We start from the raw sequence: 57,671 nt of genomic DNA on the forward strand, positions 1-57,671 counted from the left end.
CGCCTACCGCCTCGTGGACCTCCAGCTGGTCAGGGCCGGCCGCCTCAGCGACCTCGCCGAGGAGCAGCGACAGCGCCTCGCCGACCTCGAGCCCACCCGGGGATGCATCCTGGACCGCGACGGAGAGGTGCTGGCCATCAGCAAGGAGGCCTATTCCGTCTATGCCACCCCTTACCTGGTGGAGGACCCCGAGTTGGCGGCGGCGGAGCTCTCCCTGGTGCTCCAGAAGCCGCGCCAGGAGCTGGAGGAGAAGCTGCGCTCGCAGGGAGGGTTCGTGTATCTGGAGCGCAAGGTGAGCCCGGAGACGGCGGAGGAGATCGATTCCCTCGGCCTGGCCGGCATCGGCCTGGAGAAGGAGAGCAAGAGGGTCTACCCCCAGGGTTCGCTGGCGTGCCACGTCCTGGGATACGTGGGCACGGACAACGTGGGACTGGCGGGTATCGAGCTGCAGTACGACGCGGTCCTGGCGGGCGAAAGAGGGGAGGTGGCGGTGGAGCTCGATCCCATGGGCGACCCCATTCCCGGCGTCACCAGGGTGATCAGGCGGCCCGTGGACGGCAGCGACGTCCAGCTTACCATTGATTCCCAGATACAGTTCAAGCTGCAGGAGGAGCTGGCGCGCTCCGTGCGGGAGAGTGGGGCCCTCAACGGAACCGGGGTGGTCATGGACTGCCGCACGGGCGAGATCCTGGCCATGGCCGTGTACCCCGACTTCGACGCCAATCTCTTCCCCTCCGTGCCCGCGGAGACGGCGCGGACCAGGCCGGTGACCGACGCCTTCGAGCCCGGGTCGGTGCTCAAGATGGTCACCGCCATGGCCGCCCTCCAGGAGCGCACGGTGGCCACCGCCTCGGTGATCAACGTGCCCCCGTCCATAAAGATCGGCGAATACGAGTTCAAGGACGATCACCCCATGCCCAGGGACGACCTCACCTTCGCTGAGGTCATCGCCTACTCCTCCAACCTGGGGACCATCAAGACCGCCCAGGCATTGGGCAAGGATAAGCTGGCCTCGTATCTGGAGGCCTGCGGGCTGGGGAAGCCCACGGGGATCGATTTTCCCGGGGAATCCGCGGGTTTGGTTCCCGCTCCGGAGAAGTGGTCCCTCACCTCGCTGCCCACCGTCTCCATCGGACAGGGGATCTCCGTGACCCCCCTGCAGCTCGCCTGCATCACCGCGCTCATCGCCAACGGGGGGACCAGGGTCACCCCTCACCTCCTGCGCCGCGAGATAGGCCCGGAGGGCGAGGAGGAGGAGTACGAGGCGCCGGAGGGCGAGCGGGTGCTCTCCGCCAACACCGCGGCATCCCTGCGTCACGTGCTGGGGGAGGTGGTGAGGATCGGCACGGGGACCCGCGCCGCCATGACCCTGTACAACTGCGCCGGGAAGACCGGAACGGCCATGAAGCCGGACCCCGCGGGCGGTTACCGCGAGGCGTACATCGCCACCTTCGCGGGCATGGCGCCCATGGAGGATCCCAGGTTGGTGGCGGTGATCGCCCTGGACGAGCCGGACGTCATCTACGGCGGGCTGGCGGCCGCGCCCTGCTTCTCGAGGGTCATGGAATCGGCCCTCCAGCATCTGGAAATAACTCCCAGCCTGGAGAAGGTCAACACCGGCGACAAGGTGGTGAGCGGAGAGTGAGGATGGGGGAGCTGGTGGGAGGGATCGCGGGCGTATCGCTCTTGAGGGGGGCGGAAAAGGAGGTTTCGGGAGTCGCCTACGACTCGCGCCGGGTGGGAAAAGGCGACCTCTTCGTGGCGGTCAGGGGGCTGCGCACCGACGGGCACCTCTATGTGGAAGAGGCCTTGGAGCGAGGAGCCGTCGCCCTGGTGGTTTGCGGCGACTGGGAGCGGGGCGCGGAAGTGCCGCCGGACGTCGCCCTGGCGAGGGCCGCGGACACGCGCCTCGCGCTGGCCCTGATCAGCGACCGCTATTACCGCCACCCCAGCGGCAGGCTGGCCCTGGTGGGGGTGACGGGCACCAACGGAAAGACCACCACCGCCCACCTGGTGGAGGCGGCGGCGGTACACTGCGGCCTGGTCTGCGGCCTGGTGGGCACGGTGTCCTACCGGGTGGCGGGAAGGGAGGTACCCGCGGTGCGCACCACCCCGGAGTCCACCGACCTGCAGGCCATGCTGGCGGAGATGGTGGAGGCAGGGTGCGCGGTGGCGAGCATGGAGGTCTCCTCCCACGCCCTGTCCCTGCGGCGCGTGGACGGCTGCGAGTTCGCGGTGGGCGTGTTCACCAACCTCACCCAGGACCACCTGGATTTCCACTCCGATATGGAGGATTACTACCGCAGCAAGGAGAGGCTCTTCTCCTCCCCTTCGCGGGGGGGACTGGGGGCGCACGCGGCGGCGGTGAACGTCGACGATCCCTACGGGAGGCGGGTGGCGGAACGGGCCGCGGGCAAGGTGCTCACCTACGGGACCTCGCGGGAAGCGGAGCTCAGGTGCGAGCTCCTGGAGGCGGGGCTCAAGCGCAGCCGGCTGGCGGTGGAGTACGAGGGAAGGCGCTGGGAGGGGGAGACCGCGATAACCGGCCGCTTCAACCTCCACAACATCCTCGCGGCGCTGGCGGCGAGCATCCTGCTGGACCTGGATCCGGAGCGCGCCCTGGAGGGCATCCTCTCCCACCCCGGGGTGCCGGGCCGCTTTCAGGCGGTGGAGGAAGGGCAGGATTTCGCGGTGGTGATCGATTACGCCCATACGCCGGATTCCCTGCGGCGCGTGCTGGAGGCGGCGCGGGAGATCGCCCGGGGGCGCGTGTTGGTGGTCTTCGGCTGCGGCGGCGACCGCGACCGCGGCAAGCGGCCGCTCATGGGGGAGGTGGCGGCGAAGCTGGCCGACCTGGCGTTCATCACCTCCGACAATCCCCGCAGCGAGGACCCCCTGGCCATCATCGCGCAGATCGAAAGGGGCGCGAGGGGAGCCTCCGGCGGGGGGAGCTACGAGGTGATCGAGGACCGCCGTGCGGCCATAAGGGCGGCGGTGGAGGCGGCCTCCGCCGGCGACGTGGTGGTGGTGGCGGGGAAGGGGCACGAGAGGGGGCAGGTGTTCTCCGACCGGGTGATCCCCTTCGACGACCTGGAGGAGGCCAGGATGGCCTTGCGGGAGAGAAAGGCAAGAGGTTGATAGCGGCAAGCGTCGAGGAAGTGGCGCGCGCGGCGGCGGGGACGGTGGTGTGGCCGGGAAACAAGCCACGGCGCCGGCTGAGGAAGGTGAGCACCGATACGCGCACCCTGGCCGGGGGCGAGCTCTTCATCGCCCTGCGGGGAAGACGCCATGACGCCCACGACTTCCTGGAAGAGGCGCTGCGGCGGGGGGCCGCGGCCTTGCTGGTGTCGAGGATAGAGCCTTCCATGCTGGACCTGGCGCGCGAGAGGGGCGCGGCGGTGGTACGGGTGCGCGGCACCATGGAGGCCTTGCGGCGCCTGGCTGCGTGGCAGAGAGAGCTGAGCGCGGCCAGGGTGATAGGGATAACCGGCTCCACCGGCAAGACCCTCACCAAGGACTTCACCGCCTCCGCGCTCTCGAGAGCGGGAGAGGTGGTGTCGGCGCGCGGCAGCTTCAACAACGAGATCGGCGTGCCCCTCACCATCCTGGAAGCGGGACCCGCTACCGATTTCCTGGTCCTGGAAATGGGAGCGCGGGGCAGGGGGCATATACGCCACCTGTGCGAGACGGCCCGTCCCGAGGTGGGGGTGATCACCAACGTGGGAGTGGCACACTTGCGCTATTTTCGCACCCGCGACAACCTGGCGCGCGCCAAGGGGGAGCTGCTGCAGTCGCTGCCCCGCGGCGGGAGGGCGGTGATCAACGGGGACGACGACTACGCCGGGCTGCTGCGGGAGATGAGCCCCTGCCCGGTGGTAGAATATGGTTTCTCTCCGCGCTGCAGGTTCAGGGCGCGGGAGGTGGAGGTGGACGACCAGGGGAGGGCGACTTTCGTGCTCAGCGAGAAAGGAGGTGGTAATGCCAGGGTCAGGCTGCCTCTGCCCGGCCGCCACAACGTGGAGAACGCCCTGGCGGCCGCGGCGGTGGGAAGGATCATGGGGGTTGACATGACAACTATCGTGGAGGGGCTGGAGAAGGCAAAGACGACGGGATGGAGGATGGAGATGATTACCAGACCGGACGAGATCACCATCATCAACGACGCCTACAACGCCAACCCCGTCTCCATGCGTTCCGCGCTCATGGCCCTGGGGGACATCTCGCGTGACCGCAGGGCCATCGCGGTGCTCGGGGATATGGGCGAACTGGGGCCGGTCTCCGAGAAAGCCCACGAGGAACTGGGGCGCATGGCCGTGGAATACGGCACGGACATCCTCATCACGGTGGGGAAGAAGGCCCGCCGCGCGGCCCAGGCGGCGTGCGAGCGAGGCCTTCCCAGGGGGAGCGTGTTTGCCACCGACGGGGTGGACAGGGCGGCGGAGATCCTGCGCGCCATCATGGAGCCCGGGGACGTGGTGCTCATCAAAGGCTCCCGCTTCCTGGGGCTGGAGAGGCTGGCGGAGCTGGTGGCGCGCCACCGGGTGGCATAGAATATCCGTCTGAAGGTCGCGCCGGCGAGCAGGCTGTCCCGCGCGGGGCGGGAAGGCCGGCGACCGGCACGGGGAGAGCGCGAGGAGGAGTCCCTTGTACAGGGTGATGGGCGCCTTGCTCCTGAGCCTGGTGATATGCATAACCTGCATGCCGTGGCTCATGGGCTGGCTGAGACGGCGGGGCATCGGGCAGTTCATACGCGAGGACGGCCCCCAAGCCCACCTGGCCAAGCAGGGGACGCCCACCATGGGAGGGATACTCATCGTCGCTTCGGCGCTGGTGGGTTTCCTGGCCATGGCGCAGAAGCTGCAGGCGGGCACCGGTTTCGCCCTCGGCCTGGCGCTGCTGGGCGGGGGACTACTGGGATTCGCCGACGACTACACCAAGCTGCGCTACGCCCGTTCCCTGGGACTGAAGGCGCGCAGCAAGCTCTTCTGGCAACTGGCGCTCTCGCTGGCCATCGCCTACCTGGCCACGCAGCGCTTCGGGGTGGACACCAGGCTCTATCTCTTCCGCAGGGACGCGGTCCTCTGCGACCTGGGCCCCTTCTATTATCTCCTGGTGTTCGTGATGGTCATCGGCGCCTCCAACGCCGTCAACCTCACCGACGGCCTGGACGGCCTGGCCGCGGGGTCCACCATCCTGGTGACCACCGCGTACATCCTCATCGCCTTCACCCAGTTCCGCAACCACCAGTATCTCTACACCCACGTGCAGGGCTCCCTGGACATCGCCATCTTCTGCGGCGCCCTCATGGGCGCCTGCATCGGTTTCCTGTGGTGGAACTCGCCTCCCGCCTACATCTTCATGGGAGACACCGGTTCCCTGGCGCTGGGCAGCAGCCTCGCGGCCATCGCCGTGCTCTCCAAGACCGAGCTGCTCCTGGCGGTGCTGGGGGGCATCTTCGTCCTCGAGGCGCTGTCGGTGATCGTCCAGGTGGCGGTGTTCAAGGCCACCCGCAGGCGCGTCTTCCGCATGGCGCCGCTCCACCACCACTTCGAGCTCAAGGGGTGGTCGGAGGTCACCACCTTGATCCGGCTGTGGATCGTGGCGGGCTTCTTCGTGGGGCTTGGCTTCATCATCTTCTACATCAACTACGTGGGGGGGAAGTGACGCCATGACGAGGGAAGGCGCACGAGGATTGCCCCCGGGTTTCGCTTCGGCCCTGGTGGTGGGCCTAGGCATATCCGGGCGGGCGGCGGCCGAGAAGCTGCTGCGGGAGGGCGTGCGGGTCACCGTTAACGACATCTCGCGCGGGGAAGGGGTGCGGGAGGCCGCCCTGGCCCTGCGGGCCATGGGGGCGTCCTGCGAGCTGGGACACCACGACCCCGCGCTGCTCTCGGATGTGGACCTGGTGGTGGTGAGTCCGGGGGTACCGGGAGGGACGGCGCTGCTGCGCGAGGCGAGAGAGCGCGGCATCCCCCTGTGGAGCGAGGTGGAACTGGCCTGGAGGTTCGCGCGCGGCCCGGTGATCGCGGTCACCGGCACCAACGGCAAGACCACCACCACCCGCATGATCGAGTGGATATGCCGGCAGGCGGGGATGAAGGCGCGCGCCGCCGGCAATATCGGTCATCCCTTCGTGAAGGCGGCGGAGGAGGCGGAGGAGGGGGAGCTGTTGGTGGTAGAGGTTTCCAGCTTCCAGCTCGCCCACACCGAGACCTTCCGGCCCCGCGTCTCCGTGCTGCTGAACGTGGCCGAGGACCACTTCGACTGGCACGCGGACATGGAGGAATACGTGGCCGCGAAGAGCCGCATCTGGGCTAACCAGCGGGATGAGGACTTGGTGGTCTGCAACCTGGACGACCCCCGGTGCGTGGACGCCGCGCGCTCCGCGAGGCCGCCGGTGGCCTATTTCTCTCGCCTCCGCGAGTCGGGGGCGGACGTCTTCCTGCGGGAGGGTAAGGTCCTGGCGCGCACGCGGCTGCTGGCGGCGGGGGACGGGGGAACCCTGGAGGTGATGGCCGCCGCCGACCTTCCCCTTCCGGGAGGGCACAACCTCGAGGACGCCATGGCCGCCGCGGCGGCGGCCATGGGGGTGGGAGTGCCTGCGGGGAAGGCGGGCCAGGCCCTGGGTTCCTTCCGGGGGCTGTCCCACCGCCTGGAGCTGGCCGCGGAGGCGGGAGGCGTGCGTTTCTACGACGATTCCAAGGCCACCAACCCCCATGCCGCCCTGCGTGCTCTGGAGGCCTTCAGGGGTCCCCTGGTGGTGGTCATGGGCGGCAGGAACAAAGGCCTTGGTTTCGGGGAGCTGGCGGAGGCGCTGCGCGGGCGGGCGCGGCGAGGCGAGGTGAAGGCGGTCTTCCTCATAGGGGAGGCGGCTCGGGAGATCGCCGCCGCCCTGGAAGCGGCGGACATGCCGGCGCGCGTGGAGGTTATGCGCGACCTGGTGGAGGTTTTCGACCGCCTGCCCTCCTTGCTCCAAGAGGGGGACACGGTACTCTTCTCCCCCGCGTGCGCCTCCTTCGACCAGTATGCGGATTACAGGGAGAGAGGGAGACATTTCCAGGAAATGGCAAGAAAGTACGCGGCGGAGGTGAGCGGACGTGGGTAGTCCCGCCGCCGCCGGGAGGGAGGAAGCGGGGAGGGGAGCTCCCCCGCGCTCCCTGGTGGAGGCGCGGAAGCGCCGAGACGCCGCCAGGTCCGCGAGCTCGCACGGCTCGCCGCCGCGCAGCGGGACGGCGGGCCGTGCCGCGGTAGGCTCCCGGGTCCGTTCGGCGGGCGGCCTCACCGCCACCGGTTACTCCATCCTCGGCGTGGTCCTGGTGATGTTCCTCTTCGGCATGGTGATGATCTTCTCGGCCAGCTCGGGCACGGCCCTGCGCGCGCACGGCTCGAGCTATTATTACCTGTTGCGTCAGGCGGTGTGGTTCGGGGTGGGACTGGCGGCCATGTGCGCCCTGGCCTATATGGATTACCGCCGCCTGGCGGCACTCTCCCCCCTGCTCACCGCGGTCACCCTGGTGGGGCTGGCAGCGGTGCTCCTGATCGGCACCCAGGCCTACGGCTCCAAGCGCTCCATCGTGATCGGGCCCGTGGTGGTGCAGCCCTCGGAGGTGGCCAAACTGGCGCTCCTACTCCTGGCCGCGCACTTCTACTGCCGGCGGGCAGAAAGGCTCGACGACTGGCGCGAGATCGTAAACCCGGTGCTGTTGGCCACCGCCCTGACCTGCGGCCTGATCATCGCCGAGCCGGACCTGGGGAGCATGCTGGTGGTGGCCCTGACGGTGTTCATCGTCCTCTTCCTGGCGGGTGCGCCCTGGCGCCGGCTGGCGGTGCTGGCGGCGATGGGAGGGGGGGCCACCGTGATCTTCATCTTCTCCTCCGCCTACCGCAAGGCGCGTTTCCTCTCCTTCCTCGACCCGTGGAGCGTGGCGCGCGAAGGCGGTTTTCACATCATCCAGTCCATGATCGCCCTGGGTTCGGGCAGGTTGAGCGGGCTGGGGCTGGGGATGAGCAGGCAGAAGTTCTTCTACCTCCCCAACGCCCACACCGACTTCATCTTCTCCATCATCGGCGAGGAGACGGGGTTGATCGGCACCCTGGCGGTGCTGGCCCTCTTCGTTCTCCTCACCTGCCTGGGCCTGAGGGTGGCCAGGAGGGCTCCCGACCGCCTGGGGAGGGTCCTGGCCATGGGGATAACCTGCATGCTGGGCGTGCAGGCGGTGATAAACATGGGCGCCGCCACGGGGATCATGCCCATCACCGGCATCACGCTGCCCTTTTTCAGCTACGGCGGCTCCTCGCTGGTGATTTGCATGTGCCTGGCAGGTATACTCATAAACGTCTCTCGCCAGGAGGTGGCGGAGAGGAGAGGACGGGAGAGAAGGAGCGGAAGTGCGGGTGGCGATCTGCGGAGGAGGAACGGGAGGCCATCTCCATCCCCTGCTCGCCCTGGCCGAAGAGCTCGCATCGCGTGAAGGGGTGGAGTTGGCCCTTTTCCTGAGCAGCAAGTCACCCGTCGGCGACCTGCTGGCGGAAAGGAAGGTGGTGGCCCTGGAGCTGCAAGGGTTCTCGCGATCCCTGGAGACCGGGAACCTGCGTTCCCTGGCCTTGCTGCTTGCCGCTTTCCGCCGCTGCCGCGCGGAGATGAAGAGAGAGCGTCCGGACGTGGCGGTGTCCTTCGGCGGATACGCGGGCGTGCCGGGGTCGCTGGCCGCCCTTAGCCTGGGCGTGCCCCTGGTGATACACGAGCAGAACGCCGTACCCGGCCTGGCCAACCGCATGCTGGCTCCCCTGGCGCGCAAGGTGGCGGTGTCCTTCCGGCGCACCCTGGAGGAAGCCCCGGGCTGGAAGAAAAAGACAGTACTCACCGGAAATCCCCTGCTGTCCCGCGCGCGGCAGGGAGGGGATGTGGACCCCTGGTCCTTCTTCGGTCTCGAGAGGGGGAGGAGGACGGTGGCCGTGGTGGGAGGCAGCCAGGGCGCCGCTTCCCTGAACCGTGCCGTGCTGGAGGCCCTTCCCGCATGGAGGGAAAGGGGCGACCTCCAGGTGGTGCACGCGGTGGGCGTGGAGAAATACCCTGAGTTCGCTTCCCTGGTGGGCGGCGCGGTGGCGGGCCCGCTCATCTACCGGCCCTACCCCTACATCCAACGCATGGACTTGCTGTACGCCGCGGCCGACCTGGTGGTCTGCCGGGCGGGGGCCTCCACCATCGCGGAGCTGGCGGAGGCGGGATGCCCCGCCGTCCTGGTGCCCTACCCTTATGCCACCGCCGGTCACCAGGAGGCCAACGCCGGGGAGCTGGTCTCCCTGGGGGCGGCGGTGATGGTGCCCGACGGCGAGCTGGACGGTTCCAGGCTCCGCGCGGAAGTGGAGGCGCTGCTGGCCGACGCCTCCGGGCTGGCGCGCATGCGGGAGGCGGCGAGGCGGGCGGCGGTGCCCGGGGCGGCGGCGCGCCTCGCGGACCTGGTGGCGGTGGCGGCGGGGAGGAGAGGATGAGCGGCGCCGGGAGAGTCCATTTCATCGGCGTGGGAGGAGCGGGCATGAGCGCCATCGCCGTGGTGCTCCTGGCACGGGGCGTGCAGGTGAGCGGGTCCGACCTCAAGGAGTCGCGCAACACGCGCAGGCTGCGCCAGATGGGGGCCCGCATCCATATCGGGCACCGCCCGGAGAACGTCGAGGACGCCGGGATGGTGGTGGTGTCGTCGGCCATCCCGGAGAGAAACGTGGAGCTGTCCAGGGCGCGCGAGAAGGGGCTCGAGATCATCCCCCGCGCCGCCATGTTGGGAAGGATCATGGAGGAGGGGAAGGGGATCGCGGTGGCCGGGACCCACGGCAAGACCACCACCACCTCCATGCTGGCCATGATCCTGCGCGAGGCGGGACTGGACCCCACCTACGTGGTGGGAGGGGAGCTCAACGACGTGGGCAGCAACGCCCATGCGGGCCAGGGAGAGTACGTGGTGGCGGAGGCGGACGAGAGCGACGGCTCCTTCCTCCTCCTCCGGCCGTGGGCCGCGGTGGTGACCAACCTGGAGGAGGACCATCTCGATTACTTCGCGAGCCGCGAGGCCATCGTGGAACATTTTCGCCGCTTCGTATCCATGCTGCCCGAGGGTGGCCTGCTGGTGCTGAACGGCGACGACCCGGGAGCCGCGGCCGTGCTCGGCCATACCCGGGCGCGGGAGGTGACCTTCGGGACGGGAGCGGACTGCACCTATCGCTGCACGGACATATGCCTCCTCAAGGGCAGGTCGCAGTTCGTGCTCCGTGCGCCGGGAGGCATGCGGCGGGAGATACAACTGCGGGTCCCCGGGCGTCACAACGTCCTCAACGCCACGGCGGCCTTGGCCCTCGCCTTGTCCATGGGGGTGGATGCGGATAAGGCGGCGAGGGCGCTGCGGAGGTTCGGCGGCGTACAGAGGCGCTTCCAGGAGGTGGAGAGCGTGGCGGGGGTCAGGCTGGTGGACGACTATGCCCACCACCCCTCCGAGGTACTGGCGACATTGGAGGCGGCCAGGAACGAGGGAGCGGAGCGCGTGGTGTGCATATTCCAGCCCCACCGTTATACGCGCACGGCGTCGCTGTGGGAGGAGTTCGGGAGGGCTTTGGCGCTCGCGGATGTGGTGATGGTGACGGACGTCTACTCCGCGGGCGAGGAGCCGCTGCCGGGCGTGAACGGAAAGCTCATCGTCAACGCCATACTGGATGCGGATCCCGCGCGCCAGGTGGTGTATCTCCCCCAGCGTTCGACCCTGGGGGAGGGAGCGGCGTCCTTCCTGCGCCCCGGCGACTTGGTGCTCACCATGGGGGCGGGAGACGTATCGCAGTGCGCGGCGGAGATCGCGACCATACTCCGGGAAAAGGGGGAGAAGGCACGTGGCGAGGACCGGTAAGGGAAGCGACGAGGCCTGCGCGGAGGTGGCGGAAAGGCTCAAGGGGAGATTCCAGGGGAGCATGGTCGAGGGAGTGCCGCTCTCGGAGTACACCACCTTTCGTATCGGCGGCCCCGCCGACCTCCTTGCTTTCCCCAAGGGGATGGGCGACCTGGGGAGACTGCTGCAGGCGATAGCGGATGCGCGGTGCCCCTGGATGGCCATGGGGAACGGATCGAACCTTCTATTCTCCGACGCGGGTTTCCGGGGGGTTGTGGTGGTGCTCGGCAGGGGTCTCAACAGGATAAAAAAGAATCATAAACATGAAGTTTATGTTGAGGGTGGTTGCACCATAAACCGCTTCCTTTCCTGGGTGGAGGAGGCTGAACTGGCAGGGCTCGAGGACCTGGCGGGTATACCGGGAACCGTGGGAGGCGCGGCGCGGATGAACGCGGGCGCCATGGGGACCAGCATCGGGGACCGGGTGGCGGAGCTGCACGTGGCGGGGGAAAGGGGCGGAGAGGTTCACTACCGCACCTACCAGCGTCACGAGGCGGGGTTCGGGTACCGTTCAACGGGTATCGAGGAAGGCGAGATCATATATTTAGTTAAACTTGAGCTTTATAAAGATGATAGAAAATATATCCGGGAGCGCAGGGAGAGAGTGCTTGAATGGAGGAGGAGGCACCAGCCGCTGGAATACCCCTCGGCGGGAAGCGTGTTCAAGAACCCGCCCGGTATATCGGCCGGGGAGCTCATCGACCGCTGCGGGCTCAAGGGGGCGCGAGCGGGCATGGCGCAGGTGTCCGAGAAACACGCCAACTTCATCGTGAACCTGGGCGGAGCCAGGGCGAGCGAGGTGGTGTCCCTGATCCGGAGGGTGAAAAAAGAGGTGTACGAACGGGAGGGAATAGAGCTCGAGGAGGAAATAAGGATAGTGGGAGAGGACCTGGAGGCCTGATGGCGATGCGCGTCGCGGTGCTCATGGGAGGGACCTCCGCGGAGCGGGAGGTGTCGTTGCGCTCCGGAGGAGCGGTGGCCTCCGCCCTGCGCGAACTCGGCCACGAGGTCGTGGAGGTGGACGTTGGCCCCGACGTCGCCTTGCGCATGGCGGACCTGCAGGGGCGCATCGATGCCGCTTTCCTGGCGCTGCACGGGCGCATGGGGGAGGACGGGACCATCCAGGGCCTGCTGGAGATACTGGGGATCCCCTACACCGGTTCCGGGGTCATGGCCAGCGCGCTGGCCATGAACAAACACCTGAGCAAGCTGGTCTTCCGCGCCTGCGGCATCCCCGTGGTCGAGGACGTGGTGGTAAGCGCCGCGCGGGTGGGCGCGGAGGGGCTCGAGGAGGTGGCCGGAGAGGTCTCCTCCCTCCTGGGCTTCCCCTGCATGGTCAAGCCCAACTGCGAGGGCTCCACGGTGGGGGCGGGCAGGGTTCGGGGGCGCGAGGAACTGGAGGATGCGATACGGGAGGCGCTGCGCCATGACGACCTGGTGCTGGTGGAGCGCTTCATCACCGGCCGCGAGGTCACCGTGGGCCTGGTGGGGGGCGGCCCCACCGTGTTGCCGGTGCTCGAGGTGGTTGCCAGCAAAGGGTTTTACGATTACGAGTGCAAATATACCCCGGGGATGACGGAATACATCGTCCCCGCGCCCATCTCCGCTTCTCTCGCCGAGAGGCTGCAGGAGCTTGCCCTGGAGGCGCACGCCGCCCTGTGCTGCGAAGGTCTCTCCCGCGTAGATTTCATGCTCGACGCGGAGGAGCGTCCCTACTGTCTGGAAGTAAACACCATCCCCGGAATGACCTCGCTGAGCCTCATACCCAAAGCGGCGGCGGCGGCGGGGATCTCCTTCAACCGCGTGGTGGAGATGGTCCTGGAGACGGCGCGCCTGAAGATCAACCGGGAGGGTGGCTGCCGTGAGAGCGCGTAGCGCCGGACACGGCGGGGCCAGCGTAAGGGCCTCCAGAGCCCGGTCGCGGGTGGCGGCAAAGCGCAAGGCGGAGGCGTCCCGCACGCGGGAGAAAAGGACCGCCGCTAAGGCCCCCCTGGCTTTCCTGGGGATCGTAAAGGGCGAGGAGGGCGAAGAACTAAGGTCTGCCGCGGAGAGGGCCGCCCGGGAAGAAAAAGGGAGGCGGCCACGCCGCGCGGGCCGGGAGCGCCCGGCGGAGATGGCAAGGGTGGACGATGCCCCCCTCCCGGGTCGCCTGACCGGAGCCGGGAGGGGAGGTCCTGCCGCGGAGAGGGCCGCCCGGGAAGAAAAAGGGAGGCGGCCACGCCGCGCGGGCCGGGAGCGCCCGGCGGAGATGGCAAGGGTGGACGATGCCCCCCTCCCGGGTCGCCTGACCGGAGCCGGGAGGGGAGGTCCTGCCGCGGAGAGGGCCGCCCGGGAAGAAAAAGGGAGGCGGCCACGCCGCGCGGGCCGGGAGCGCCCGGCGGAGATGGCGGATGGGACCCCCGGGGTGGGGATGTCCGAAGCCTCCGGGAAAAGGCGCGCCGCGCGGGCCGCCGCGGACGGAGCATCGGCCTCCCGCAGGGTCGGGAAAAAAAGAGCGGAAACGCCCGGTCTCCGCGGTGTGCGTCGCGGGAGCGGGGCGGCGCGCGGCGTGGCGTCGGCGGGCGGAAGCGCGGCGGGCGCCCGTGCGCGCGGTGAGATGGCGGTCGCGGGAGAGGGCGCGGCCGAGATCGGGCCGCGTCCGTGCGGCGGGCGAAAAGGCGGCGGGGCGAGGACGGTCATCCTCTCCGTCCTCCTGGTGGCGGCGTTCGGCTGCCTGCTCTGGGTGTATACCGCCACGGGGGTCCTGAACGTGCGGGAGGTGGAGGTAAGTGGCAACCGGAGACTGGATGGCTCCTACCTACGCGTCCTGAGCGGCATCACCCCCGAGACGCATCTCCTGAAGATGGACGTGAAGGCGGTGGAGAGGGCGCTGCTCACGGAGCCCTACGTCGAGGAAGTCCGGGTGTCAAGGCGCTTCCCCGCCACGGTCCTGCTCACCGTGCGGGAGAGGGAGCCCGCTGGTTTCGTGCGGCAGAACGGCAGGTGCGTGCTGGTTGCCGGGGACGGCACGGTGCTGGAGAGTCTGGAGCAGGCCCCCACCGGGCTGGCGGAGATCAGGGCCTCCGGGCTGCCCCTCCTGGTGCCGGGAGAGAAGGTGGACGCGGAGGATCTCCTGCGCGTGGCCTCCCTGCTGCTGAGCCTCGACCCGGAGCTGGGGGGCATGGTGAGCGCGGCGGGATGCAGCAACGGCGCTCTGTACCTGGAGGCGTGCGGCACCAGGGTGTTCTACGGAGACCTCTCGGAGCTGGAACGGAAGAACTCCATAGCCTGCCTGGCGCTGGGGGAACTGGCGGGACGGTACGGCTCGCTGGAATACATAGACGTGTCTTTTCCCGACCGCCCGGTCGTCAAGCCGGTTTCCATGGATGGGACTCAGCCCGTCGCCACCCCGTGATCGCAGCGCCATTCCGTCTCGGCGATCTTCCGGTGCCGCTTTACCCGTAGGAACAGGCGCGGCGGCGACGCCCTCTGGTGGCAGGATGGAGGCGGCTATGGAGCGGTGGGGGTTGAAGTCGGCGCCTGTATCCTGTATAGATAAAGACTTAACGGTTAGACAATAATGCAAACATCATGTTACCGTTAAGGTATAATATTGCCGCGGGCGGCGCGTGTCGCGCGGTTGATGTGCTCGGAGGGGCCGCCGGCTGAGGAAGTCGGGGAAAAGGGAAGGTGCCCGGAAAGAAGCGGATGCGGGCCCAGTGAGGATGCGGGAATCGGACGGCCACGCGGTAAGGGGAGCGTCGCGGGGGCGAGAGAAGGAAAGGGACGCGGGTGGGCAGCGGCTCCGGGATCGGTATGGACCCGGGGTGCGTGGGGAGCCGGTGCGGCGGGGGAAGGCGGAAAGACACGGGAGGACCGGTTTCCGGCGGGCGAGAAGGGATATAGCGGATAAAGTTGGAGGGATTGGCGCTGCGGCCCGGCCCCGACGGTGACGAGGCGCCTCCGGGGCCGAGATGGAAAAAGTATGTAAAAGAGGAAGGATGGGGAAGGAGATAAACGGGGCCCCGTCGTAGTCTAGAGTTGACGGCGGGAGGGAGAATGGAGAGGAGAGGCGGTACGGCGGGTGAAGAGTATCGACCAAAGGTTTAGACTTTGAGAGCGCGCCTCGAGGGTTTTTCGAGAGGCCGGGGATAAAGGAGGGACCGGAGATGCCGGAGACAGCGACCAACTATCTGGCGGTGATCAAGGTGGTCGGAGTGGGAGGTGGCGGCACCAATGCCATCAACCGCATGATCGACGCCGGGCTCAAGGGCGTGGAGTTCGTGGCCATCAACACCGATGCACAGGCCCTCCTGATGTCCGACGCCGACGTCAAGGTGTACATCGGCGGCAACATCACCCGCGGGCTGGGAGCGGGATCCAACCCGGAGGTGGGGGAGCAGGCCGCGCTGGAGAACAGGGACGCCATCGCGGAGTCCATCAAGGGCGCGGACATGGTCTTCATCACCGCCGGGAAGGGAGGCGGAACCGGCACCGGCGCGTCGCCCATCGTGGCGGAGATCGCCAAGGAGCAGGGAGCGCTGACCATCGGTGTGGTCACGCGGCCGTTCTCCTTCGAGGGGCGCAAGCGCGCGCAGCAGGCCGAGGCGGGGATAGACAAGCTGCGGGAGAAAGTGGACACCCTCATCATCATCCCCAACGACCGTCTGCTGGAAGTCGCCGAGCAGAAGACCTCCATCCTCAACGCCTTCCGCATGGCCGACGACATCCTGCGCCAGGGCGTCCAGGGCATCACCGACCTCATCACCGTGCCGGGGCTCATCAACCTGGACTTCGCGGACGTGCGCACCATCATGTCCAACGCGGGATCGGCGCTCATGGGGATTGGGGTCGGGAGCGGCGAGAACCGCGCCTCGGAAGCGGCGAGGGCCGCCATCTCCAGCCCCCTGCTCGAGGCCTCCATAGAGGGGGCCAAAGGCATCCTGCTCAACATCTCCGGGGGCACGGACCTGGGGCTCTTCGAGGTGAACGAGGCGGCGGAGATCATCGCCAGCGTGGCCGACCCCGACGCCAACATCATCTTCGGAGCGGTGATCGACGACTCCCTGGGAGACGAGCTCAAGGTCACGGTCATCGCCACGGGGTTCGAGTTCGGCACTGCCCCCAGCAAGCCGGGACGCCGTGGCGTGAAGACGGAGGCGCCCCCGGAGAAGACCATGGTCTTCGAGTCGGAGGAGCTGGACATCCCGGTCTTTCTACGCAATAAGTAAAGAAGGGCCGAACCCCGGAACCGGCCGCGGGAGGCCGGGGCGAAGTTCATGAGGCGGCTCTGAGGGCCGCCTTTGTGTTTGAAAGACGGAAAGGCAGAAACGCGGGACATGGAGAGAGCGGAGCTGGAGAGATTCCTGAGCGAGGAGCTCCCGGGGGTTTCCCGCCCGGGCCGTTACCTGGGCATCGAGGTCAATGCCCGGCGCAAGCCCCTGAGGAGCGAGGGGGTCAACTGCGTGCTCGTCTATCCCGACGCCTATGAGATCGGCATGTCCCACCTGGGGCTTTTCATCCTCTACGAGGAGATAAACGAGCGCGAGGACGCCATGGCCGACCGCGCCTACCTTCCGTGGGTGGACATGCAGGAGCGCATGCGGGCGCGCGGCGTGCCCCTCTTCGGACTCGAGAGCCGCGCTCCCCTCCTGGCCTTCGACCTTGTGGGCATAACTCTGCAGCACGAGCTGACCTACGCCGGCGTGGCGCGCGTGCTCGACTTGGCGCACATCCCCCTCCTGGCCGCGGAGCGAGACGATGCCTGTCCCCTGGTGGTCGGGGGAGGGCCCTGCGCCTTCAACCCCGAACCCGTGGCGGGCCTCTTCGACCTCCTGGTGGTGGGGGAGGGGGAGGAGGTCGTCCACGAGTTGCTGGACGCCCTGAAGGAATGGAAGAGGGGTGGGAAAAAAGGGCGCGCCGCTTTCCTCCGCGCCTGCGCGGACCTGGCGGGAGTGTACGTGCCCTCCCTCTACCGGGTGGCCTACCATGCTGACGGCAGGCTGGAGGGTATCGAGGCGGAAGGGGGAGCGCCCCTGCCGGTGCGCAAGCGTACGGTGCGGGACCTGGACGCCTGGCGCTATCCGCGGCGTCCGCCGGTACCCCTGGTGGAGTCGGTACACGACCGCTGCAGCCTGGAAATCTTCCGGGGATGCACCCGTGGCTGCCGTTTCTGCCAGGCGGGGATGGTCTACCGCCCGGTGCGCGAGCGCGGAGAGGAGCTGCTGAAGGACTGGGGGCGGGAGCTGGTGGACAACACCGGCTGCGACGAGCTCACCCTGGCCTCCTTGAACAGCGCCGATTACAGCTGCATCTCCTCCCTCGTAGACGACCTGGCGCGGGAGATGGAGGCCAGACACGTGGCGGTCTCCTTGCCCTCGCTGCGCACCGATACCTTCAGCGTGGAACTCGCGTCCAGGCTGCGCAAGGTCAGGCGGACCGGCATCACCCTCGCCCCGGAGGCGGCCTCCGAGCGCCTGCGCAGGGCGGTGAACAAGGGGGTGTCCGACGAGGACCTCCTGGAAGCAGTTTCCAGCGCGTACCGGGAGGGATGGAGAAGACTGAAGCTCTATTTCATGATCGGGTTTCCCGGCGAGGAGGAGGAGGACGTGGAGGCCATCTGCGCCCTGGTGCGGCGCATCATGCGCGAGGGAAACGCGGGCGCACCCGCCCGGGGACTGCAGGTGTCCGTGAGCGTCTCCACCTTCGTCCCTAAGCCGCATACTCCTCTGCAGTGGGTGGGTCAGATGCCGGCTCCCGCCGTCGCGCGGCGGCACTTCATCCTCAAGGAGGGCATGCGCATGCGCGGCGTGACCCTGCGCTGGCACGCGCGCGAGATGAGCCGGCTGGAGGGGGTGCTGGCGCGTGGTGACCGCAGGCTGCTCCCGGTGGTGCTACATGCCGCGCGCGCCGGGTGCCTGGACGGGTGGAGCGAGTGCTTCTCCTGGGAGCGCTGGGAGCGCGCCCTGCAGGCGGCGGGGCTGGACGCGGCGTGGTACGCGGAGAGGGAGAGGGAGCGGGACGAGGTCCTGCCTTGGGATCACCTCCACGCCGGGGTGACCAAGGAGTTCCTGTGGGCGGAGTACCGGCGTGCGGCGCGGGAAGAGGAGACCCCCGACTGCCGCTTCGCCGCCTGCAGCGGCTGCGGGGCATGCCCGGAGAAGGAAGGCGGTCCCCCTGAGGTGGAGGGAACATGGCGCGCCTGATGGTAAAATACGGCAAGCACGGTGACGCGGCCCTGCTCTCTCACCGCGAGAGCATGCGCGCGTTGGAGAGGGCGCTGAGGCGCTCACGCCTGCCCCTGGAGTTCACCTCCGGGTACAACCCCCGGCCGCGCATGAGCTTTTCGCCCGCCCTGCCCCTGGGGGTGGAGGCGGAGGCGGAATACCTCGAGGTGTCCGTGACTGGTGAGGTTGAGGAGGACGCGGCGGTGGAGGCGCTGAACCGCGCCCTGCCCGCGGGGTTGTCGGTACGGGAGGTGCGCCTCCTCCCTCCGGGCATGCCCAAGCTCTCCCGCTGGGCGCGCTACGGCCTCTACCGCCTGGAGGGAGAGGGCGGCATCCTCTACCTCCTCCTCAAGGTGGCCGGCGAAAGCCAGGCGAGGCTGAAGGACGCTTTGGCGGCGGTGTCGTCGCGCCCGGGGTGGTCCCGGGGGCCGCGGAGGGTGGTAAGGGTGGGGCTGTACGCCTCCCCCGAGGAGGTATGCGAGGATGTGCAAGACGAGGTCTATCATTACCACGCGGAGAGCGGCGAGCTGCGCCCGGTGGAGAGATGAGCGGAAGGGGCGGTGCTTGACGCCGCCGCCGTGGCGGCGGCCTGTGGGGAGCAGGTGAGAGCATGGCGAGAAGAAGAGGAAGCGCGGCTGAAAAGGGAAAGGACGCCCCTCCCGGCAAAGAGATAGTGGTCGCGTCCTACCACGATGAGACCAGGGTGGCGGTGCTGGAGCGCGGCGAGCTGCAGGAGATCTTCGTCGGCCATCACGAGCGGCGCTCCATCGTCGGGGACATCTACAAGGGGAGGGTGCAGAACGTCCTCCCCGGCATGGAGGCGGCGTTCGTGAACATCGGCCACAACCGCAACGCCCTCCTCTACGCGGGGGATATCTTCGTGGAGGAGGAGCGACAAAAGGGGAAGCGCGACATCACCAGGCTGCTGAAGCCGGGACAGGAGGTGGTGGTCCAGGTCACCAAGGACCCCATGGGAAGCAAGGGAGCGCGGCTCACCACCTACCTCTCCATACCCGGGCGCTACCTGGTGCTCCTACCCCAGATGAACAGCGTGGGCATCTCCCATCGCCTGGACGAGGGAGAAAAGGCGCGCCTGCGCAAGCTGGTGGAGGAGGTGAGGCCCAAGGACGTGGGGATAATCGTGCGCACGGCGGCGCGGGAGGCGGAGGCGGCGGAGTTGAGGAAGAGCCTCGCTTACCTGAACAAGGTCTGGCGCCAGGTGCACCGGACGGCGGAGAAGAAGAGGGCCCCTGCCATCCTCTACCAGGAGCCCGAACTGGAGATCAAGGTGATCAGGGACATCATGGACGAGAGCTTCGAGCGCGTGCTGGTGGACTCCCACCGTTCCTTCCGCCGCATCAAGCAGTACCTCAAGATGGTGGCCCCAGCTCTGGCCGAGCGCGTGGTGCGCTACGCCGATGAGACACCGGTCTTCGAGGCCCTGGACATCAACCGCCAGATACGCGACGCCCTGCGCAGGGAGGTGCCCCTTCCCTCGGGGGGTTCCATCGTCATCGACAGAACCGAGGCCCTCACCGCCATAGACGTCAACACCGGCAGATACGTGGGAGACCGCTCGCTGGAGGACACGGTGCTGCGTACCAACATCGAGGCGGCGGCGGAGGTGGTGCGACAGCTCAGGCTGCGCGACATCGGGGGGATCATCATCATCGACTTCATCGACATGAACGAGGCCAAGAACCGCCGCGCGGTCCTCAAGGCTCTCAACCAGGAACTGGAAAAAGACCGCACCAAGACCTATGTGGTGGAACTCACCAAACTGGGCCTGGTGGAGATGACGCGCAAGAACGTCTCCGAGGGGCTGGTGGAGGTGTTCGGCGAGACCTGTCCGGTGTGTCAGGGGCGCGGCGTGGTGTTCCGTGAGCCCTGAGAGGAGCGGCCGATGAAGGGAAAGAGGCACCCGGGAAAGGAGGCAGGGGAGGGGGAGAGGCGGCGCCGCAGGGGGAAGCTGCTCGTCGTCCTGGGCATCTCCCTCATCCTCCTAGGCCTGCTGGCCCTGGCGGGGGTCTACGCGTACATCTACTTCACCGACCGGCGGGCAGCGAGGGCCCAGGAGGAGTTGCGGCGGGAGTGGGAGAGGGAGCCTCCCTCCCCGGAGAGCGGCGAGGTGGGGGTGGGGGACGGCATAGCCCGCATCATCGCGCCCCGCATCGGCCTGGATGCCATTGTGGTGGAGCTGTGGGGGCTGGACGACGCCGAGAACCTCAAGCGGGGACCCGGGCACATCCCCGGCACCGCCTATCCCGGGCAGGCGGGGAACTGCGTCATCTCCGGTCACCGCACCACCTACGGGGCCCCCTTCCGCCATATCGAGCAACTGACGGCGGGGGAGAGGATAACCCTGGTCACCGCCTCGAACCGCTACGTCTACGAGGTCTACGAGCAGCGCGTGGTGCAGCCCTCCGACCTCACGGTGCTGGAACAGGGGGGAGATCCCAAGCTGACCCTCACCGCCTGCCACCCCTGGTATAGCGCGGCGCAACGCATAGTGGTAATCGCCAGGCTGGTGGAGAGCACTCCCAGGGAAGGATAAGAACCAGGGAAAGGGAGGCGGGACCGGAAATCGAGACCGGAAAAATAGAGACCGGAAAGTGGGCAGGCTTTCCGGTCGAGGCCAAAACTCACTCGGCGTAGATTTTGGCATTATCCTTATCGGCGCTTCCGCCCCCATCCTTTAGAGGTTTTTTCTTCCCCCGCAGGGGCCTATATCGACCTCCGGCCGGGATGAGGCGAGGCATCCTTCCCGCGCCCGTCGTCCAACCGGAGTCGCGGCCCCGCCCCCCGCGGTCAGCAGTGCCTTCAACCCGCGCATCCGGCCCGCTTATTGCGGCATGAATTCCGGGAAAACGCGGCTCGGTTCAGGGAACCCGTTGAAGAGGAGGCGCCGTTCAGGAAAAGACGCATCCTGATGCTGCTGGCCGTAGATCCGGCCTTTATATAATTTTGTGTCCGGGCTCAAGGAATCCGGCCGCCCTGACGATAATGGAAACGGACATTGAGAACCGCATATCCCTGTAGGTGATAAAGGCAAACTCTTCCGAAAGGAGAGGGCGCAAAGCCATGGGTCTAAGGCCGCGCAAGCGGTTATGATCGCCAGGTTGCCGCCTCATAAGCGACGCCCTTTCCGTGGAGGAAAGGGCGGTTCGTTTTTCGGGGAACGGGAGAGTTGCCACCGGCCTCGGGGACAAAGGAGAGGCTGACGATGAAGGGGCTCACTCGGTGGCAGAAGGGCGCAACACCTCTACTCGCGATCGTCTTTCTCGCCCTGACCGTGACCGTACCGATGATCCTTCCGGCCGTGGAGGCCGCCGCGGCGGTCGATGCCACGGCCGCGGAGGCCCGCATGCTGGAGCTGGTCAACCAGGCGCGCAACACGGCGGGCCTTCCCTCCCTCTACGCGGAACGGCAGCTCACCGATTTCGCGCGCGCCTATTCCGCGGAGATGATTCAGTACGGGTTCTTCGGGCACGTCTCGCCGGCGTCCGGCAACCTGCAGCAGCGCATCGTGGCCAGGGGGATCACCGGCTGGACCCTGGCGGGCGAGAACATCGCCAAGGCCCCCAGCGTGGAGGTGGCCTTCGAGGCGCTCATGAACAGCCCCGGACACCGGGAGAACATCCTGCGGGCGGAGTTCAACTGCATCGGGGTGGGGGTGGTGGCGGAGGGGAACACCCTCTACATCACCCAGGAGTTCATGTGCTTCTCCCCCATCCCCGAAACCGCTGACCGGGAAGGGAACATCGCGCCCGCGCCCGCCGGGACCTCGCCCTCCGCGCCCGTGCCCTCCGCCCCGCCGTCCAACAGCTTCGACTCCTACCTGCTGCTCATGAACCCCAACCCCGAGGACGCGAGGGTGAAGGTGGACTTCCAGGGCGAGGACGGCGGCATCCGCAGCTTCTCCTACACGGTGGCGGCGGGCAGCCGCTTCACGGTCCCGGTGCGCGAGACGGTGGGATGCGGCTCCTTCTCCGCCCAGGTGGAGAGCGACCTCCCGGTGCTCGCGGAGCGCGCCATGTATTTCAGCTACGAGGGACGGCGCGGCGGCCACGACTCCATCGGCGCCAGCTCGGCCTCCCGGACCTGGTTCTTCGCCGAGGGCTACACCGGCGACAGCTTCGACACCTGGATCCTGCTGCAGAACCCCAACGACAGCGAGGTGGCGGTGACCCTGAACTTCATGCGCCCGGACGGGGCGGTGATCACCCGCCAGGTGAACATCCTCCCCAGGCGCAGGCACTCCGTGCACGTGGACGAGATCCCGGGCCTGGAGTCCGCGGACGTCTCCACACAGGTGGTGGCGGATCTCCCGGTGGTGGCGGAACGCGCCATGTATTTCAGCTATGCAGGAAAGGACGGCGGCCACGGCTCCATCGGCGCCAGCTCGGCCTCCCGGACCTGGTTCTTCGCCGAGGGCTACACCGGCGACAGCTTCGACACCTGGATCCTGCTGCAGAACCCCAACGAGGCAGCCACCACGGTGACCCTGAGGTTCATGAAGCCTGACGGCAGCGTGGTGCAGAGGCAGGTTAGCGTGCCCGGGCGCCGTCGCTACACCGTGCACGTGGACGAGATCCCTGGCCTGGAGTCCGCGGACGTCTCCACCTCGGTGACCTCGGACCTGCCCATCGTGGCGGAGCGCGCCATGTACTTCGACTACCGGGGCCGGCGTGGAGGGCATGTGACCGTCGGCGCCGCCTCCCCCGCCGAGAGCTGGTACCTGGCGGAGGGATATACGGGAGGGGAGTTCGACGAGTACGTCCTCCTCCTCAACCCCGGTGAGGAGAAGGCCGTGGTGAAGGTGGTCTTCATGCGCTCCGACGGCCTGAAGGTGGAGCGCGAGGTGGAGATCGGTCCCCACGCCCGCCATACCATCCACGTGGACGAGGTGGAGGGCCTGGCGGACGCCGAGGTGAGCACCGAGGTGAGGTCCTCTTCGCCGGTGGTGGTGGAGCTGGCGCAATATTTCAACTACCGCGGCATGGCCGACGGCAACAACGCCATGGGAGCGAGCGAGCCCTCCAGGAGGTGGTATTTCGCGGAGGGTTGCGTGCAATAGGCGGTTGAGGGATTTCATAGAGGGGAGGGGCGCCGGCGCGGTGCGGCGCCCCTCCGGCCGTGCGGGGAGCGGGAGCTGCGGACAGGGCGCAGCTGTCCGCGATGCAGTGAACCAGCACAGTGCCTTTACACCGCTTTCCGTGCGTGTTACTGTTTGTTGCTGTGGTAAAATTGGCCCTGGAGGTATAGCATGTTCGCGGTTATCGAGACGGGAGGCAAGCAGTACCGCGTGGAGCAGGGCTCGGTCATCAGGATCGAGAAGCTCGACGTGCCCGAGGGAGACGCGGTGGTCTTCGACAGGGTGCTGCTGGCGGGAGACGAGGGTAAGGTCCTGGCGGGTCCCGAGGCCGGCAAGGTCAGGGTGGAGGGCACGGTGATCCGGCACGGCAAGGGCAAGAAGGTGATCGTGTTCAAGTACAAGCCCAAGAAGGGTTATCACCGCAAGCGCGGCCACCGCCAGCTGTTCACCGAGGTGAGGGTGGACAAGATCACGGGAGCGCTCCGTGCCGACAGGGCGGGGAGGAAAAAGGAGGAAGGGGAGGCCGGAGAGGACTGAGCCGCAAAGGGAGAGGTGAAGTCGCATGTCCAGTAAGAAAGGCGTGGGAAGCTCGCGCAACGGGCGAGACAGCCACTCGAAGAGGCTGGGTATAAAGAGTTTCGGAGGACAGTTCGTGAGCGGAGGCTCCATCCTGGTGCGTCAGCGCGGCACCAGGGTGAAGCCGGGAGAGAACGTGGGGGTGGGCAAGGACTACACCCTTTACGCAAAGACGGACGGATACGTGAGTTTCCGCCGCAGCGGAGACCGCCATATCGTTAGCGTCACGCCGGTTCAGGAATAGGCCGCTGCCAGCGGCTCCTTCATGGCGGCAGAACCCCGGCCGGGCCGGGGTTCTGCCGTTGCGGGAAGGGTTGGGGGACGTCGCGGGCCGGCACGGAAGCGACCTGCCTCGAGGCGCGCGCCTCCTGGGAGGCTGGGGCGCCGGAGGCGAGACGGGCAGCGGAGAGGCGAAGGCGATAAAAGGAGGACGGGCGGCCGCGGCGCCGGCGGGGAGCGCGTGGATGCCGCGGGTGACGGGCGTTCTTCACCCTCGATGAGAGGGGGCGCCGGGAACGGCATGCCGGACGGCGAGGTAAGATGTTCATCGACGAGGCGAGGATAAAGGTTAGGGGAGGCCGCGGGGGCGACGGCTGCACCAGCTTTCACCGCGAGAAGTATCGTCCCCTGGGCGGCCCGGACGGCGGGGACGGAGGCAGGGGAGGCTCGGTGATCATCCGCGCCTCGGAGGGCGTGAACACCTTGGTGGAATACACGCGCAGAAAACACTTCCGGGCGGAGGACGGGGGGAGCGGGTCCGGCAACGACCGCCGCGGGGCGGACGGCGAGGACCTGGTGCTCCTGGTGCCCGTGGGCACGCAGGTGAGGGGCGATGGAGGGGAGCTGCTGGCGGACCTCTCCCGGCCCGGCAGGGAAATGGTCGCCGCCGCGGGCGGCAGGGGAGGCCGCGGGAACGCCTCCTTCGCCACCCCGGCGCGTAGGGCCCCCGACTTCTCGGAGCGGGGCGAGCCGGGTGAGGAGAGATGGATACGTCTGGAGCTGAAGCTGCTGGCGGACGTGGGCCTGGTAGGGCTTCCCAACGCAGGAAAATCCACCCTCGTCTCGCGCCTCTCGGCGGCGAGGCCCCGCATCGCGGACTATCCCTTCACCACCCTGGAGCCGGTGCTGGGGGTGGTGCGGGTGGACGAGGAGAGGAGCTTCGTCATCTCGGACCTGCCCGGCCTGGTGGAGGGGGCGCACCGGGGAAAGGGACTGGGCCTGCGCTTCCTGCGCCATGTGGAGCGGACGGCGGTCATCCTGCACCTTCTCGACCTCTCGCCCCACGCCCCCCTCGCCCCCGCAAGCGCCCTGGAAGTGGTGCTCGGGGAGCTCTCCTCCTACGGGGCGGGCCTGATGGAGAGGCGCCACCTGGTGGCCGGCTCAAAGCTGGACGTCGCCGACCCCCTGCGGCTGGAGGAAGCCAGGAGGGCGGCGGCCGAGAGGGGCTGGGATTTCTATCCCCTCTCCTCCGTGAGCGGCGAGGGGCTGATGTCCCTGGTGCTGAGGCTGGCGGAGCTGGTGGAGGAGGCGCGCGGGGAGTGCGGCGGGGAGCTGCCGCGGGAGAGGACCCTTTACACCTACGACCCCCAGCGGGAGGGCGGCTTCAGGGTCTCGCGCCGCGGAGATGCCTTCCACGTGGAGGGGAAGAGGGTGGAGCGGCTGGTGAAGAGCCTGGACCTCTCGAACCCCCAGGCCCTCTCCTATATGCAGGCGCGCTTGATGCGGATGGGCGTGGAGGAGGAGCTGATGAGGCAGGGTGCCGGAGAGGGCGATACGGTGGTCATCGCCGGATACGTCTTCGATTTCCTCCCCGGGCGCTAAGGGCGGCCGGGGCCCCGGTGCGGGCGGATGCGGTGATCTGCATGCCCCCCCGGCGGGGAGCGGCGGGACTTGAAGCCGCCGCGGGAATTATACTGGCTGTGTGCGGCGGTCCTTTCCGGGGGGGGAGGGGACGGGGAGCGAACCCGCACTTCGCGAGACGCGAGAAACGGAACGGCCATGACCGTCCGGGGACGGAAGGACGGGACGGGACGCGAAAGACGCCGGAGCGCATCAAGAGAGGGAAGACAGAGAGAGGGAATATACGGGATGACGGCGGCTGAGAAAAGGAGGAGGATCGACGCGAGGCGCGTGGTGGTGAAGGTGGGCACCTATACCCTGAGCGACCACGCGGGACGCCTGGACCGCGCCCAGATGCGGGGATTGGTGGGGCAGGTGGCTTCCCTGCGGCGGGACGGGCGTGAGGTGGTACTGGTGTCCTCAGGCGCCATCGCGGCGGGGGTGGAGCTGCTCGGCCTGGGGGAGCGTCCCCGCGACATCCCCACCCTGCAGGCGGCGTCCTCGGTGGGCCAGGGCCTTCTGGTGGGGCTGTACAGCGGATTCTTCGCCCAAGAGGGACTCAAGGTGGGACAGGTGCTCTTCACCCAGTACGATTTCGCCCACCGCAGCCAGTACTTGAACGCCCGCAACACCTTCCGCCGCCTGCTGGAGATGGGGGTGGTGCCCCTGGTGAACGAGAACGACACCGTGGCGGTGGAGGAGATCCGTTTCGGGGACAACGACCGCCTGGCGGCGCTGGTGGCGGTGCTGGTGGAGGCGGACCTGCTGGTGATGCTCTCCGATACCGAGGGCTTCTTCACCGCCGATCCCAAGCGGCACGCGGAGGCGGAGATCATCAGCGAGGTGGAGCACATCACACCGGAGATGTTCCGGCTGGCGGGAGGCGCTGTGGAAGAACATTCCAGCGGAGGCATGGCCGCCAAGCTGGAGGCCGCCAGCATAGCGGGCGCGGCGGGGATCGCCACGGTGATGGCCTACGGGCGCGAGCGCGAGGTCCTTGAGAGGGTGTTGGCCGGGGAGCGCCTCGGCACCTATTTCCACCCCCCGGCGAGGAAGCTGCGCGGGCAGAAGCACTGGATAGCCTACGGAGCGCGCCCGCGGGGGACCATCGTGGTGGACCGGGGCGCCCGCGAAGCCCTCCTGCGCGGCGGCCGGAGCCTGCTGCCGGCGGGGGTGCTGGAATGCCGCGGGGAGTTCGTCTCCGGCGACGCCGTGGAGGTGGTGGACGAGGAGGGGAGGAGGATAGCCCGCGGCATCTGCGGGCTTTCGTCCGCGGAGCTGGAGATGGTCAAGGGACTGCGCAGCGACGAGGCGGCATGCCGCCTGGGAGAAGAGGAGTGCGAGGAGGTCATCCACCGCGATTACCTGGTGATCCTGGATAGCGGGTGAGGGGGAAGGGCGGTTTCCGGCCGGTCAGCGGGCGCTGCGGCGGGGCTCCCGCTTCCCGTGCGGGCATGTGCCCCTGCGCGGGAGAGCAGGAATCGCGTTGAGGGCATCCAAGACTATACTTAGAGCGAAGGGGAGGAGACATGGGCCTTATCGAGGAGATGGGAGCCAGGGCGAAGGCCGCGTCCAGGGAGCTCTGCCTCATGGACGCTGATACCAAGAACCGCGCCCTGGAGGAGATGGCGCGCGCCCTCCTCGCCAGGAGCGGGGACATCCTGACCGCCAACCGCGAGGACCTGGAGGCGGGGCGGGAGTCGGGCATGAGCGAAGCGCTCGTCGACCGCCTGACCCTGACGGAGAAGAGGATCGAGGACATGGCGCGGGGCCTGCGCGAGGTGGCGGCCCTCACCGACCCCGTGGGGGAGGTCATCGACGGCTGGAGGCTCCCCAACGGGCTCGAGATCCGTAAGGTGCGCGTCCCCCTGGGGGTGGTGGGGATCATCTACGAGGCGCGCCCCAACGTGACCGTGGACGCCGCGGGCCTGTGCGTGAAATCCGGGAACGCGGTCATCCTGCGCGGCAGCTCCTCCGCCATCCGCTCCAACCTCCTGCTCACCGAGGTCATAGCGGGGGCGGGGGAGGCGGCGGGCCTGCCCGCGGGTTCCATCCAGCTCATCCCCCTCACCGACCGCGAGTCGGCCAGGGAGCTCATGCGGTTGCGCACGTACGTGGACGTGCTCATCCCACGCGGCGGGGCCGGGCTCATCCGCACCGTGGTGGAGGAGAGCACGGTGCCGGTCATCGAGACGGGGGTGGGCAACTGCCATACCTACGTGGACGCCAGCGCGGACCTGGAGATGGCGGAGAAGATCGTCATCAACGCCAAGACGCAGCGCCCCGGGGTATGCAACGCCATGGAGACCATGCTGGTGCACGAGGCGGTGGCGGAGGAGTTCCTGCCCCGCGCCGCGGCGGCCCTGCGGGAGCGGGGAGTGACCCTGAGGGGATGCGAGCGCACGCGCGCCATATTACCGGGGATCGAGGCGGCCTCGGAGCAGGACTGGTACGAGGAGTATCTGGACCTCATCCTGGCGGTGAAGGTGGTCTCCTCGCTGCACGAGGCCATAGAGCACATCAACAACTACGGGTCGCGCCATTCCGAGGCCATCGTGACCCGCGACCTGGAAGCGGCGCGGCGCTTCACCGCGGAGGTGGACTCGGCGGACGTGTACGTCAACGCCAGCACACGGTTCACCGACGGAGGCCAGTTCGGGCTGGGGGCGGAGATCGGCATCTCCACCCAGAAGCTGCACGCCCGCGGGCCCATGAGCCTGCGCGAGCTCACCTCCAGCAAGTTCGTGATCTACGGGGAAGGACAGGTGAGGCCCTGAGATGGGGAGGCTGCGGAGAAGGCGCATCGGGGTGATGGGGGGCACCTTCGACCCCATACACACCGGCCATCTGGTGACGGCGGAGGAGGCGCTGCACCAGTTCGGGCTGGACGAGGTGCTGTTCATCCCCAGCGGGCATCCGCCGCACAAGGAGGACCGCGAGAGCCTGGACCCGGAGAGCAGGTACCTCATGGCGGTGATCGCCACCGCCGACAACCCCCGCTTCCGGGTGTCGCGCATGGAGCTGGAGCGCCCCGGTCCCTCCTACACCATAGACACGGTGAGGGAGCTGCGGCGACTTTACGGTCCCGGCACCGACATCTTCTTCATCACCGGCGCCGACGCCATCCTGGAGATACTCACCTGGAAGGACCCGGAAAAGCTCCTGCGGGAGGCCAGGTTCATCGCCGCCACCCGCCCGGGGTATGACCTGAAGAGACTGGAAGACGCCCTGCCGGAGGCGGAGAAGGAGAGGCACGCCGAAGACCCGCGCGTGCTGGTGATGGAGATCCCCGCCCTCGCCATCTCCTCCACCGATATCCGCGAGAGGGTAAGGGAGGGGAGGCCCGTAACCTACCTGGTGCCGAAGGGGGTCAGGGAGTTCATAGAGAAGAACGGGTTCTATCGTTGAGAAGGAAAGGGGAAGCGGAGGCGCCCGAGAGCGCGGTCAAGGTCAGGCCCTCGCGGGTAAAGAGGCGGCGGGAGGCGGAGACGAGGAGAAGGCGCCGCGCCGTCATCATCATCGCCCTGGCGGTGGGGCTGACCCTGGCGCTGGGCGCCGCGCTGGACATCCCCTACATAAACCTAGCACGGGTGGCGGGCGCGAAGCTGGGCGAGCTCCTCTCCTCTTCCCCCGGGGAGACGGGGGAGGCCGGGCCCTCGTACCTTTTTCTCACCCATCCCCGGAACGGGAGCCGTCTGGAGGGCGACGTATCGGTGCTCCTGGCCCTCTATGCGGACAGGATGGAGGGCGAGGAGGGGCGCACCGTGTTGGGGCTGGCCCTCTTCACCTATTCGACGGCCACGGGAGCGGGGGAGGTGTACATCGTGCCCGAGGACTCCGTGGCCTACGACGCATCCGGGAGGGAGACCGACCTGCGGAGGGCGCTGCGCGAGGATAACGGAGACGACCTCCTCATCGGCACGGTGTCCAACCTCGCGGGCGAGGAGGTCGACTACCTGGTGGAGGTGGAGTTCTGGGAGGCGGTGAGGGTCTTCCAGGGGCTGCGGCCTCCCCCCTTGCTCATGGGCGAGGACACGGTACTGGTGAACTCCATGAACGGGGAGAGCGATTTCCTGGCGCGGGGCCAGGAGGTGAGGGATACCGACCGCCTCTTGTTGTGGCTCCTGGGAGCGGACGAGACGGATCGCAGGGAGGCCTACGCGAGGCGCGGGGAACGCGCTCGCCTCTACCTAGAGGAGCTCCGGGAGGAGAGGGGCGGGCAGGCGGAAGGGCTTCTCTCCGAAGAGGCTGCGGAGGGGTTGAAGATGAGGCCCTCCACCGCCTCGTGGCAGGGCGACCGGGAGTACCTCCTCTCCATGCTGCGGGCCTTCCTGGAACTGGAAGAGGGAGACCTGGTGGTGCGTGCGGTGCCGCGGGTGGAGGTGCTGAACGGGTGCGGCCTCCCGGACCTGGGCAAGAAGGTGGGGGAGAGGCTTCTCTCCCTGGGGGTCCCCCTGGCGGGGACGGGCGGAAACGCCAAGATCAACGTGGACGGAGAGGAGGTCAACGACTTCACCCACCAGGAAAGCGTGATCATCTACCGCAGCGAGGCCGCCAAAGTAGCCGCCTATGCCCGCTATCTGGGGGTCCTGCTCTCCGTGAAGGAGGTCAGGTTCGAGACGGGAGCAGGTCCGGAGGTGGTCCTCATCGCGGGGAGGGACCTCGCCGCGCCATGAGGCCTGGGGCCGGAGGCGGGTTGTGATAAGCTTGGGATGGGACCCGGTGTGGCCGGGCCCGGGAACGCAGGCATGGCTCGAAGCGACGTAAAGGAGGTGCGTGGCGGCGGAGGAAAACAGGGAGCTCGCGATCGCGGCGGCGAAAGCCGCCTCCGACAAGAAGGCTCAGGACATCCTGGTGATGGACATGCGGGAGGTGATGGTCCTCACCGATTATTTCGTCATCTGCAGCGGCAACACCGACCGTCAGGTGGGGAGCATCCGCGAGGCGGTGGAGGAGAGGCTCGCCGCCATGGGACACAAGCCGGCCCGGCGCGAGGGGGAACGGCACCGCAGGTGGGTGCTCCTGGATTACGTCGACGTGGTGGTGCACGTCTTCCGCGCGGAGGAACGCGCCTACTACGAGATCGAGAGGCTTTGGAAGGACGCCCCCCTGGTGGAGTGGGAAGAGGAGACGGGAAAGGCCGCGACGTCGCGCTGAGCTCTCCCGACGACCGGAGGCGGAGGGAAGGTGACGTGGGAGCGCAGCCGCCGGGACCACCTCGCGGGGATCTGCCCGAGAGGGGTCGCGGCCGTGGCCCGGGCGCGAGGGCATGCGTCCGCAAAGGGCGGTCGTTGACGGGTTTTTTGACAGTCCTTATACTTCATTAAGTGCGGTGATGGGGCCGTGGCGCAGTGGGAGCGCGCTACCTTGGCATGGTAGAGGTCACGGGTTCAAGTCCCGTCGGCTCCACCAGCATCCAACCGGGGTTTTGCGATAGCGAAACCCCGGTCTTATCTTCTTTACGGAAAACCCGTCTGAAGAGTAGCTCTTATTGGGGTTTGGTTCATCCGGGGACCGAGGGATAGGGGAGCGGGTGCCTAGGTTCAGAAACACGGTGGACTTTTTATATTTTGTGCTTCATGCTATTGATATGAGCGCATCTGTCCGGCAGGGGTGGCTGCGGGTGGCCCGGTCGGAGTGAAAGAGCTGGTCGAGGAGGAGAAGAGGAGGTAGGAAGTTGAGGAAAGCTGCAGTGATGCTGCTCCTGCTGGCTATGGCCGCGTCCCTGGTCATGGCGGTGGGCTGCGGCGGAAGCAAGACCACGGTGAAGACCCCCGAGGGAGAGGTGAGGGTCGAGGAGAAGGACGGAAAGGTCACCTACGAGACCGAAGAGGGCAAGGTGACCTACGAGGGTTCGGACAAGGCACCCAGCGAGGCGGAGCTGGGAGCGCCGATCTATCCCGGCGCGGAATACGTGGAGGGAAGCGGGGGATCGGCCACCGCCACCGGGCCCGAAGGAGAGTTCAGCACCGCGGGAGCGGAGTTCATGACCAAGGATAGCTATTCCAAGGTCGTCGACTTCTACCGGGACAAGCTGGGCGAACCCATGTACCAGGACACCGCCACCAAGGAGGCCACCTGGATGATGAACGTGAACGAGGAGTCGTTCACGGTGGTCACCGTCAGCGAGGAGAACGGTGAGGTCAAGATAACCATCGGGCGCATGGCCGGCAAGGGCGGCCTGTGAACGGCTAAAGGCGCGTACCCGGGGCCCGGTTGTCTATCCGGGCCTCCTTTTTTTGCAGGGCGGAAGATCGAGCGATTTCTTATAGCGGGGTCGGTTTGCCGGTGAAGGGATGCAGATCCCCCTCCTGTGCTGACAGGCCGTTCCTTGGGGTCCGGGATTTACGGCTCGTCCCATCAACTGCACGGACCTATCCCTTTCGCCGCCGATATTGCCGCTATCTCGCCCGAAGCAGACGGTCGTCCTCCGGCCGCCGGCGGGTTCCGACTGCCGTAACGCGCATGACCCGCGCAAAGCATTCAACTTTCCGCGGACCTCCGGGATGTAAGACCACGCATATCGGGGCACATGCGGCGCAGATGCTACTACGCGGGCAGGTTTACTACTCTGGGGGCATGGACGATGCTGATGGATTCGCAGAATCGAACGTTATTCATGCCGTCCGTTCATTGACTGCCGGATAACAGGCGGATATAGTAATGGCGTGTCAGTTCCAAGGGGTGGGCCTCGGTGAGTGAGCGGCGGCCGCGGAGCTCCCCGAGGCGGACAGATCCGGTACGCGGCGTTCCCCGGCTCGCATGGACGTGGCGGGGCGGTCGGGCCGGACCGTTGGGGAGCGGCGCGCGCGGGAAGGCGTCGGACGGGCGCGGAGGCGGGAGTTGCGTCCGGCCCCGAGGGCGCGGGTTCGAGCCGGGAACGGGGACGACGGCGGGGGGAGGTATTCACGGAACAGCAGGACGCCCCGTTTCCGCGGGGCATCCGAGGGTATGGATGCCGACGAGGCGGCGAAGGTCCGGGGTTCGTCATGACGAGAAAGGGGTAGAAGGCGATGGATTACCCATGGTTCAAGGAGTACAGGCTCTTCGGGGTTCCCGAGACCCTTGAGCCCTATCCGGACGAGCCCACGCACTTCTTCCTGGACCAGGCGGCGGTGACATGCCCGCGCCTGGGATGCGTGCAGCTCGGCCTGGAGATGAGCTACGCGGAGGTCAAGGAACACGCCGACCGCCTCGCCAGCGCGCTGGCGGCCATGGGGGTGGAGAAGGGCGACCGGGTGGCGACGCTCCTACCCACCTCCATCCAGTTCGTGGTGGCGGACGCGGGGATATCGAAGGCCGGGGCGGTGCACGTGCCGTGCAGTTTCCTGGAGCCCCCTGACACCCTAGCCCACAAGTTCGGGGAGAGCTCGCCCAAAGCCCTCATCTGCCTGTACGAGCATCTTGCCATGGCCGAAGATTTGCGCGAGCACATGGGGGCCCCCAACCTCATCATCACCGAACTGGAAGATTATTCCTCAAGCCCGCCCCGGCACGGCGGCGTGGCCGGCGCGTACTGGCTGACGGAGGTGATCGAGCAGGCCCGGCCGTTGCCCCCCGCCATCGCCTTCGAGCCGGCGCGGGACCTGGAGACGCTGCTCTTCACCGGGGGGACCACCGGGCTTCCCAAGGGGTGCATGCTCACCCATCGCAACATCGTGGCCAACGCTCTGCAGAACATCGCCATCTTCGGGCCCGTGACCAGGATCCTGGAGGGAAACGTCTCGGCGATCCTTGGGCTGCCTTTTTTCCACAGCTACGGACACTGCATCATGCACACCATGATCGGGGGGCTGCGCGCCAACATGCTCATCGTCCCCGATCCTCGGGATACCAAAGCCATGGTGGCGATGGTGAAGAAATACCACCCCGTGCTGCAGTTCGGGGTGCCCACCCAGTTCATGAAACTGCTCAGCGAGGATCTCAAGGGCACCCACATCATCGGCATCTCCGGGTCGGCGGCCCTGCCGCCCAACGTGCAGGAGGAGTTCGAGAAGACCAGCGGCGGGTTCGTCTCCGAGGGCTACGGGCTTTCCGAGCTCTCTCCCGTCACCCACTTCAACGTCTCCACCAACATCCGCATCATGGGCGGGCGCGAGAGGGTCCCCCTCATGAACAAGCTCCTCTTCAACCGCTTCAACGTCGCCTTCATGAGGGCCCAGGCCAGGCTGCTGGGGCCGGCGAGGTACGGGCACCTGTTCAGCACCATCATAGGGCTCATGACCAGGTTCGCGGGCGGCGGGAAGAAGGCGCGCCAGGTGGAGAAACGCGCCACCATCGGCATCCCCCTCCCGGACACGGTGGTGAAGGTGGTGGAGGTGGACAGCGGCGCCCCCCTCTCCTTCGAGGAGCTCTACCGCGACGGCAAGGTGGGGGAGATGCTCCTGCAGGGACCCCAGCGCATGCTCGGCTACTGGCCGGAGCCCGGCCGGGGCCTGGACGAGGAGGGCTTCGTGCACACCGGCGATGTGGTGAAGATGGACGAGAACGGCTATTTCTCCATCGTCGACCGCACCAAGGACATGGCCATCGTCTCCGGTTACAAGGTCTATACCCGCGAGGTGGACGACATCCTCTACGAGCACCCCGCCACGGCCATGGCCGCCACCATCGGGGTGCCGGACCCGGAGCGCGAGGGGAGCGAGCGCATCAAGGTCTTCGTGCAGCTCAAGGAGGAATACAAGGGGAAGGTGAGCGAGGAGGACTACCTGGAGTACCTGAGGGGCAAGGTGGCCAAGTACGCCGTGCCCCGCTCCGTGGTCTTCCTGGACGAGATGCCCCTCACCGAGGTCTTCAAGGTCAACAAGAAGTACCTGCGGGAGATGGAGATAGGAGCCGGGAGCGAGGCCTGAGGAGACGGCCACCCTCGAGCCGGGTCAGAGGTCGAGGAAACCGCCCCCGAGCACCGCGGACTCCACCGCCTGCAGCGCCTCGCAGGGCGGGAGCTCGAGGAAGCTGTGAGCCCCGGCGTCGAACTCCCTGACGGTCTCGTCCTCGGGAACCCATCCCAACAGGGGAAGGTCGCTGCGCGAGGCCAGCGCAAGGGCATCCTCCTTGCCGCGGGCGCGGTTCACCAGTAGGCCGAGCCTGCGGTAGTTCACCGCCTCCTCGGCCACCCTTCGTATGGCCTCGGCCACGTTGAGGCTCTTGGGGGTGGGGTCGCAAACCAGCAGGAGGTGGCTCACGGAACGCATCACCCTGCGGTTCACCTGTTCGACCCCCGCCTCGGCGTCGACGAGGGTGAGGTCGAAATGAGCCGACAGGGACTCGATAGCCTCGCGCAGCAGGGTGTTGAGCTGGCAGTAGCACCCCTCGTCCTCGGGGCGTCCCACAGAGAGGAATCCCAGCCCGCCGTTCTGGTGCACGGCCTGCATGAGCTTGTAATCCACCGATGCCGCGAGGTCCAGGCTGTCCGTGGCGTGTTCCTTCACCGTATCGATGATCTCCTTGCGGATATCGTTGACCGTGCGCTCCGGAAAGATGCTCAAGGCCATGCCCAGGCCCACGGCGGGGTCGGCGTCCACCAGCAACACCCTGCCTTCCCCGCGTTCGGAGAGGAGGCGCGCCAGCAGCGCCGAGACGGTGGTCTTGCCCACCCCTCCCTTGCCGCACACCGCCAGGACGTCGCGCCCGGGAAGTCCTCCGCCCTTCATGCCCTCATCCTCCACGTCATGCCTCCGCGTCTTCCCCTTGCCGCGCGGGCGGTTCGGGGCGTCCTTCGGCGCCGGCCGCCCCCTCTCCCTTCTCCCGTTGCAGGCGGTCGCGGATCTGCCGCAGCTCCACCACGCTGTCGCACACCTCGAGGTACTCGCATTCCTCGCAGTCGAAGTTCATCTCCTCGTACATCTTGATCAGGGCCTCGACGATGTCCATGACCTTGTCCCCCGGGGAGGCCAGGGACTCGATGTCCTCGCGGTCCGAGGTGACCATGAGCACCTCGGCGGAGCGCACGAAGGGCAGCTCCTTGACCGCCTGGATGAGGGCGCTCCCCAGGATCTGGGCGCTGAAGCCCGCCGCAAGGGCATCCTTGGAGATGCGGCACCACACCGACTGCCTGCCCGGGAAGACCCGGGCCATGAACCCGCGCAGCCTGAGGTTGTAGGTGGCGTCGCGCAGGTCTCGGTAGCAGTCGTATTCGTCCTCGAACTCCCCTCCCGCCACCACCACCTGGGCATAGGGGAGGCTGGAGGAGGTCGCCTGCGTGAAATCCGGGCCTACCAGCACGATGCGGCCGTCGCTCACCCCGCCCTCCGTATCCCAGAGCAGGAGCGAGCGGGAGGCGGCGCCGGGATTGCCCAGCTCCAGCCCGGTGTCCTCGCTGAGGATCACCTGGGCGGACTCGACGCGCGGCAGGACGGGGGTGAAGGGCAGCACCCGCGCCCTTCCCTCGGCGAGCCGCTCCTCGATGAAGGAGCGGATCTCCTCCAGGGGCTGGTCGAAGAGGCCCAACTCAGTCCTCCTCCACCGCGAGGGCCGCCCCCACCGCGCACGCCAGCTGCGGGTCCAGGGGGAAGGGGACGTATTCGCCCTCCAGGCGGCGGCACGCCAGCCCCACCACCGTTCCCACCCTGGCTACGCCTCCCGTGAAGGTATAGCGCTTGCCCATGCCGAAACGTCTCGCCTGGGAGGCCACGATGCGCGCCACCGCGTCGCAGAGCCCGGCCACGATGTCCCGCGGCGCCTCGCCGTTGTTCACGTGGGTGATGACCTCGCTCTCCACGAAGACCCCGCACTGGGAGCTGATGGGGACCTGTTTGCGTGCCCGCGAGGCCTCCTCTTCGATGCGCTCCACGGGCACGCCCACGGCGCCGCTCATCACCTCCAGGAAGCGCCCCGTCCCGGAGGCGCACTTGTCGTTGCGCATGAAGTCCAGGACCTCGCCCTCCTCGTCCAGCAACAGGGAGGTGATGCTCTGTCCCCCAATGTCCACCACCAGGTCCACTTCCGGCAGGATACACCTCGCCGCCCAGGCGATGCACGCTATCTCGTCCTCCAGGAAGCTGGCCTCGGGGACGAGCTCGGCCCCGCTGCCGGTGGCCACGATGCCGTCGAGGTCATCCCGTTTCAGACCGGCGTCGGCGCAGACCCCGTCCAGGAGTGACTCCATCTCCGAGGTCAGGTTCCCGGTGGTGGCGATGACCCTGGCGGCGAGCAGCCGCTCTCCGTCCATCACCACCGCCTTGGTAAACAGGCTACCGACGTCGCAGCCCAGGCTTTTCATCCCTTCCCTCCCCAGCGAGGGGCTCTACCCCTGGTAAGGATTGTAGCGCGTGCCGTGACACAAGGCCATGATTGCGGAGGCTCCACTAGGAACGGGCGCGGGCCGTTCCCTGCGGTTGCCGTGCCGTCGCCGCGCCGAGTTGCCGCACGTACTTTTCACGATTCTATGTTCACCCATGGGAGCCGGCAAGGGGGGATCCCCCTTTTTTCGGTGGGTGATAACCCCCGCGCCGCCTGGCGGCATGCCGGGCCGTTCATACGGCGGTAGGCGTACCGCAGGCAGGTCCGGAGACGGCGGGCGTAGGGGGCGCGCCCCGCTCCTGCGGGCGAGGAGCCGACGCGGTTAGCGTCCCAGGACCCCGCCGAGTATTCCCCCGGCGGGACCGCTCCCTCCGCTCTTGGGGTCCTGCAGCGTGGTCTTGGGGGCTTCCTCGCTGGGCTGCACCACCACGAATCCGTTTCCCTGGAAGGCGAGCTGGAAGAGCTCTCCGTGCGCGGAGCCGAAGATGCCCTTGGGGCTGGTGAGGTTGGCGTCCACGTGGACGGTGGGGTTCAGCCCCGCCGACCAGGCGATGGTGGCGTTGGGGTCCGTGTAGGTGGGCTGCTCGGGGGTCACCTTCAGGGTCATGGGCTCCCCCTTGGAGATGAGGGCCAGGTAGCCGGTGCCGTTGAGCTCCACCGTCCACAGACCCCCGCTCATCATCCCCGCCGCTCCCTTGATCATCACGATGTCCCAGGAGATGCTGGGGCTGAAGGCGAGGAGGTTCAGCGCCTCCACGGTGATGCTCTCGTTGTTGAGGTAGAGGAGCACGATGTCGTTGGCGGCATCGGCGAGGAAGAGGTCGCCTGTGCCCTGGCAGAGCATGAGGGTGAAGGACTCGCCGGAGATGGCTTTCTTGATCCACTTGGCGGCGCCGCCGCTCCCCTGGCGGGAGAAGCTGATCTGCCCCTGGTAGGCGATCATGGAGCCGGCTTTGGCCAGGACCTGCCCTCCGGAGGCCGCCAAGTTCACGCGCAGCAGCTTCTTGCTCTGCAGGTTGAAGGCGTTGGGGCTCTCCAGCTCCATGGATTCCTTTACCAGTTGCGCGAGGGTGGTAGGGGCCAGCTCCTCGGAGAAGGGCACGCCGACCCCGGAGGGCGCGGGAGCCGGCGCCTGTGGTGGTGGCGCCGCCTGCGGGGGCGGGACCTGGGGGGCCGCCTGCGCCTGGGGAGCGGCGCCCGCGAGCGCCTGGCCGCAGAAGCGGCAGAACGCCGCGCTGTCGGCATTTTCCTGGCCACATCCGGGACAGAACATCTTCATACCTCCTCCGGTGATGGGCCTGCATGGCAGCAGGATCAAGACGACGGGCTGCATAGCAACGGATCGGACAACATCGGCTTATTCATTATAGCCGGGAAGCGAGAACTTCCGGCAAGCGAGCCATGCGGCAGTCACCGCCCTGTGGGACGGCAGGCTGCACCAGGCATGCGATACCCCGCATCGTGAATGAGCGTACAAAGGCGGCGGTAGGCTCACGTAGCGGGCGTCGGCGGACCGCCTCCTGACCTCGCGGCTCCCGCGGCATCGCGCCGAGGTCACGACCGGCCGTATGGTAAATTCTTACAGGCCTCCTGACCTCGCGGCTCCCGCGGTATCGCGCTCGCCGGTCGTGTTGGCCGGCGGGCCCGGAGGAAGGCGGCCGAGAAAGAGGACCTTCGGGGCTTTCACCTGTTCGTATCCCGACCGGGAGAGATCACGGCTCGGCCCCTGTCTCCGGATCAGGCGTCCTTCAGCAGGTAATAGAGGCGCAGGGCGCTGTCGGCGGCCATCTCGGTGCCGATGCCGCGGCCTCCGGCGTCCGATCCCACCAGGTACAGGCCTTGTACGGGCGTGATCTGGGAGGGGCGGAGGGAGACGTCCTGCCCCACCTCCTGGGCCAGCCCTATGCAGTCGCCGCCGCGCCGTCCGCTCAAGGCGGCGATGGCCGGGGTGGTCACGCGCTCCACCCTGTCGGCGCAGGCGTCGATCTCCGGGAAGAGGGACCGCGCTATCTCCTGCGCCAGGTCCAGTATGGCGTCGCATCTCTCCCGGCCCGCCAGGGCCGACGGCGCGGGTGTTCCCACCAGCAGCACGTCCCTGCCGGGGGCCGCCAGGGATTCGTCCCACGCGGCGGGGGCGGTGACGAAGAGAAAGAGGTCCTGCGGGTCCTTCCCGTCCTCGAGATAGTCGAACATATGGAAGGGGTCGAGGTCCGGCAGGTGTAGGAGGCAGGGGGTACGCATGGACCTCATCCGGCCCTCGAGGAAGAACTTCACGGCGATGAAGGCCTCGGAGTCGCGCGCGCTGTCCGCCCGCTCCAGGTACTCGCGGGGGAAATGCTCCCTTCCGGCCAGCCCCACGGTGTTGGCCAGTCCCGCGTTGGAGATGACTAGGTCGGCGGGGATGAACTCCCCCTCCGAAGTGGTCACCCCGCGGGCGCGGCCGCCCTCCACCAATATGTCCGCGGCGGCGCAGCCCCTCCTCGTCTCTCCCCCCAGGCGCTCGAGGGCGTGGAGGCAGGCCGCCGGTATGGCTCCCGCTCCGCCGCGCGGGTAGCAGAGATAGGCGGCGCGCATGGTGCTGGCGAGGATGTAGGCGAACTCCCCCATGGAGGCGCGGTGCCAGGGAAGGACCATGGTCAGCATGGCCTGGGCGTGAAAGGTGCGCAGGAAGTCCGGCGAGACGGAGAGGGGGGAGAGAAAATCCGCCACCGTCACGCCCTGGAGCTCGCGGTAGAGGGGGAAGCGGGGGTCGTGGAACCTCCGCGCGAGGCGCAGCAGGCCACCCGGCCCCAGGCGTTGCAGGGACCTCGCGCCCGTGGAAAGCCATCCCATCTTCTGCCAGCCACTGAGGTGGCCTCTGGCGAAGTTGAAGGCCGAAAGGGGGTCGAGGACGGAGGAGGCCATCTCCAGCTTCCCGCCTCCCGAGAGGCTCAGGGTGAAGGAAGGCCTGCGGGCCACCCATTCCGGACCGCTCCCCAGGATGCGGCCGATCTCGCCGAAGGGCCCAAAGGGGCCGCGCCCGAACATGTGCACGCCCGTGTCCACCACGCATCCATGGCGGGGAAGGGAGGAGCACTTGCCTCCGAAGAAAGGGTTCCTCTCCAGAAGGGTGACGCGATGTCCCGCATGGGCCATGAGCGCCGCCGCCGCGGCTCCGCCCGGCCCCGACCCTATGACCACCACGCGCCTGCCGCCCATCTTTCTCCTCGGCCTCCTGCTATGTCCCCGACGGGTCGTGAACGCCCGCCCGTTGCCGCTCACACCCACATCTCACCCACGGACCTTCACCGCGGGACCCGGGCCTCCGCCGTGCCTTGGGTAGCAAGGCCGAGCGCTATCATATGTGCACATCCCGCCGGTGCACGCGGCCCGATCGGGGACCCGGCTCGAGGGGGCACGCATCCCTGCGGAGCGCGGGGAAGTCCATGAGATGTCGCATGGATTATAAACGCGGGGGCTCATTTTCGGAAGACATACCCGCGCGGCGACGGGAGGCCGGCACGTGCGCGCGTCCGGGTGTCTTCAGATGTCCGCCCGCTGTTCCGCCAGGATGTCGTCGTTGCGGTCCACGAAGGTGAAGAGCAGCGGCCCGCGGGGCTGAAAGGCTTCCCGCTCCGCGACGACCAGGTGGTAGGGGCTGGTGAGCACCTGGGCGTTCATGCTTCCCGGCTCCGGCTCCACCAACTCCAGCTCCACCCGCACCGCCGAGCCCTCCTGGCAGACGCGGGTTATGGAGACGGCAAACCCCCCCGTGTCCCTGGGCCCTAGCATGGACACCAGCACCACGCTGCGGGAGAAATCCACATCCTCCACGGGTTCCTGGAAGCGGGCTAGGGAGACCAGGCGCTGCAGCTCGTCCGTGTCCGTGATCACCAGGCACTCCGGCATGGCGTTCTCCGCCGCGGGCACCCCTTCCAGGCGGCCGTACTCGCTGTAGACGCCCTGAGCCAGGGTGCTCACCGCCACCTCCCTCGCGGGCTCCAGGCCGACCAGGCCGCCTTCCTCCCCTTCCCGAGCTCCCCGCCCGGCGCATCCGGGCACGAGGAGTGATAGCGCGAGGACGGTCGAGAAAAGGATCATGCCCGCGGCACGGCGCATCACTCGGTCTTCGCAGCCCATCTCCAACACCCCTTCCGATACACGCCGCCTGCCATGCTGCCGGTCACGCCTCCCAGCAATACCATTATAGCGGTTCCGGGCGGACCGCTGGCGCGTGGAGGCATCGGTCACAAGTTCTCGTCGTGGAGACAAGTTGCCGGGAGGACCGCCGGCGCATAGAGGCGGCGGTCCCCGCGGGACGGGGCGCCCGGCGCCGGGGCCCAGCGGAAGCCTCCTTCCGCATGCCGCGCGGGGAATGGCGGGGCGCGCGGGCGGGAGCGCGAAAACGGAGTGGAGACGCCCGGCGGGAGCCCTCCGGGGAAGCGGAGAACAGACCCCCGGTAAAAGTCCCGGCGTGGGTGTTTAACCTTACCGATCGGGTATATAATAGTATGGCCGCCGCGCGGCGGACACCGGGCGAGGGAAAGGCAACGGCAGCATCTCGGCGTGTCATCCCGGGCCCGGGCAAGGGCAGAGCAGCCGTGGGGGAAGGTCCCCCGAGTCGAGGAAAGGAGAGGGTTTATGGCGGAATTAAGGTTTGACGATCGCGTCGCAGTAGTGACCGGGGCCGGAGGCGGCCTGGGTAGGGAATACGCCTTGCTCCTTGCCAGCCGCGGGGCCAAGGTCGTGGTGAACGACCTGGGCGGCGCCATGGACGGCACCGGCTCCGGGACCACCGCCGCAGAGCAGGTGGTGAAGGAGATCAAGGACGCCGGCGGGGAGGCCGTCCCCAACTTCGACAGCGTGGCGGACTGGGAGAGCGCCCAGAACATCATCAAGACCGCCATCGACGCCTACGGAAAGATCGACATCCTCATCAACAACGCCGGCATCCTGCGCGACAAGAGCTTCATCAAGATGGAGATGGAGGACTACGAGAAGGTGATGGCGGTCCACCTGGACGGCACCTTCTTCTGCAGCAAGGCCGCCTTCCCCTACATGAGGGAGAACAACTACGGCCGCATCATCTCCGCCTCCTCCGCCGCGGGCGTGTACGGCAACTTCGGCCAGGCCAACTACGGGGCCGCCAAGATGGGCATCGTGGGCCTCATGCACGTGCTCAAACAGGAGGGCGCCAAGTACAACATCATGGCCAACGTCATCGTGCCCATCGCCGGCACCAGGATGACCGCCACCGTGCTGCCGCCCAACCTGGTGGAGATGCTCAAGCCCGAGTACGTGGCCCCCATGGTGGTGTGGGCCTGCCATGAGAAGTGCACCTTCTCCGGCTACACCTTTGTGGCCGGCGCCGGTTATTTCAGCCGCACCGCCTTCATGGAGGGCCCCGGGGTCTTCATCAATCCCACGGAGGGGATCACCCTGGAGAAGATCGACGAGAACATCGAAAAGATCGTCTCCCTCGAGGGCGCCCAGACCTTCGGCAGCGCCACCGAGCAGACGGGGTACGCGCTCTCCAAGCTGAACCTGGGTTAGGCCCGGTGAGGCGAGCGGAAAAACGAAGGGGTTGATAAGATGCCTATCGATCTTTCGGTGGTGGGGAAGGAGCTTCCCCCGCTGGACTACGAGTACACCACCCGCGACGTGATCCTATACGCCCTCGGCGTGGGGGCGGGTTACGAGGCCGACGAGCTCAAGTTCGTCTACGAGAACGGCCTCCAAGCCCTTCCCACCTTCGGGGTCATCCCGCCCTTCCCGGCCCTCATGGGCCTGGTGGCGGTGGAGGGCGTGGACATCAACCTGGTGATGCTGGTGCACGGCGAGCAGTACCTGGAGGTGCGCAAGCCCATCCCCGTGCAGGGCAAGCTGACCTCCAAGCCCAAGATCGCCGCGGTCTGGGACAAGACCAAGGGCGCGGTGATCGACCTCGACGTGGACACCGTGGACGAGTCGGGAGAGGTGGTATTCTTCAACAAGTTCTCCAGCTTCATCCGCGGCGAGGGCGGTTTCGGCGGCGAGCGCGGCCCCGACCCGGGGAACGAGCCCCCCGAGCGCGACCCGGACAAGGTGGTGGAGATGAAGACCCTCACCACCCAGGCCATGATCTACCGCCTCTCGGGTGACTACAACCCCCTGCACGTGGACCCCAACTTCGCGGCCATGGCGGGATTCGACCGCCCCATCCTGCACGGCCTGTGCACTTTCGGCCACGCGGGAAGGGCGGTGCTCAGGGAGTTCTGCGACAACGACCCCGCGAAGTTCAAGGCCATAAAGGTGCGCTTCAGCCGCCCGGTGTGGCCGGGGGACACCATCGTCACCCAGATGTGGAAGGAGTCCGACGACAAGATCGTCTTCCGCTGCACCACCAAGGAGCGCCCGGAGGAGTACTGCATCACCAACGCCGCCGTCTGGCTCAACGTCTGATGGACGACGCTCGTCAAGAAGGGCGGGGGTGAAACCCCGCCCTTCTTCTCATCATCTTCCGGGTATCTACAGGTTGGGGATGAAGGACTCCTCCCTCACCGCCACCATGGAGATGGCGTCCTCGGGGCAGGTCACCTGGCAGAGGCCGCACCCCATGCACTTCTCGGCCTCGATGACCGACACCTCCTCGCCGCCCTTCTCCGCCAGGGAAATGGCCTCGAAGAGGCAGCGGTCCACGCAGGTGCCGCAGCCGCTGCAGGCCTCCTCGTCCACCCGCGCCTGGAAACGGCTGGGATCCACGATCTTGGTGGGCTCTATGGGCAGGCCGAAGGCCACGCAGCAGTCGCCGCAGCAGTTGCAGATGATGTGGCTGTCGTAGGCCTTGTTCATGGTCACGTGCACCAGGCCCGCCTCCTCCGCCTGCCGGATCACCTCTATGGCCTCGTCGACGGTGAGCTCCCGACCCGTGCCCCTTTCCAGGGCGTAGTCGGCCGCCTTCCCCAGCTGGATGCAGACCTCGAGGGGCTTGCCGCATTTGCCGTCCACCATGCGGCAGGTGCAGTTGACCACCGCCAGGCGACCGGCGTTTTTCACTATCTGCTCCACGTCCTCGTAGGCGAGGATGCTCTGGCGTGCCTCCACCGGCTGGTTCACGGGAACCACGCGGGTCATGGGTTTGGGCATGATCATGCTGATCATGTTGATGTAGTCGGGCAGTTCCTCGAAGGTCTGGCGCTTCCAGAGGTCCAGATACTCCCTGGTGGCCCCCTCCCAGAGGATGGTGGCGTCGTGGAACTGGGTGACGTCCCTGCACATGCGGTAGATGGTGCCCTCCGGCTTGCGGGCCTTGAACACCAGCCCCTTCTGGAAGAGCTTTTCCAGCCGAGTCTCCATGTCCTCGACGGAATAGCCGAGGCGCTGCGCCAGGTCCTCCGCCGTTCCCGGGGTGGCCAGCATGATGCGGGCCTCCTCCTCATCGGCGATCATGCGGAAGAGCTCGGGTATGAACTTGCTCCCCTTCGTGAGGATGCGCTCCGACAGCTTTTCGTAGATGTCTTCTTCGTTCATGCTGGCCCTCCTGTATAAGTCGCGTTGCGGCCTCCCCTTGACGCCTAAGATTATACACCCCGAGCGGGCGGTGCACGGCGGCGGCCTGCGCCGGGGGGAGAGGAGGCTGGAGCCCGTCCGCGTTCGGGAGGCGTCCAGGAGGCGGGTCTCGCCGAGGGACGGTGAGGGGCGAAAAGGGGCGGTTCCGCGCTCGGCGCCCGCGGCGGGGATGGCCTGTCGCGCGGGGCGGGGCGAAACGCGTGCCCTCCAGGTCGTCAGGCTTATGCGGCCGGTGACGGAGCGCGGCTCTCCGCCGTGATGCCCGTCTCGAGCTCCGAGGCCTGGATGTCGGGGCTTCAGTGGCCGGTGCCGGAGTGCGGCTCCCCGCCCGTTTCCCCCTGCTCCCCGTGCCCTGCCGTCGATTCCTCCTCGCGGGCTTCCCCTTCTCCGTGTGAGGACTCCTCGTCTGGGGAGGGCTCACCGCCGTGGACGGAGCCCTCCTCCTCAGCGCCGTGCTCCCGGGAAGAGAGCAAGCCCTCGAGGGCGGAAGAGGTCCCGGCATACAGGGCCAGAAGGTCCGCGTGGAAGTCCTCCATGCCCGCGGGCACCTTCACCCTCGAGAGCTCGAGCGCTGCGGCGCGAAGTTCCTCCACCAGCTCCTCCGGGGACGGCGCGCCCTCCCCGGCGTCCTCGTGCGCCGGAAGTCCGCCTTCCTCCGCGAGGTGCGCGGCCTCCGCCAGCAGCTCCGCGGACGTGCGGTTGATCTCCCCCACGCGTCTCTGGTAATCGTCCAGGGGCGCGCTTCCGCACCCCGCCGCAAGCGCGGCCAGCGCGATTCCGGCGCAGATCGAGGCGGCCATGCGGAGAAAGGAGCTTGCGGGCATCTTCTTCACCCCTCGGGATCCAGTTTCCATGTCCGGACAGCCGTGGTCATTGCAATAATATAACCCACCCCGCGGGAGGGGGAAAGCGGCGGTTGTCGGCGCTGATGGGCTCGCCTCTCCCCGGCCCACCCCGCGGGAGGGGAAAAGCGTCCTAACGATTTTGACATCTGCTCAGGCACACGCTAAACATAGGCTTTGAAGCCCATAACGCAACCTCATGTTGTGCCGGCGCCATCCCTTCCCGAGCTAACGGACTAATCGTAAGCGACCTCTTCCCGGGACGGGGCTTTTGAGCGGCCGTCCCTTCCGCCCGCCGATCTCGCACGGCATTCCCGGGACAAGGGGGGCGGGCCGCCACACATGCCGACCTCAAGGACGGCCTCGGGAAGCATGGGGCATCCCCTTCGGGCTTGAGCGGGGGCTCCCGCCCTTGCTCCCCTGAAGGGAAGCTAAAGACCTGCGGTTCGGCGCCCGATCAATAAGGGGATCCTACCGGCGGTAGAATTTCGCCGCGTGCCCGGCGGCGCGGGCCCGGGCGGAAGTGAAGGTCATGTTTACCCTCGACCGCGCGGAGGAACCATAACCGTAGCGGTAACGTGCGGGAAGCGCCCGCATTCGGGCGGTCTGCGACGTCCCGCGAGGGTCTAGGACGGTGAGGCCCGCGAGGCCCGCGGAGCGGCCCGGGCTGGGGTAGATGGCGGAGAGATAAGGAAAGGGGTGCGGAGATGGATCCCAAGATGATGCAGAGGATGATGGTGGAGGGCATGCGCGCCGGCATGCGCATGACCTTCGACGCTGTGAACGCCATGCAGGAGCAGATGGAAAAGGTCTGGAAGGTGATCCTCGAGCAGGGAGAGGACGCGCGCAGGGAGGGGGAGAAGGTCCTCGCGGACTGGATGGAGAACATGCGCAAGAGCCGCGAGGAGTTCCGGCGCAACCTCGAGGACGGCCTGCGCAAGATGGAGGAGCTAATAGGCCAGGAGTGAGGGAGGAGAGGACGCCATGCAGGAGAGCGGCGCCGCGTGGTCGGAGATGTGGAGGGCCTGGCAGAGGATGCAGGCCGAGGCCTACCGCGGCTGGATGGAGACGTGGCTGGGCGCCTGGGGTCAGCGGGGCAGGACGGAGGAGGGGGGCGGGGAGAAAGGGGCCGGGACGCCCGGCGACCTCTACCGCCAGTGGATGGATTTCATGCGCGAGATGATGGAGAGGTTCGTCCCTCCCGCGCAAGGCGTGGGGCCGGACACGTTTGCCAAGATGTTCCAGAGCGCCGACGTCTACACCCATCTCTACGCCATGTGGGCGGGAATGTACGAGCGCTACCGCAGGGCGGTGGGCGAGGGAGGGGAGCTCGACCTCAAGGCCTTGGGGGGTATGCTTGAGGAATGGGGAGAAGAGTACCGGGAGCTGGTGCGCAAGGTCTTCGCCCCCGCCCTCCCGGAACAGCTGCAGTGGATCGCCGAGCTCTACTCGGGGGAGATCCCCCTCATGGCCGCCGGCCTCCTGGCCAAGATGTGGGCGCCCTGGTATGATTTCGCCCGCGAGACCGTGGCGCGGGGGATGAGCCCGGAGGGGCCGTCCCCGCAGACCGCCGTGGAGCTGTACGAGGGATGGCGCAAAGCCTACGAGGAGAGCTTCGGACGCCTGCTGCGGGCGCCGGCGATGGGCTATTATCGCGAGGCGGCGGAGAAACTGGTACGCGCCGTGGATTCCCTCAACGAGTTCAACCTGGTGCTCTCGGAGTTCTACGCCTCGCTGCAGGGGGCGGGCAGCAGGGGGTTCGAGAAGCTGCAGGAACGCCTGGCGGCCATGCAGGCGGAGGGCAAGCAGGAGCCCATGTCCTTTCGCGACCTCTACCGCCTGTGGTGGCAGACCAACGAGGACATCTACATCGAGCTCTTCCGCACCGAGGAGTTCTCCCGCCTGCTGGGGTCGCTGGTGGACCGGGGGATGCAGTTCCGGCGCGCCTTCCAGGCCTACGTGGAGGAGATCACCAAGGAGCTCCCCTTCCCCAACCGTTCGGAGATGGACCACCTCTACCGGACGGTTGACCGGCTGAAGCGGGAGGTGAGGGCGCTGAAGAAGGAGCTGGCGGCGCTCAAGGCGGCCGAGGAGGGGGAGTGACCATGTTAAGGGAGTTCATGGACCCGAAGTTCTTCCTCGAGGAGCTCGAGGAGGTGAACCGCAAGCTGGTCAAGGGGGCCGAGATCCTCACCGGCATCCCCGACGTGGACGTGGAGCCCACTCCCAAGGAGCTGGTCTTCGAGGAGGACAAGATGAAGCTCTACCACTACCTCCCCGGGGAGAGTCTCTCCTGCCCCACGCCCATCCTCATCTGCTACGCCCTGGTGAACCGCCAGTACATGATGGATCTGCAGTCGGACCGCAGCCTCATCCGCAACCTGCTGGGCCAGGGGCTGGACATCTACATCATCGACTGGGGGTACCCGGACCACGGAGACCGCTACGTCACCCTGGAGGACTACATCGACGTCTATCTCAACGACTGCGTGGATTTCGTGCGCGAGCGTACCGGGTGCGAGAAGATAAACCTCCTGGGGGTATGCCAGGGCGGCACCTTCACCGTGATCTACACCGCCCTGTACCCCGAGAAGATACGCAACCTGGTGACCATGGTCACTCCCGTAGATTTCCATACCACCGACGGGCTGCTCAACGTCTGGAGCAGGCACATGAACATCGACAACATGGTGGACACCATGGGCATCATCCCCGGGGAGTTCATGAACGTGGGCTTCCTCATGCTCAAGCCCTTCCAGCTCATGGTGGACAAGTACGTGGGGCTCATGGACAACCTGGACGACCCCGCCACGGTGGCCAACTTCGTGCGCATGGAGAAGTGGATCTTCGACAGCCCCGCGCAGGCGGGAGAGGCCTACCGCAAGTTCCTCAAGGACCTCTACCAGGAGAACAGGCTGGTGAAGGGGGAGCTGGAGATAGGCGGCCGGCGCGTGGACCTGAAAAAGATAACCATGCCCCTGCTCAACATCTACGCCACCGAGGACCACCTGGTCCCGCCCGCCTCTTCCATCCCCCTCAACGACCTGGTGTGCAGCGAGGACAAGACCCTCTACGGCTTCCCCGGAGGCCATATCGGCATCTATGTGAGCTCGCGCTCCCAGAAGGAACTCGCGCCCCGGGTCTCGCAGTGGCTCGTAGAGCGATGTCCCAGGGGCAGGGACGGCAGGCAGGTGTGCGGGCCGGCGAAGAGGCCGGCGAGGAAGGGGAGCGCGGGAGGGGCGGTCGCCGCAGGTGGGCGCAGACCCGCGAAGAAGGCGGCGAAAAAGCCGCCGGCCAGAGGATAGAGGGCAGGGGCGGGGCGATCAAGGATCCCTCGCGTCTCCCGGAAGTAGCGTCAGCGCGGCGCGCGACCGCGTTTCTGTGGCCAGAGGGCCGGGATGCCTATCAGGGGCCGTTCTTTGCGCCCCCGGCGGTCCTCCAGAGATGGGCGAGGGTGGACGCGCCCAGCCCCAGGGTCCAGAGATGGATGGCCAGCATCACGGAGCGGTCCTGGTCCAGGGGCCAGTATTTGCGGTTCTCCAGGGAATAGAGGATGTCCATGAGGGCCAGGAAGACCAGGGCGCTGCCCGCCGCGGTGCCCAGGAACTCCCCTTCGCGCTCGCCCCGCCAGAGGTGCCAGGCGGCGAGCATGGCCATGGAGCTCATCCAGGCGTCGGCCAAAGGAAAGGCGCGCTCGAAGGCCTCGTCCTGCTCCGTCTCCGTGGCCTGTACCTTTCCCGCGAAGAAGAGCGCCCAGAAGGCCGCCGTGCCCAGACCGGTGGCGCCCAGGAGTGCCGCCAGCAGGCGGCGCCTCCAGCCGACCTCTCCTTTGCCTTCCTCGCTCATGCCGCTATTATAGCAGGAGGTGCGGTGGCCGCAGGGCGCTTGTCCCTCGAAACGCCGCGTGCTATTACTGTTCTCATCATCTCATCAAGGGGGAGCTCGCATTGGGACATGGCGTCAAGGCAAGGGTGAGGCTGGTTGCCGTAGGCCTTCTTCTGGCCGTGGGGGTCTTTCTCATCGCCTGGTTCCATCACGTGGAGAAGAGCGACGTCGTCTTCACCCACTTCCTCTACCTCCCCGTGGTCCTGGCCTCGTTGTGGTGGGGGTATCGCGGGCTGGGGGCGGCGGCGGCGATCTGCCTGGTCCTTCTGGTCTCACGCCTTCTCGGCACCCTGGAGGTCTCCCTGTGGTTGGACCTGGCGAGGAGCGCTTCCCTGCTGCTGGTGGGGACGGTGGTGGCCGCTCTGAGCGAAAGGCGCGGCAGGTTGGAGGAAGGCCTGGTGCGCCAGAGCCGGGAGTTGGAAGCGCGGGTGGAGGAGCGCACGCGGGAGCTCAGGGAGAGGAACCGCGACCTGGAGGCATACTCCTATACCATCTCCCACGACCTCCTCGCGCCCCTGGTGGTCATCGAGGGCTTCGCAGAATTGCTGCTGGAGCGCAAAGGGGAGGAGCTGGGGGAGGAAGGGAAGGAATACGCGGAGCGCATCCTCAAGGCGGTGGAGCGCATGCGCAGGCTCACCTCGTCCCTGCTGGAATACGCCCGTGCCGGGAGGGCGGAGGGAGAGACGGAGGCGGTGAACCCCGGGGATGCGGCACGGGAGCTGCTCGCGGAAAGGGAGATGGAGCTGCGCCGCCTGGGGGCGGAGGTCCTCGTCCGGGAAGGACTGCCGGCGGTCATGGTCGATCCTGTGAAACTGTCACAGGTCCTCTCCAACCTGCTGGACAACGCGCTGAAATATGCGCACCAGGACCGTGCTCCCCGGATTGAGATAGGCGGCGAGGCGGGCGAGGACGAGGCTCTCGTCTTCGTGCGCGACAACGGGGTAGGCATTGAGGCCGGTGACCTGCCGGAGGTATTCGAGCCCTTCAAGCGCTTTCACGGCGGGGAGGAGATCGGTCTTGGCATCGGCCTCGCCACGGTGAAAAGGGCGGTTGAGGCCTGGGGAGGAAGGGTCTGGGCTGAGTCCGTTCCGGAGGAGGGCTCCACCTTTTACTTCACCGCGCCCCTGGCCGCGGGGATCGGGGAGCGCGGGGCCGCCCGGCAGGACTCAAACGCTTAATCGTTCTCCAGGAAGGCGCGGAGGAACTTCTCCAGCCTCTCGAGGGCCAAATCCCTTCCCCGCGCCAGTTCCCTGGCCCTCTCCACCGCCGCGGGGTCCTCCACCGTGAGCCTGAAACGCTCCGCCCAGAGGTTCCGCCTGCTCTGCCCCCTGTACTCCAGGGCCCTTTCCAGGCCCGCGAAATCGTGGCTCACCTCGTCGCTGATGCCGCGCACCGCCAGGAAGGGGATCCCCGCACATGCCGCCACCTGCGCCACCGCCGCCCCCTCCATCTCCACTGCCAGGGCGCCGAACCTCTCCTCAAGGTGGAGGCGCAGCGCGGGGTCCAGGACCACCTGGTCGCAGGTGAGCACCCTGCCCACGCGATGGGGCAGGGAGGCGGATGCCGCCGCCGAGCGCGCCCTCAGCAGCAGCTCGGGGGAAGCGGGGAAGGCAGGGTGGAAGACCAGCCTCTCTCCCTCTCCCATACCGGGTCCGGTGGTGTGGAACCCGCCCGAGTGTGCGATCCCCGTGTCGGCGGGCACGGCCTCGTCCGCCAGCACCAGGTCGCCGAGCCTCAGCTCCTCGTCGAGGGCGCCGGCGACCCCGAGGACCAGGAGCTCCTCCGCCCCGTGGCGCTCCAGCAGGAACATGGCGCCGGCCGCGGCGGCGACCTTGCCCACCCCCGCGCACAGCACCACCACCTCGCTCACGCCCCCCTTTCCGCGCCGTGCCCGCATCCCGCCGGGAGCCTCTTCCTCACGTAATCCGGGCAGGGCGCCGAGCACCGCCTTCATCTCCCATGGGGTGGCGCAGATGATGCCCCTCATCGCCTCGACCCCTTCTCCTCGCTCGCGTTCCGGCCAAGCGTACTCGGCCCGCAGGGATCTTCACCAGCGGCGGCGGGGATATCCTGCGCCGCCGGGGATGCCCGCCCGCTATACCATGCGATCCGCCACGCGGTGTTTCCCGGTGGTGATCAGGCCGCCGCCGGCCCGCGCCCAGGGCCTCTTGTCCCACGATCTTTGCCCCATCATGATACAGGAGGCGGGCTCACGGTGCAGCAACGGCAGTCCCCTCGGATGCCCTCGGACCGGCACGGTGCCGGGGCGCGCGAGGAAAGGTGGGCGCAAGGCCCAGCGAGCGCGCCCGCAAAGTCCCGTGGCGAGGGGCCGGCGGCGAGGCATGGTTCCTTCCACGGGGTTCCGCGGTTGCCCCTGAACGCTCACGGTTACATTTAAATGCCAATATATGCCATATGAGAAAGCGGTAGCGGCGTGCCCGGCGCGCCCCTCCCCGACGGCAGCGGCCCTCGGGATGCTCCCGCCGCGTGCAGGGCAAGGTCTCCGCTCCCCGCGCTTTTCCGGCCGGCGACCTCCCGTTTCCACCCCCTCCCGGTCGCGGTTACAATGTCCTTGGCGCGCCTCCTCGGGGGAAGCGGGACAGGTGGCCGGGTCCTAAAGGGAAAAGGCAGAGACAGGAGGCCTCCATGGAAGAGGAGAGGATGGAGGAAGAGAGGGTGGAAATGAAGGAGGAAGAGGAGGGGACGCAGGAGGTAAACGGGTACCTCGCATGCCGGCACTGCGGAAAGCTCATGCCCTCCACGGCCCGTTACTGCCACGCCTGCGGCCGGGAGCTAGGGGCCGCCGACGCCTCGGTTTGGGGCACGGGGATATACGGGACGGGATCTGGGTCCGGGGTAGCGTCCCCGCCGGGCGCCGTCGCCCCTCCCCCGGGTCCGCCGCCGCCATGTCCCTCCCCCTATCCCTACCGTCCCGGCTCACCGTATTGGCCTGCCTATCCCTGCCAGCCCCCGTACAGGCCGCGCAGGATGGATGAGGCGGCGGTGATCTCCCTCGTCTGCGCGCTGGCCAGTTTCGTGATCCTCCCCTTTTTCCCCGCCGTGGCGGCCATCACGCTGGGGTTCGTATCGCGCCAGCGCATCCGTGAAGGGGGAGGGAGCCTGGAGGGGGCCGGGCTTGCGCTGGCGGGGATCATCTTGGGCGTGATCAACGTGGCCTTATGCCTGGGGGTGTTCATGCTCCTTGTGGTGCTGGTCGCTCGCCCATAGCCCCGGGGGCGCGGGCGAGGCAAGGGATAGCCCCCCTCGCGGGCCGGGGCGGGTGCCCGTTCAGTCGGGGGCGGGGGTTTCGAGGCTGCGGAAGAGGTTGGCGTCCTCCGCCAGGTCCCGCAGAGCCCGGAGCTCGTGCTCGTTTCTGCTGCGAGCCGCCAGACGGATGTATTCCAGTGCCTTTTCCCGCACCTTGCGGTGGGTCTGGGGATAGAGCTCCCGCACCGCCATGTCCAGGGAGTCCTCGAGGGAAAAGCCGGCCTGCCGCTTGCGCTGCGCCAGGGCGAAGACGCGCGGATAATCAGCCACCGCCGGTTCGGCATGAGCCCCGGCTTGAGCACCGGCATGAGGAAACCCCCTGACGCGCAGCTCTTCCGCCAGCCCCTGCCGGTCCGCGAGCTCGCGCAGCGCCCTCAAGGAGCCCCATTCACGTTCCTCCTTCAGGCGGCGCAGGATGAGACACGCCTCGGCGATGATGTCTCTGCAGGTGAGGGGATAACGCTCCCGGATGCAGGCCTCCAGGGCCTCGGTCACGCTGGAACCCCTGCCCACCAGCAACAGGGCGTCGGAGAAGACGGCCTGGTAATCCACGAAGTCGGTGGCGCGGAGATCCTCTTCCATGCCCCTTATTTTACCATGCAGCGAGGCCGTCCTTGCACGCCGCCGGGTATCCCTCAGGGGGCGAAGCCCTGGGAGTCGTGTCCTCCGGGCCAGTTGTAGGAATGATATCCCTGGTAGAAGAAATACATGGGGCGCTCGCAGATCACCGCACGGTCCGACTGCACGAAGGCCGAGAGCTGGAGGTCCTTGCCCACCTCCGTGCCCACGTTGACGGTATAGCGGCTCTGGGGGTCCACGTCATGGTGGGTGGTCACCGGCGGGCTTCCTTGCAAGTTGTAGGTGATGGTGAGATGGGCGACGTCCGTTCCGGGGTTCTGCACCGTCAGCCACTCGTCGAACCCCTGTCCGGTATAGCCCTCCCCGAAATACCACTGCATGGAGGGGGAGTTCGCCCCCGTGGCGCAGTGGCCTCCCGGCAGCCCCCCGTAGAGCATGTCGAAGTACATAGGCCTCTCCACCAGTATGGGCAGGCTGGAATGGAGATAGGCGGAGAGCTCGGAGCTCACCCCGAGTCGAGCCCCGCGTTGATGGTGTAGCAAGAGGAGGCGTCAACGGTGTGGCTGCGGGTGATGGGGGGCCCTTCCCGAGGCCGTCGTGCGCCGAGTAGGCCATCATGTAATCCTCGGCCCAGGGGCGCTCAAGCAAGGCGAAATCCTCTATGCCCCCGGCGTCCCAGGTGGCCGGCGTCCCCCTCAGGACGGGGTTGGAGACGCTCCTGGACCAGGTGAGGCCGTCCGGGGAGGAGGCGTACCCCACCGCGCCGACGTGGCCCGCGTCGTAGGCGGAGTACCACATGGCGTAACCGGACCCCGCCTGCCTGACGGTGATGTAGTTGAGGTTCTCGTCCCACAAACAGGAAGGCCCCGGCCCGAAGACGAAACCCGGCTCCCGCTGCCAGGACCTCAGGTCCGGCGAGGTGGCTCGGCCGTAGCGATAAACGCCGCCGGCGTCGTAGCCGCGGAAGAACATGGTGTAGTGGTCGCCCTCGTCGATGAGGGGACCGTAGCTCACGCCGCCCGCGTCCCACCCCCCGTGCCGCCGCTGAGCACCGGGTTGTCCGCGTGTTTCGTCCAGGCCACCCCGTCGGGGGAGGAGGCGTAACCCACCGCGTCCGTTCCACTTGTGTCCGCACCTCGGTAAAGGATCTCGTATCCGCCCCCCTCCCGGGCGCGGGGGAACCCGAGCACCATACTCCTGTCCCACGCCCCCGCCCCTCCCGGCGTCAGCACGGGGTTGGACGGGTCCCTGGTGAAGGGAGCGCAGCGGTGACTCAGCCTGATGGTGCCGGGCACGCTGAAGGTGTCGACGCGGTAAGAGCTCTCGTAGCGCGCGTCATCTTTCCACGGGACCTGGCCGGGTCCCCCCGACCAGTCGACCTGCCTCCACTCCCACCCCGAGGCCCGCGCCGCCGGAGCCGGGAGGACGGGGAAGGTGGCGAGGGAAAGAAGGAGACAGAGGAACGGGACGGACAGCTTGCGCATGGCGCACCTCCCTGACGGATCTCCGGAAGCGGCGGCGGTGAGGCGACGGGCCACCGGGATATCTTGCTTGCACTACTGCTTTCTTCATTCGCCGTCGATCTCCTTTATGCCCATGCGAGGCCGGCGTCAATCCCGCCAGGGCCTGCGGTCTTCCTTAGCCGCAGCGTGGAGGCGGGAGTTCCGCCCCGGACCTGCCGACAGAGGAGCGAAGATGGAGCGACCCCCGTTTCAGGGGCATGCCGAGGCGGCACGGGTATGGCCTTGGGGTTTCTACCCGCGCACGGTTTACCTCCCCCACCTTCACCACGACCGTCCCGGAGGATCAAGACCCGCAGAACCCGCGCGCACACGGCGGGATGGTGTATGGTAAGCGGGAGGTCGAGGCCGAGGTTTTCAAGACCGCGAGGGGAGGGATGAGATGATGGCGGAAGCGGCGTCCCTCCGGGACGCCGTGGTGAGGGACGGTTCGGGCGGCCCCGGAGCCGGCGCGGCGCGGCGTCTTTGGCGCGGGAAAGCGACGAGACGGGGAGGGACGGAGTGAAGAGGCTCCTGGCCCTGGTGTGCCTGGTCATCTTCGTGGACAGCCTGGGATACGGCGTGGTGGTCCCGGTGATGCCCGTCTACGCGCGGGACCTGGGGATAGGTGAGCTGGGGCTGGGCATGCTCTTCGACTCCTATGCCCTGGGGAACATCGTCGCCGCCGTCCCCTTCGGCCTCGTCTCCGACCGTTTCGGGCGACGGCCCTTCCTGGTCTTCGGCATGCTGGCCATGGCCGGCGCCTTCGTCCTCTATGCCTACTCCGGCACCTACGCGGCGCTCTTCCTCTCGCGTTGCCTGGACGGGGTGACCGCGGCGGCCAACTGGTCGGTGGGCCTGGCCATCATCGCTGACGCCTACCCGGCGGGGGAAAGGGGCCGGGGTATGGGCATGGTGATGGCGGCCATGGGGGCCGGGGCCATCGCGGGGCCGGCCATGGGAGGCGCCTTCGCCGACTGGCTGGGACACCGCGCTCCCTTCCTCTTGGTGGCGGGGATCTGCGTCCTCGGCGGGGTCATGGCCTTGACCAGCCGGGACCTCCGGCACGTGGGGCCGCGCGGCAGCGAGGCGGGTTACGGGCGGATGATGCGCGAGGTGCTGGCATATCCCGGCATGGTCCTCGTCCTCGTCATCGTGATGATGGGCACGGTGAGCCTGGGAGTGCTGGAGCCCCTCTTCCCCGTCCACCTCCGGGAGAACCTGGGGCTCTCGAGCACGGCCATCGGCCTCCTCTTCGCCCTCACCGTCCTCTTCTATACCCTGGCCAGCCCGCTGGCGGGTTCCCTAGCCGACCGGCGGGGTAAGCGCGGGCTCCTGGCCGCGGGGCTGGCGGCGACGGCGCTGGCCGCCCCCGCGCTCACCTTCTCCCGCGACCTGGCCACGGCGGCGGCGCTCTTCGCTGTCTGCGGCGTCACCATCGCCCTCTTCGAGACCCCCACCCTGCCTCTCATCGCCGACCTGCTGACGGGCAGGGCGGAGGCGGACGTGCACGGCACCGCCTTCGGCCTCTTCAACATGGCCTGGGCCATAGGATACCTGCTGGGTCCGGCGGCCGGGGGGTTCCTGGCCCAGAGGCACGGACTGCCCACGGCGATGATCGTGCTCTCCGTGCCCATGCTGGTGCTGGCATGGAGGGCATGGGAGACGCTATGAGCGGATGGGGGTGTGAGAGAACGCGGGTCTCAGGAAAAGCCGGCCCTCTCCGGGCCATAGCTCGTTGTAGCATAAAGGGCGCGGGAGAGGTTCTGAACGGCAAATGCATGGGGCGCGGCTTAAGCACCGTTGGTTATACTGGCAACGTGGACGGTAAGGGGACCGGGACGAAAGGCGAGGTGCGCCATGGCGGAGGGTGACGCGTCCGGCGCGAAGGGGCGCAGGGCTTTGGTGCTCTTCTCCGGCGGCCTCGATTCCATGCTGGCTGCGGAGCTGCTCAGGCGCTGCGGCGTGGAGGTGCTGGCCCTGACCTTTACCACCCCCTTCTTCGGAAAAGCGGTGGCGGAGAGGGTCGCCGCGGGGATGGGCCTGGAGCTGGAGGTGATGGACATCACCGCGCGCCACCTCGAGGTGGTGAAGAACCCGCGCTACGGCTACGGCAGGAACATGAATCCCTGCATCGACTGCCACGCGCTCATGGTGAGGGTGGCGGCGGAGCGTCTCCGGGACCTGGGGGCGGACTTCGTGGCCACGGGGGAGGTGCTTGGGGAGCGGCCCAAGAGCCAGAACCGCCAGGCCCTGGAGCTGGTGGCGCGCCATTCGGGGGCCGGGGACCTGCTACTCCGGCCGCTCTCCGCCCGCCTCCTGCCCGAGACCCGGCCGGAGCGGGAGGGGTGGGTGGAGAGGGAGCTCCTCCTGGACCTCTCCGGCCGCTCCCGGCGCAGGCAGATGGAGCTGGCGGAGGAGTGGGGGCTTAAGGATTACCAGAGCCCCGCCGGGGGGTGCCTGCTCACCGACGCTGGCTTCAGCTCCCGGTTGAGGGAGCTGATGTCGCGGGTGCCGGATTTCGACGGGGCCGACGCGGAGCTGCTCAAGGTGGGAAGGCATGCCTGGGCGGGCAGCACCCTCATCGTGCTCGGACGCAGGCACCAGGAGAACCTGCGCCTGGTGGAGCTGGCCTTGCCCAGCGATGTGTTGCTGCGGGATAGGGAGCTGCCGGGGCCCACGGCCCTCCTGCGCGCCTTCCCGCGAGGGGCCTCGCCCAACCGGAGGGAGGTCAGGGAGGCCGCGTGCTTGCTGGGATTATATGGAAAGAAAAAGAGGCCCCTCGAGCCGCGGGACCTGGCGGAGGTGGAGCGCGGCGGCGGTGAGGAGGGTTCGCAGCCTGTTTGAGCCTGAATAGAAGGCGAGGAGCGCGGGGAACGCCGCGGGAGGGCCGACCCATGGGGGCCCCGCGCCCGCGGGCGCTTTCCGCCCTGCTACACGAGAAAAGGTCGGCGCACAACCTATGCCTTTCGCCCGCGGGCGCTTTCCTGAAGAAAATGGTGGCGGGAGCAAGGCGCGGTCGTGATCGGCCGCGGGGATGACTCGCCCGCGCGCGGCAGCTGCCGCAGATCATGGGGTGGCGGAGAAGACGGGAGCTTTTAATATAACTTGTAAAATATATATAACTGATGTATAATGTGCCCTGCGCGGCGGCGGTGAGCGGCGGGAAAAGCGTAGCTGCCTTGCGT

Annotated in this window: 49 protein-coding genes, 1 tRNA gene and 1 riboswitch (1 of these 51 cut by a window edge); of the genes, 37 read left to right on the forward strand and 13 right to left on the reverse strand. The window is 67.6% G+C overall.

Annotation, left to right across the window (positions count from 1 at the left end):
- The 28 genes from H5T74_03520 to H5T74_03655 form a co-directional block, all read left to right on the forward strand.
- On the forward strand, positions 1–1,645 hold the 3' portion of the coding sequence (locus tag H5T74_03520) for a penicillin-binding protein 2 (GenBank protein MBC7229447.1). It extends 74 nt beyond the left edge of the window; 1,645 of the gene's 1,719 nt are visible here — the last part of the coding sequence; its start codon lies beyond the left edge, outside the window; its stop codon occupies positions 1,643–1,645.
- 2 nt (positions 1,646–1,647) lie between these two features.
- Positions 1,648–3,138, forward strand: a complete 1,491-nt coding sequence (locus tag H5T74_03525) for a UDP-N-acetylmuramoyl-L-alanyl-D-glutamate--2,6-diaminopimelate ligase (protein ID MBC7229448.1) — start codon at positions 1,648–1,650, stop codon at positions 3,136–3,138.
- Positions 3,135–4,550 carry a UDP-N-acetylmuramoyl-tripeptide--D-alanyl-D-alanine ligase gene (gene murF, locus H5T74_03530; protein ID MBC7229449.1) on the forward strand — a complete coding sequence of 472 codons (1,416 nt, stop codon included), beginning with the start codon at positions 3,135–3,137 and terminating at the stop codon, positions 4,548–4,550. The genes H5T74_03525 and murF overlap by 4 nt, the downstream gene beginning before the upstream one ends.
- Before the next feature lie 94 nt (positions 4,551–4,644).
- Positions 4,645–5,664: a phospho-N-acetylmuramoyl-pentapeptide-transferase gene (gene mraY / locus H5T74_03535; protein MBC7229450.1), complete on the forward strand. Its 1,020-nt coding sequence runs from the start codon at positions 4,645–4,647 to the stop codon at positions 5,662–5,664.
- A gap of 4 nt (positions 5,665–5,668) precedes the next feature.
- A complete protein-coding gene (murD, locus tag H5T74_03540) occupies positions 5,669–7,105 on the forward strand; it encodes a UDP-N-acetylmuramoyl-L-alanine--D-glutamate ligase (protein MBC7229451.1) in 1,437 nt (478 codons plus the stop codon).
- Positions 7,098–8,471 (forward strand): putative lipid II flippase FtsW, encoded by a 1,374-nt coding sequence (gene ftsW / locus H5T74_03545; protein ID MBC7229452.1) that lies wholly within the window; start codon positions 7,098–7,100, stop codon positions 8,469–8,471. Before murD ends, ftsW begins: the two co-directional genes overlap by 8 nt.
- Entirely contained in the window at positions 8,395–9,492 is a 1,098-nt protein-coding gene (gene murG, locus H5T74_03550; GenBank protein MBC7229453.1) for an undecaprenyldiphospho-muramoylpentapeptide beta-N-acetylglucosaminyltransferase, read from the forward strand. The genes ftsW and murG overlap by 77 nt, the downstream gene beginning before the upstream one ends.
- Positions 9,489–10,889, forward strand: coding sequence for a UDP-N-acetylmuramate--L-alanine ligase (locus H5T74_03555; GenBank protein ID MBC7229454.1), 1,401 nt, complete (start codon positions 9,489–9,491; stop codon positions 10,887–10,889). The genes murG and H5T74_03555 overlap by 4 nt, the downstream gene beginning before the upstream one ends.
- Positions 10,873–11,829, forward strand: a complete 957-nt coding sequence (gene murB / locus H5T74_03560) for a UDP-N-acetylmuramate dehydrogenase (protein MBC7229455.1) — start codon at positions 10,873–10,875, stop codon at positions 11,827–11,829. The genes H5T74_03555 and murB overlap by 17 nt, the downstream gene beginning before the upstream one ends.
- A gap of 5 nt (positions 11,830–11,834) precedes the next feature.
- Positions 11,835–12,803: a D-alanine--D-alanine ligase gene (locus H5T74_03565; GenBank protein ID MBC7229456.1), complete on the forward strand. Its 969-nt coding sequence runs from the start codon at positions 11,835–11,837 to the stop codon at positions 12,801–12,803.
- A 721-nt stretch (positions 12,804–13,524) separates the two neighbouring features.
- Positions 13,525–14,322 (forward strand): FtsQ-type POTRA domain-containing protein, encoded by a 798-nt coding sequence (locus H5T74_03570; protein MBC7229457.1) that lies wholly within the window; start codon positions 13,525–13,527, stop codon positions 14,320–14,322.
- Between the two features lie 754 nt (positions 14,323–15,076).
- Positions 15,077–16,138, forward strand: a complete 1,062-nt coding sequence (gene ftsZ, locus H5T74_03575) for a cell division protein FtsZ (protein ID MBC7229458.1) — start codon at positions 15,077–15,079, stop codon at positions 16,136–16,138.
- 108 nt (positions 16,139–16,246) lie between these two features.
- Positions 16,247–18,112, forward strand: a complete 1,866-nt coding sequence (locus H5T74_03580; protein MBC7229459.1) for a TIGR03960 family B12-binding radical SAM protein — start codon at positions 16,247–16,249, stop codon at positions 18,110–18,112.
- Positions 18,100–18,681 (forward strand): DUF2344 domain-containing protein, encoded by a 582-nt coding sequence (locus H5T74_03585; protein MBC7229460.1) that lies wholly within the window; start codon positions 18,100–18,102, stop codon positions 18,679–18,681. The genes H5T74_03580 and H5T74_03585 overlap by 13 nt, the downstream gene beginning before the upstream one ends.
- Positions 18,682–18,743: 62 nt before the next feature.
- Complete coding sequence (locus H5T74_03590; GenBank protein ID MBC7229461.1) at positions 18,744–20,024, forward strand: Rne/Rng family ribonuclease; 1,281 nt, start codon at positions 18,744–18,746, stop codon at positions 20,022–20,024.
- A gap of 12 nt (positions 20,025–20,036) precedes the next feature.
- Entirely contained in the window at positions 20,037–20,687 is a 651-nt protein-coding gene (locus H5T74_03595) for a class E sortase (protein MBC7229462.1), read from the forward strand.
- A 483-nt stretch (positions 20,688–21,170) separates the two neighbouring features.
- Positions 21,171–21,260: riboswitch (cyclic di-GMP riboswitch) on the forward strand.
- A 96-nt stretch (positions 21,261–21,356) separates the two neighbouring features.
- Positions 21,357–23,210 carry a hypothetical protein gene (locus tag H5T74_03600; protein ID MBC7229463.1) on the forward strand — a complete coding sequence of 618 codons (1,854 nt, stop codon included), beginning with the start codon at positions 21,357–21,359 and terminating at the stop codon, positions 23,208–23,210.
- A gap of 189 nt (positions 23,211–23,399) precedes the next feature.
- Positions 23,400–23,765 carry a 50S ribosomal protein L21 gene (rplU, locus tag H5T74_03605; GenBank protein ID MBC7229464.1) on the forward strand — a complete coding sequence of 122 codons (366 nt, stop codon included), beginning with the start codon at positions 23,400–23,402 and terminating at the stop codon, positions 23,763–23,765.
- A 25-nt stretch (positions 23,766–23,790) separates the two neighbouring features.
- Positions 23,791–24,048 (forward strand): 50S ribosomal protein L27, encoded by a 258-nt coding sequence (gene rpmA, locus H5T74_03610; GenBank protein ID MBC7229465.1) that lies wholly within the window; start codon positions 23,791–23,793, stop codon positions 24,046–24,048.
- Positions 24,049–24,344: 296 nt separating this feature from the next.
- Positions 24,345–25,625 (forward strand): GTPase ObgE, encoded by a 1,281-nt coding sequence (gene obgE, locus H5T74_03615; GenBank protein ID MBC7229466.1) that lies wholly within the window; start codon positions 24,345–24,347, stop codon positions 25,623–25,625.
- 267 nt (positions 25,626–25,892) lie between these two features.
- Positions 25,893–27,032 (forward strand): glutamate 5-kinase, encoded by a 1,140-nt coding sequence (proB, locus tag H5T74_03620; GenBank protein MBC7229467.1) that lies wholly within the window; start codon positions 25,893–25,895, stop codon positions 27,030–27,032.
- A gap of 140 nt (positions 27,033–27,172) precedes the next feature.
- Positions 27,173–28,420, forward strand: a complete 1,248-nt coding sequence (locus H5T74_03625; GenBank protein MBC7229468.1) for a glutamate-5-semialdehyde dehydrogenase — start codon at positions 27,173–27,175, stop codon at positions 28,418–28,420.
- Position 28,421: 1 nt separating this feature from the next.
- Positions 28,422–29,051 carry a nicotinate-nucleotide adenylyltransferase gene (locus H5T74_03630; protein ID MBC7229469.1) on the forward strand — a complete coding sequence of 210 codons (630 nt, stop codon included), beginning with the start codon at positions 28,422–28,424 and terminating at the stop codon, positions 29,049–29,051.
- Positions 29,048–30,319 (forward strand): LytR C-terminal domain-containing protein, encoded by a 1,272-nt coding sequence (locus H5T74_03635; GenBank protein ID MBC7229470.1) that lies wholly within the window; start codon positions 29,048–29,050, stop codon positions 30,317–30,319. Before H5T74_03630 ends, H5T74_03635 begins: the two co-directional genes overlap by 4 nt.
- A gap of 181 nt (positions 30,320–30,500) precedes the next feature.
- Complete coding sequence (gene rsfS, locus H5T74_03640) at positions 30,501–30,800, forward strand: ribosome silencing factor (protein ID MBC7229471.1); 300 nt, start codon at positions 30,501–30,503, stop codon at positions 30,798–30,800.
- Positions 30,801–30,980: 180 nt separating this feature from the next.
- Positions 30,981–31,055: transfer RNA gene (locus H5T74_03645), tRNA-Ala, on the forward strand.
- A gap of 265 nt (positions 31,056–31,320) precedes the next feature.
- Positions 31,321–31,830 (forward strand): hypothetical protein, encoded by a 510-nt coding sequence (locus tag H5T74_03650; protein ID MBC7229472.1) that lies wholly within the window; start codon positions 31,321–31,323, stop codon positions 31,828–31,830.
- Between the two features lie 826 nt (positions 31,831–32,656).
- Positions 32,657–34,495, forward strand: coding sequence for an AMP-binding protein (locus H5T74_03655; GenBank protein ID MBC7229473.1), 1,839 nt, complete (start codon positions 32,657–32,659; stop codon positions 34,493–34,495).
- Positions 34,496–34,519: 24 nt separating this feature from the next.
- Here H5T74_03655 and H5T74_03660 read toward each other — a convergent pair whose 3' ends face one another.
- The 6 genes from H5T74_03660 to H5T74_03685 all read right to left on the reverse strand — a co-directional run bounded on the left by H5T74_03660 (position 34,520) and on the right by H5T74_03685 (position 41,003).
- Positions 34,520–35,296, reverse strand: a complete 777-nt coding sequence (locus H5T74_03660; GenBank protein MBC7229474.1) for an AAA family ATPase — start codon at positions 35,294–35,296, stop codon at positions 34,520–34,522.
- A gap of 16 nt (positions 35,297–35,312) precedes the next feature.
- On the reverse strand, positions 35,313–36,092 hold the full coding sequence (locus tag H5T74_03665) for a hypothetical protein (GenBank protein MBC7229475.1): 780 nt from the start codon (positions 36,090–36,092) through the stop codon (positions 35,313–35,315).
- A gap of 1 nt (position 36,093) precedes the next feature.
- Positions 36,094–36,864, reverse strand: a complete 771-nt coding sequence (locus H5T74_03670; GenBank protein ID MBC7229476.1) for a 2-hydroxyglutaryl-CoA dehydratase — start codon at positions 36,862–36,864, stop codon at positions 36,094–36,096.
- Between the two features lie 342 nt (positions 36,865–37,206).
- On the reverse strand, positions 37,207–38,157 hold the full coding sequence (locus tag H5T74_03675) for an AIM24 family protein (GenBank protein MBC7229477.1): 951 nt from the start codon (positions 38,155–38,157) through the stop codon (positions 37,207–37,209).
- Between the two features lie 464 nt (positions 38,158–38,621).
- A complete protein-coding gene (locus tag H5T74_03680; GenBank protein ID MBC7229478.1) occupies positions 38,622–40,082 on the reverse strand; it encodes an NAD(P)/FAD-dependent oxidoreductase in 1,461 nt (486 codons plus the stop codon).
- Between the two features lie 324 nt (positions 40,083–40,406).
- On the reverse strand, positions 40,407–41,003 hold the full coding sequence (locus H5T74_03685) for a protease complex subunit PrcB family protein (GenBank protein MBC7229479.1): 597 nt from the start codon (positions 41,001–41,003) through the stop codon (positions 40,407–40,409).
- A 501-nt stretch (positions 41,004–41,504) separates the two neighbouring features.
- On the opposite strand from H5T74_03685, the gene H5T74_03690 reads away from it, so the two are divergent.
- Together H5T74_03690 and H5T74_03695 are read left to right on the forward strand one after the other, a co-directional pair.
- Positions 41,505–42,416 carry an SDR family oxidoreductase gene (locus tag H5T74_03690; protein MBC7229480.1) on the forward strand — a complete coding sequence of 304 codons (912 nt, stop codon included), beginning with the start codon at positions 41,505–41,507 and terminating at the stop codon, positions 42,414–42,416.
- Between the two features lie 39 nt (positions 42,417–42,455).
- Entirely contained in the window at positions 42,456–43,304 is an 849-nt protein-coding gene (locus H5T74_03695; protein MBC7229481.1) for a MaoC family dehydratase N-terminal domain-containing protein, read from the forward strand.
- Between the two features lie 66 nt (positions 43,305–43,370).
- Here H5T74_03695 and H5T74_03700 read toward each other — a convergent pair whose 3' ends face one another.
- Together H5T74_03700 and H5T74_03705 are read right to left on the reverse strand one after the other, a co-directional pair.
- Positions 43,371–44,372: a 4Fe-4S binding protein gene (locus tag H5T74_03700; GenBank protein MBC7229482.1), complete on the reverse strand. Its 1,002-nt coding sequence runs from the start codon at positions 44,370–44,372 to the stop codon at positions 43,371–43,373.
- A 335-nt stretch (positions 44,373–44,707) separates the two neighbouring features.
- A complete protein-coding gene (locus tag H5T74_03705; protein MBC7229483.1) occupies positions 44,708–45,235 on the reverse strand; it encodes a hypothetical protein in 528 nt (175 codons plus the stop codon).
- 725 nt (positions 45,236–45,960) lie between these two features.
- Here H5T74_03705 and H5T74_03710 point away from each other — a divergent pair.
- From H5T74_03710 to phaC, 3 genes are read left to right on the forward strand one after another with little or no spacing between them, the layout of a single operon-like run.
- The gene (locus tag H5T74_03710; protein ID MBC7229484.1) at positions 45,961–46,221 is read left to right on the forward strand and encodes a hypothetical protein; all 261 of its coding nucleotides are present in this window, start codon (positions 45,961–45,963) and stop codon (positions 46,219–46,221) included.
- A 16-nt stretch (positions 46,222–46,237) separates the two neighbouring features.
- Positions 46,238–47,356 (forward strand): hypothetical protein, encoded by a 1,119-nt coding sequence (locus H5T74_03715; protein ID MBC7229485.1) that lies wholly within the window; start codon positions 46,238–46,240, stop codon positions 47,354–47,356.
- A gap of 2 nt (positions 47,357–47,358) precedes the next feature.
- On the forward strand, positions 47,359–48,558 hold the full coding sequence (gene phaC / locus H5T74_03720) for a class III poly(R)-hydroxyalkanoic acid synthase subunit PhaC (protein MBC7229486.1): 1,200 nt from the start codon (positions 47,359–47,361) through the stop codon (positions 48,556–48,558).
- Between the two features lie 100 nt (positions 48,559–48,658).
- Here phaC and H5T74_03725 read toward each other — a convergent pair whose 3' ends face one another.
- Positions 48,659–49,099 (reverse strand): hypothetical protein, encoded by a 441-nt coding sequence (locus H5T74_03725; protein MBC7229487.1) that lies wholly within the window; start codon positions 49,097–49,099, stop codon positions 48,659–48,661.
- Between the two features lie 101 nt (positions 49,100–49,200).
- Between H5T74_03725 and H5T74_03730 the strand changes: the two genes are divergently transcribed.
- Complete coding sequence (locus H5T74_03730) at positions 49,201–50,316, forward strand: hypothetical protein (protein MBC7229488.1); 1,116 nt, start codon at positions 49,201–49,203, stop codon at positions 50,314–50,316.
- Here the strand turns inward: H5T74_03730 and mqnB are convergent.
- Complete coding sequence (gene mqnB, locus H5T74_03735) at positions 50,313–51,125, reverse strand: futalosine hydrolase (protein MBC7229489.1); 813 nt, start codon at positions 51,123–51,125, stop codon at positions 50,313–50,315. The genes H5T74_03730 and mqnB overlap by 4 nt on opposite strands.
- Positions 51,126–51,784: 659 nt before the next feature.
- On the opposite strand from mqnB, the gene H5T74_03740 reads away from it, so the two are divergent.
- Entirely contained in the window at positions 51,785–52,366 is a 582-nt protein-coding gene (locus tag H5T74_03740; protein ID MBC7229490.1) for a DUF4190 domain-containing protein, read from the forward strand.
- Between the two features lie 60 nt (positions 52,367–52,426).
- On the opposite strand, the gene H5T74_03745 is transcribed toward H5T74_03740, so the two are convergent.
- The 3 genes from H5T74_03745 to H5T74_03755 form a co-directional block, all read right to left on the reverse strand.
- Positions 52,427–52,987, reverse strand: coding sequence for a hypothetical protein (locus tag H5T74_03745; GenBank protein MBC7229491.1), 561 nt, complete (start codon positions 52,985–52,987; stop codon positions 52,427–52,429).
- A 53-nt stretch (positions 52,988–53,040) separates the two neighbouring features.
- Positions 53,041–53,493, reverse strand: a complete 453-nt coding sequence (locus tag H5T74_03750; GenBank protein MBC7229492.1) for a hypothetical protein — start codon at positions 53,491–53,493, stop codon at positions 53,041–53,043.
- Between the two features lie 501 nt (positions 53,494–53,994).
- Positions 53,995–54,468: a hypothetical protein gene (locus H5T74_03755; GenBank protein MBC7229493.1), complete on the reverse strand. Its 474-nt coding sequence runs from the start codon at positions 54,466–54,468 to the stop codon at positions 53,995–53,997.
- 537 nt (positions 54,469–55,005) lie between these two features.
- Between H5T74_03755 and H5T74_03760 the strand changes: the two genes are divergently transcribed.
- Both H5T74_03760 and H5T74_03765 read left to right on the forward strand, forming a co-directional pair.
- Entirely contained in the window at positions 55,006–56,157 is a 1,152-nt protein-coding gene (locus tag H5T74_03760) for an MFS transporter (GenBank protein ID MBC7229494.1), read from the forward strand.
- Positions 56,158–56,343: 186 nt separating this feature from the next.
- Positions 56,344–57,330, forward strand: a complete 987-nt coding sequence (locus H5T74_03765; GenBank protein ID MBC7229495.1) for a tRNA 4-thiouridine(8) synthase ThiI — start codon at positions 56,344–56,346, stop codon at positions 57,328–57,330.
- Positions 57,331–57,671 lie beyond the last annotated feature (341 nt).

This window comes from Actinomycetota bacterium, from assembly GCA_014360645.1.
Lineage (GTDB): Bacteria > Actinomycetota > Geothermincolia > Geothermincolales > RBG-13-55-18 > Solincola_B.

Bases quoted from the DNA above. Each gene is read 5' to 3' on its own strand.
- H5T74_03525 (MBC7229448.1), top strand. From the start codon at position 1,648: ATGGGGGAGCTGGTGGGAGGGATCGCGGGCGTATCGCTCTTGAGGGGG.
- murD (MBC7229451.1), top strand. From the start codon at position 5,669: ATGACGAGGGAAGGCGCACGAGGATTGCCCCCGGGTTTCGCTTCGGCC.
- H5T74_03555 (MBC7229454.1), top strand. From the start codon at position 9,489: ATGAGCGGCGCCGGGAGAGTCCATTTCATCGGCGTGGGAGGAGCGGGC.
- H5T74_03565 (MBC7229456.1), top strand. From the start codon at position 11,835: ATGCGCGTCGCGGTGCTCATGGGAGGGACCTCCGCGGAGCGGGAGGTG.
- H5T74_03570 (MBC7229457.1), top strand. From the start codon at position 13,525: ATGGCGGTCGCGGGAGAGGGCGCGGCCGAGATCGGGCCGCGTCCGTGC.
- ftsZ (MBC7229458.1), top strand. From the start codon at position 15,077: ATGCCGGAGACAGCGACCAACTATCTGGCGGTGATCAAGGTGGTCGGA.
- H5T74_03580 (MBC7229459.1), top strand. From the start codon at position 16,247: ATGGAGAGAGCGGAGCTGGAGAGATTCCTGAGCGAGGAGCTCCCGGGG.
- H5T74_03585 (MBC7229460.1), top strand. From the start codon at position 18,100: ATGGCGCGCCTGATGGTAAAATACGGCAAGCACGGTGACGCGGCCCTG.
- H5T74_03590 (MBC7229461.1), top strand. From the start codon at position 18,744: ATGGCGAGAAGAAGAGGAAGCGCGGCTGAAAAGGGAAAGGACGCCCCT.
- H5T74_03595 (MBC7229462.1), top strand. From the start codon at position 20,037: ATGAAGGGAAAGAGGCACCCGGGAAAGGAGGCAGGGGAGGGGGAGAGG.
- H5T74_03600 (MBC7229463.1), top strand. From the start codon at position 21,357: ATGAAGGGGCTCACTCGGTGGCAGAAGGGCGCAACACCTCTACTCGCG.
- rplU (MBC7229464.1), top strand. From the start codon at position 23,400: ATGTTCGCGGTTATCGAGACGGGAGGCAAGCAGTACCGCGTGGAGCAG.
- rpmA (MBC7229465.1), top strand. From the start codon at position 23,791: ATGTCCAGTAAGAAAGGCGTGGGAAGCTCGCGCAACGGGCGAGACAGC.
- obgE (MBC7229466.1), top strand. From the start codon at position 24,345: ATGTTCATCGACGAGGCGAGGATAAAGGTTAGGGGAGGCCGCGGGGGC.
- proB (MBC7229467.1), top strand. From the start codon at position 25,893: ATGACGGCGGCTGAGAAAAGGAGGAGGATCGACGCGAGGCGCGTGGTG.
- H5T74_03625 (MBC7229468.1), top strand. From the start codon at position 27,173: ATGGGCCTTATCGAGGAGATGGGAGCCAGGGCGAAGGCCGCGTCCAGG.
- H5T74_03630 (MBC7229469.1), top strand. From the start codon at position 28,422: ATGGGGAGGCTGCGGAGAAGGCGCATCGGGGTGATGGGGGGCACCTTC.
- rsfS (MBC7229471.1), top strand. From the start codon at position 30,501: ATGGACATGCGGGAGGTGATGGTCCTCACCGATTATTTCGTCATCTGC.
- H5T74_03655 (MBC7229473.1), top strand. From the start codon at position 32,657: ATGGATTACCCATGGTTCAAGGAGTACAGGCTCTTCGGGGTTCCCGAG.
- H5T74_03660 (MBC7229474.1), bottom strand. From the start codon at position 35,296: ATGAAGGGCGGAGGACTTCCCGGGCGCGACGTCCTGGCGGTGTGCGGC.
- H5T74_03670 (MBC7229476.1), bottom strand. From the start codon at position 36,864: ATGAAAAGCCTGGGCTGCGACGTCGGTAGCCTGTTTACCAAGGCGGTG.
- H5T74_03675 (MBC7229477.1), bottom strand. From the start codon at position 38,157: ATGTTCTGTCCCGGATGTGGCCAGGAAAATGCCGACAGCGCGGCGTTC.
- H5T74_03680 (MBC7229478.1), bottom strand. From the start codon at position 40,082: ATGGGCGGCAGGCGCGTGGTGGTCATAGGGTCGGGGCCGGGCGGAGCC.
- H5T74_03685 (MBC7229479.1), bottom strand. From the start codon at position 41,003: ATGGGCTGCGAAGACCGAGTGATGCGCCGTGCCGCGGGCATGATCCTT.
- H5T74_03690 (MBC7229480.1), top strand. From the start codon at position 41,505: ATGGCGGAATTAAGGTTTGACGATCGCGTCGCAGTAGTGACCGGGGCC.
- H5T74_03695 (MBC7229481.1), top strand. From the start codon at position 42,456: ATGCCTATCGATCTTTCGGTGGTGGGGAAGGAGCTTCCCCCGCTGGAC.
- H5T74_03700 (MBC7229482.1), bottom strand. From the start codon at position 44,372: ATGAACGAAGAAGACATCTACGAAAAGCTGTCGGAGCGCATCCTCACG.
- H5T74_03705 (MBC7229483.1), bottom strand. From the start codon at position 45,235: ATGCCCGCAAGCTCCTTTCTCCGCATGGCCGCCTCGATCTGCGCCGGA.
- H5T74_03710 (MBC7229484.1), top strand. From the start codon at position 45,961: ATGGATCCCAAGATGATGCAGAGGATGATGGTGGAGGGCATGCGCGCC.
- H5T74_03715 (MBC7229485.1), top strand. From the start codon at position 46,238: ATGCAGGAGAGCGGCGCCGCGTGGTCGGAGATGTGGAGGGCCTGGCAG.
- phaC (MBC7229486.1), top strand. From the start codon at position 47,359: ATGTTAAGGGAGTTCATGGACCCGAAGTTCTTCCTCGAGGAGCTCGAG.
- H5T74_03725 (MBC7229487.1), bottom strand. From the start codon at position 49,099: ATGAGCGAGGAAGGCAAAGGAGAGGTCGGCTGGAGGCGCCGCCTGCTG.
- mqnB (MBC7229489.1), bottom strand. From the start codon at position 51,125: ATGAGGGGCATCATCTGCGCCACCCCATGGGAGATGAAGGCGGTGCTC.
- H5T74_03740 (MBC7229490.1), top strand. From the start codon at position 51,785: ATGGAAGAGGAGAGGATGGAGGAAGAGAGGGTGGAAATGAAGGAGGAA.
- H5T74_03745 (MBC7229491.1), bottom strand. From the start codon at position 52,987: ATGGAAGAGGATCTCCGCGCCACCGACTTCGTGGATTACCAGGCCGTC.
- H5T74_03755 (MBC7229493.1), bottom strand. From the start codon at position 54,468: ATGCGCAAGCTGTCCGTCCCGTTCCTCTGTCTCCTTCTTTCCCTCGCC.
- H5T74_03765 (MBC7229495.1), top strand. From the start codon at position 56,344: ATGGCGGAGGGTGACGCGTCCGGCGCGAAGGGGCGCAGGGCTTTGGTG.